The sequence below is a fragment of the Microbulbifer sp. THAF38 genome (genome assembly GCF_009363535.1).
Lineage (GTDB): Bacteria > Pseudomonadota > Gammaproteobacteria > Pseudomonadales > Cellvibrionaceae > Microbulbifer.
Window position 1 is genome coordinate 3,908,070 of record NZ_CP045369.1, and the last position, 57,671, is coordinate 3,965,740.

Here is a 57,671-nt window from a genome sequence, read left to right on the forward strand (position 1 = left end):
AGATTACCAATAAGCTGATCTTTATCCTGCCAGAGCTTGTAGACCCAGCTATTAAACTCTGCACGAAACACCTGATCATTCATATAATCAGCCGTAAAGAATTTCTCCGGGATACGAATTTGCTCTATACGAACAACCACGTGTTTCACTTTTCCCGCGAGAAAATCTGCAAAAGTGGGAATACCACCTGGGTAGACAATCGTAACGTTCAACAAACGATTAAGCTGCTCTCCCATACTCTGCATGGCAAAAGCGATTCCTCCAGACTTGGGTTTAAGCAAATAGTTGAACGGCGAACCCTGTCTATCGTGCTTCTCCTGGGTGAAGCGTGTACCTTCGAGAAAGTTCATAATACTGGTAGGGATTAACTTGAAACGCTCACAGGCCTTCTTAGTCGCCTCTAAATCCTTACCGCGCATCTCCGGATGTTTCTTCAAGTATGCCTTGCTGTAACGCTTCATAAATGGGAAGTCCAGCGCCCACCAGCAGATCCCCATTACCGGAACCTTGATAAGCTCCTGTTTAATAAAAAACTTCAAGAAAGGAATTTTCCGGTTAAGAACTGTTTGCAGAACGAAGATATCCACCCAACTCTGGTGGTTGGAAGTCACTAGATACCAGCCTTCTTTTTTCAGCTCCCCATCTACTTCCACATCCCACTTAGTCTTCTGAGTCAATTTCATCCAACCTATATTCAGAATGATCCAGGCCTCAGCAATTGACATAAAAATAGTCGAATAAATTTTTCGCAGCGCGGCAAATGGAAAAATCAACCGCACCACAACAAAAAATAAAATCGGAATAAAGCAAATAATCGTACTGATAAACAGCAGTATCGAGGTCAATATCAACAATACTGTCGAGGGAAGAAAATTTAACATCTCATATTTCTAAATTAAGTGGTAAAAAAGAGACTTATTACAGGCACCCGAGCTGGCAACAATTACCTGGCTATACTCAAGCGCACACTATCTTACTTCTATATAAAGTCTCCACAACAGGCCAGACTAGAGGTTAGCTACCTCAATCATCATCGCGGTATACATTTTTAAATTCAGTCGAAACTGCTCAACCGTAATAAATTCGTGCTCTGAGTGTCCCGTATAAGCAGCTCCAGGCATAGAGGGGCCAAAGCTCACGGCATTTGGCAGCAGCTTGGCATTAGTGGAACCCCCAATCGCCACAGGCTCAGCCTTTTCCATACCGGTAAAGTGGCGAAAAACTTGTAAGAGTGGCTTTACATGAGGCGCATCGTCCACCCTGTAGGGATTCCCCAGCGTAACTTTTGTATCTGCAAGTGCAATACCCGTGCGTTCCTGCCAATTGGCTAGGGCTGCGTGGATCTCCTTTTCCAGTTGGGGAGCTGTCTTACCTGTTGGACGGCGCAGATTGAGATAGCTGGTCAGACCAGAGTCTGTCTCCTTCACCATGGTAACCGCTGCCGTCATAGGCCCCATAAAAGTATCGCTGTAAGCAATATCACCAAACTGCTCGGCCAGGATGCCAGTGCCAACCAGGTCATTCAAATAACGCACCGTCGAACCAGCACTATTGGCGGGCCACTGGTGCACACTGAGCACGTCCGCTAAATACGCAATCGCGTTAACCCCATGTTCAGGCTCTGAACTGTGGGTAGCCACACCGCGAGCGATAATCTCTAAATTGCCGTTACCGCCGATAAATTCAAAAGAAGTGGCCTTGTGTTGAGCGGCACGAGCACGAATAGCCGCAACTAACTCAGCATTGACATTTTCCAGTAGCGCACGAGCCTCATCTGGCACCTGACTGCGAAAGTAGCCCCCAGTGAAGCTTTTAACATAGGGTTTATCAAAGCTATTTGGCAGTACACCAGCTGTGGTGACTTGTACCTCACTCCACCCCTTCTCTGCCGTTACCACCGGATAGCTGGCATCTATGGTGATGTTGTAGGCGGGGGTGGGATAAGTTTTCAGGAATTTCTTGAGGGGTTCCCAGTCCGACTCTTCCGCTAAATAGACCAGAAGCTCAACCCGGCGCTTCATGGTTACTCCCTGGTCCTTGATCGCTTTCATTGCGTAGAGTGCTGTGGCGATGGGGCCCTTATCGTCCTCACTGCCTCGGGCAATCAGCTTGCCGGGCTCACTTTCTGCATCCAGGATAAACGGGCTTTTCTGCCATTTAGCCGGGTTGGCTGGCTGAACATCCCCGTGGGTAACAATACCCACTTTCTCTGAGCCCTCACCCAGGGCAATGACCACAACATGACCAAAATCTTGGTATTCCAGCCCCAGCTCTCCAGCCTTCTCCTGCAAAGTCTTTTTAAAGCCTATAAATTCAGGGTTGCGATCCAATGGCAGGTCTTCGCGGGCTACGGTTTCAAAACGCACCAAGCTCGCCAGGGTCTCGGTCATGGCGCCCTCGTATTTCTCGACCGCATAGTCGGATGCACCCTGAGCCAGGGATGATACCCCGGCTACAACAGGCACAGACAGGCTTGCAGAGAGAAACAGCGGTAAAAGAGCGTGTCGTAACTTCATAAGCCCCCCAGGCAAATAAAAGTGCCATTGTACACGCCAGCCAATAGCATCACTCGCCATTATCCCCCAACCCTGAAGGTAATTATCGCCAGCTAAGAGCACCTGGGAGTGAGTGTGAAGTTTCGCCATAGTAAAACTTGGAACTGCCAACACTTTGAACTGGGCAATGAAATAGGTGAACTTCATCCACTTTCTAATCGCCAGCGTAATATTTAACCGGATATATGAATGTAAAGGTGTTTGAAGGGATCCCTCCCACCTCGGCCAGTAGTAGGAATAGCTATCATCAGTTCCAAGCTTACATAGGCCTGTTAAAAAATAACCATCAAAGATCACAGACCAAACCAGCCTAAAGCCCTTATAAGTGCTAGTAGGCACTAGCATTCCAGGGCTACTAAAATTTTGGGAGTGCAACGCGAGGCGTGAGTAGCATATGGCGACGACCAACGGCAAACATTTCCACCGCAAGCAGTGGCTGAGCGTCCAACAAGCCGTCAGCCACCTGAGTGCACTGGCGGAAGAGCCCTTAACCAGCACCCACCTGGCAGATTTAGCCGAGGAGAAGCTGCTCGATCTTTACTGGTACCGACCGGGACAAAAGCTGACTTTCCTCAACCGAAAAGGGCAGAGAGAGCTGGTCGAGCCCTTGCGCCTTTGCACAGATAATCACAGCGATTGGCGCGCGGTTGTCGGAATACTCCGTCACAGTCCCGCCCTCCCCGCTTATGAGCAAGACACGCCCCTACTGGAGGATGCCGAGGGAAACCGCCTGCGAATCACATTTGACTACCACCAACGTCCAGAACCATTTAGCGGCCGCTGGTATCCCAGCTTGGCGGAACTGGTACTAAAACGCAGCGATTTGGAGCGGCTCGAGCCGAAGCTGTTTTCCAGCCAGGAGAGCGAAGACAAACTGGAGCGGCAGTTATTACTCGACGTGATCTGGCAGCTCGAGCAGTTGGCCCTGGAAGGCGAGCGCCACTCCACCAGCTGGCTGGCGGAGCAGCTGGCACAGCGCTCCTCGGCACTGGATAGGGGGTCCTGCGAGCGGATTCTTCTCGCAGCAGAGCGCGAAGGCAGTCAAAACCGCCCCCATTAGCTGGACAATTACTGAGGTTTCCCGGTGGTTCTCACCACCAATCGTTATTGATCCCTCTCGCAAAGATTCCTGCCAACCATTTGGTCACGGGCAACAAAAGCGATACCCTAGCGCCAAATTTTAACCTGCTGATCGGACGGATGCGAAATTATCCACTCTTGGTCTTCTCACCCCAAAAGAACCAAGCGGTTAAGGGGTTCGAGGCTAGCCAGACTAGCATCTCGAAGTCTCATCTTTTCATCCAATCAGCCAAAAAATTTGGAGATAGAGCTTGCAGGCTCGCAATAATCAAAATCAATACGGCTGGGTCGCTATTGCACTGCACTGGCTGATGGCGCCAGCGGTCATAGGTCTCTTTGCGCTCGGATGGTGGATGCGCCAGTTATCCTATTATGATCCCTGGTATCAGCAAGCTCCCATTATCCATAAGAGCCTTGGCGTTTTGCTACTGATCGCTTTGGTGCTTCGTCTGCTGTGGCGTTCAGTCAATGCCACACCTAAAGCAGATCCTGGAACACCCCGCTGGCAGGCACTCACAGCCCACGGTATTCACGGTCTGATCTACTTACTGCTATTCGCCATTATGCTATCGGGTTACCTGATCTCCACTGCCGATGGGCGCCCTATTGATGTATTCGGGTGGTTTAGCGTAATGGCAACCATCCAGGACATTCCCAATCAGGAAGACATCGCAGGAAGCCTACACGAGATTCTGGCCTGGACTCTGATCATCCTAGTAAGCCTCCACGCCCTGGCAGCGCTGAAGCACCACTTTATCGACAGGGATGCAACACTGCGCAGGATGATCGGTCTGCCTGGCATGCCTAGCCGCCATAAAAAACAAGACACAGTTACAACCACAAAAAAGGAAACCTCTATATGAAGAAGCTCACCGCCCTGCTTTTTGTCGCTCTACTTGGCACTACAGCTCAGGCCGCAGAGTACAAAATCGACACTAAAGGCGCTCATGCTTTTGTTCAATTTCGCATCAAGCACCTTGGCTACAGCTGGCTGTATGGACGTTTTGACGATTTCAGCGGCTCATTTTTTTATGATGACAAGGCACCGGAAAAGTCCTCCGTTAACGTCGATATTGATGTGACCAGCCTCAACAGCAATCACGCCGAGCGCGACAAGCACCTGCGTGGATCCGATTTTCTCCACACAGAAAAATTCCCTAACGCAACGTTTAAAAGCACCAGTTTCGAACCATTAGAAGACGGTAAGGCACTTTTAAAAGGTGAGTTAACTCTGCGTGGCGTGACCAAACCGGTAACCATCGACGTCACCAATATCGGCGGTGGTAAGGACCCTTGGGGTGGCTACCGCCAGGGTTTCAGCGGTACCACTGAATTTGACCTGAAGGATTTCGGCATCGACTACAACCTGGGCCCAGCCTCCCAGAAGGTTGAAATGATCCTCGATATTGAAGGGATCCGTATCTAAGGGATTAGGACTCGCAAACTGCTTTAAAAGTCCGGTTCACAGCGAGCCGGACACTCCCATCTCAACTCCCCATTGATACCCCCTGGCAGAAACTACCGCATAATTGGCATTTTTTAGCGGCGCAAGATCTATTAAATTAGTACCAACTAGCCAGCATCGAAGATGCGCTATGAATTAACCAAAATCTGCCACCGTTTATAACTATTGGTGAAGAAGGCGTCTAGCAGTTGGTCGAGGTAACTGCAAAGAAACTAAAGAAAAGCAAAGTTTTAACTAGTTCACACTAAGTGAGCACAAACTATTACGCTACTTTTGACGACACCGACGCTTTTCAGTGAAAATAGCAATTATTAGTAGTAGCAGTGATTGTATTCACTCCACAGTTGGGTATAAAAAGAATCTCAAGATTTCGCTGTTTCCAGCCTCCAATGTATGCTCTCACCTCCCGCCTCTTGGGGTGGAAGAGTCAACCTAGCATTACTCTAAAAAAGCGGGTTTCCGAGAGCCTGGGGCGATAGCATTTTGAGATCACTCTTTTTTGCTGCCGAGTGAGTAAACTCATCCGTAACAGTGAGCCGCCACCAGATGTGGTGAAAAGCTCCAACTCAGCCCCCGGCGTAACCCGGAGTAAAAGGACAAGACAATGGCTTGCTTACAGCATCCAGACAGGGATCAGCCCGTATACCTGATGGCCCACCACACTATCGGCCGCCGTCAGGGGGCCGTGGACACTCGCATCACCAGTGCCGAAATCTCTGGTATTCACGCGGCTATTCAGTGGACCGGTACTCATTGGAACATTCGCGACCTCAGCCGCAATGGGACCTGGTTAAATGGCCAACAGCTGGTTCCGGCCAAGAGCTACCCATTGCAAACCGGGGACAAGGTTTGCTTTGGCCGAGTCAATAACCCCGCCTGGGTGGTCGAGAATCTCGATGCCCCAGAGAACTTACTGATTGACCTGAAAACCGGGGAAGCCCAACCTCTGGAGCAGTACCACCTGCTGCCAGATGAAAGTGAACCCCTCGCCAGCCTACATTTCAGTCCGGTCACCGCCCAGTGGCAGTATGAGTTTACCGGCGATACTGGCGAGGACGGCAACAAGCGCCTGGTAAATCACGGAGATCGCATTGATTGCGGCCTGCAAAGCTGGCAACTGTTTCTCGCCGATAACCAGGGCGCAACCAAAGAGCTCTCATTGCAGCAACTGTCTATTACAGACTTCGGGTTGCGCTTTTCTGTCAGTTCCCACGAGGAACATGTCCAATTACAGCTGCAGCGAGAGGGCATGAAGCAGTCCCTGCCGGCGCGAATTCACAACTACCTGCTACTGTATCTAGCCCGGGCACGCTTCCGCGATATGCAAAATGGTATGGATGCAGACTCTCAGGGCTGGGTTTCTATCCAGGTAGCCACCCATGAGCTGGGCATCACCGTCAACCACCTGAATACCCAAATTTTTCGTGCACGCAAGCAAATCTCTGAGTCATTACCAGATGCGGTAGATACCTCAAATTTGGTAGAGCGACGCTCCTGGGAAATTCGCCTGGGTTGCCACCAGTTTGAAATCTATAAAGGTACTCAGCTGGAAGCAAAGACCGAAGTACAGGAAGCCTAATTTTTGGCCTCTGGCCTTTCTTCTTACCCCCAGTCGCCAAAAGATCGCTCTGTGCCTATTACTGTAATACCCTGACAGGCATGGAGCCTCGACCTTATCTCATAAGCCCTAGCTTACTCAAAAGAAAGTCAGGCTTTTCTGTCATTTGTGACTATTGGTTAGAGCTGCTCCAGGTTTGTGATTACCGAGCGACAACTCGCTTGTTCTGCTTCTTAAAGTAAAGACTTTAAAAACCTTAAATTGCCGTTTTCTGCAACCGATAGCAATCCAAAAGAAATGGAATAACGTGAACCATTTCCCCTGAAGAGAGGACAGATGGCTTCACGAAAATGTACTATCAGGTAGAATCCCCTATCCATCCGAAAAGAACTAAATACAATGGACGTAGTTGCGCTGGAGAAAACTGACGTATATCAAGGCCGCTATAGGGTAGAGCGCACCCTTGGCGCTGGCGGTATGGGTGTTGTCTATCTGGCTGAAGATGTAAAGCTAGGGCGTAAGGTTGCCATCAAGCAGTTACGCTCTGATATGACAGGCAACTCTGCCGAGGCCCGCTTTCGCAGCGAGGCACAATTATTAGCCAGACTGAACCACCCCAACATTGTACGTTTGTACGATGTTCTGGAGGAAGATCATAATATCGCCCTGGTCATGGAATTAGTTGAAGGCGTTACCCTCAAAGAGTGGATGCGCGAGCACAACGCCACACTGGCTGAAAAACTCGACCTGCTGATGCAGATCTGTCAGGGGCTGGGTAAAGCCCACTGCCTGGGGATTATCCACCGGGATTTAAAGCCCGAGAATATCCTTGTCACCAATGATGGCGTCGCCAAGATCACCGACTTTGGAATCGCCAAGGCTCTAGATTGCGACCAGCAACTCACCAGAGAAGACCATATCGCCGGTAGCGTACAGGCAATGTCTCCTGAACAGTTGCAAGGCGCACCACTTGATGCTCGTAGCGATCTATTCAGCCTCGGCAGCATTGCCTATGAATTACTCTGCGGGTACAAACCGTTTGAGCGTGGCGACAAAAGTGCACTGGCTTTTGCCCAGCAAATTACCAGTAAGCCTCATATTCCACCGCAACATGCTTGGCCAGAAATACCCAAGCCTCTCGCTGCCTTGTTAGATAGATTACTTGCTAAGCGCCCAGAGCAACGCCCTGAGTCTGCGGAAAGGGTTTTTGAGGCTCTTGAGCTGGTACGTAAGCATGGAATTGACAGAAACACACTGCAATATTCTGAGACAGTCACTCAGCTACTGATTAAACCACGAAAGAAACGCAGGCTTATTGGCTCCACTTTAGCAATCCTAACGATAGTCGGAGCTTTTGTTTTCTGGGGCTGGAAAACTCTTACATATCTTCCTTCACAATATATTGCCATACTACCCACTCAAATAAATGGAGTAGTGCAAGGGGGGGATATGGAAATATTGATGAGAACTATGGTTAGGCAAGCACTTTCAAGTGCCCCATCCCAGTTAAAGTCAAGTGCCTTAGTCAGCTATACCCCAGAAAAAAATGTAAGCTATGAGGAGCAATTAAGAAAACTACAAAACAAAGGCGTCACGGATGCTTTATTAGCCCGCTTAGACTGTATGCAATTGCGCTGTAATATTGAATTACAGCGAATAAAACCTTCAGACAGTGAAATTCGCCAACAGGCCAGTTTTGTATTCCTCAGCGATAAAATACAGGAAGCCCAATATACGATTAGTAACAGTGCCGTTCGGCTCTTCTCAAAAAACTATCGAAAAAAACCAAATGCTTCCTCTAAAATGGATCCTGAAGACTATAGCCGCTACTTAGTAGTTCTATCTAAAACTGATAGCGATCAAATTGTAGGCCCTGCAGACCTAAAGGTCCTTGAAGAACTGATTGGTAAGTACCCAGCTAATACAAATCTCTATTCTTCATATACAAAAGTAGTTTTAAAAATATGGGGGGCGACTAATGATAGCCAACTTCTCACCAAAACCTTAGGTATTCTAACGAGTGCGGAGGGAATGGGGGCTGATAAAACAGCTTTACTTGAAGCAAAACTTGCCATCAAGTCTGTAAGTCAAGATAGGCAAGGCTTTGAATCAATACTCGCAAAAATTGAAGCTCAAGGCCACCCATCTGCACATCTACTTACCCAGTTCGCTCGCCACCAATACATCCATGGGGACTATAAACAAAGCTTAGCTTTTTCCAAAGAAGCTACAGCCCTAAATCCCTCTTTCAATAATTACTACTACATTGTTATAAATGAGCTAGCACTAGCCAACTATGATTCGGCAAGAAAAATTCTAAAAAAAATGATCAATATGTATCCAGAAAGGTGGAAGGCTCACAATATATTAGGGGTTATAGAGCTAGAAACTGGAAACCTAGATAGTGCAGAGAATGTTCTTACCTCTATCCCAGAAGCATTACGTGACCCAATCACAAAATCAAATTTAGGGACAGTATATTTTCTTCAGGGAAAATATGAACTTGCCTTGCAAGTATATCTAGAAATTTTAAACTCAACTCCAAATAATCTTCGAATGATAACCCAAACAGCAGAGACATACTTAATGCTATCTAACGTTGAAAGTGCTCAGACACACTTTCAAAAAGTTATTAATCTAACTGAAAATTCTACGTTTCTAAAAGATAGACAATTTAGAGCTGAAGCTCTCGCATATTTAAGCATGACGCCTGCTTCAATCGCCCTCATCAAAGATTTATTAAGAGAAGCCCCAGAAAGTACATACGTTAAACATACGGCTGCGCAGGTTTACGCCCTCGCTGAAGAGTGGCAGTCAGCAAACTACCACCTTGAAGATCTAATCAGTAAGGGAATGACTAAAGAGTGGTTTACCCTGCCAGCATTCCAACAACTTTGCCTTCAACCGCAAACTTCACAGGTTGTGCGGGAGTCTATTTGTCACTAACCACTGTTGGCTTGCCCTGGAATCGGGTTGACTCCAGCTTCTGGATCACCAGAAACGAAGTGCATTCCCGTCTCGGGGTCTACGCACATCCATAGGAAATTAAAGCGATCCGGAATTTGCTCTTTATCCTTAATTTTGATGACTAACTTAGTGTAATCTCCATCCACTTCCTTTGCGCGAGCTCGGAATTGGTGACGAAAGTCCGGGCTCAGCGCAATAACGCCATCAAGCCTATGGTTTTGCTTGAAACGAACAAACTCCAATTCACGTCCAGGAACTTCAGATAAATCCAAGCTAACCCTAAGAGTAAGCACACCACCTCTGTGAATCCCAAAACGCATATTACCAAAATGCTCTTCCGGGTTATCGGCATTAAACAGAGGCCAGTATTGCGGCTCACCATCTTTTTGCTCTCTAGGCCGTAAAACCAGATCCAGTTTCAAGCCTTCTTTAGGTACCTCGCACTCCAGTACGGGTAAATCGGCACAAGTGCTCATCGTTCATCCCCTTGTAAGCATTTGTTATTTGGTGTCATCCTGAGACGTTTTTTCATGTGTAAAATACGTCTGTGACTGCGTCATGATAACCAGTTCCGTTTCGAAAAAAAGCCGGCAGTAGCAATCCTGCCGGCCCGGAATGATGGTCCCAACCATCGACGGTTACAACAACACTATCAAGAGCAAAATTTGGCATCCGTGCCCCGGGCAAGCTCATCCAAAAGTTCCGACTAAGACTCTGCACCCGTCGGTTCCAGCTTGTCCGCTCAGCTTGCGCTGATTCTTCCCACTTCACGCACCTCCGACAGTGCGAGAATACAAAATCCATCCGAAATGTTGCGGGGGCTGCCCATCCGTGGCTGGGAACCGCTTTCACAATCTCCCGTACCCCCTCAACTGGTAGCTACTTTACGAATCCGGCGATTACAGGTCTATCACGGCCAATTACAAGGAATTACACGCCAAGTATTTTATCCTTTCTCTTAGACTGTTAGAGTCATCTAATAACAAAAAGCATCACCTAATGAGGATACGATGGAAGCGAATCTCGAAGATGTAAAAATTCTCTCACCCCGCCGCAACAGCACTAAGGCCACTAATATTGCGGAGCTTGCTCGGGAGCAACTCCAGCATTTTTGTATTGATCGGGAGTCGGCGCACGGGCGTTTACTGGAGCAAACTGCGGCGCAGTTATATCAGGCCCAGGGCAACTTGAATCAGCTCTGGAGCCAGGTAAACGAAACGCTGAATCGACTGGATCGGTCCGACAAAATTGCCTACTTCAATGCCAAACGCTTTATGAGTTTCCAGCTGGCAAAACTGTTAGACACCCTACAAAATCCACTGCGAGCCAGCTTTCAGAGCCTGCAAGGGGACGATTTCAATATCACCACCCGCGGTGGCTACCCACTGTTCGATAATATCCCTGCGATTTTTTCCGCTACGCCAGTAATCGCACGCACCGCTACTTATATCTATGCCTGTACCGAATGGGTGGATGACGCCTTCCGCGGCCGGGAACCCAGTCACGATATCTACTCACGCCTACTCAACCCCACTTCTATCTCCCTGGCCAACGCCATAGTGGATCTGGAGTGCGGACCGGCGGCCAATGAATATATGGCCTGGAACTTCAACTCTGGAATGGCCGCCATTGATGCGCTGCTTTCCAATCAGCTACGCCGCGACGATATTTTGATCGTCTCGCGTAATATTTACGGTGGTGTGCACCAGCTATTACAGGACTTTTATGCACGCCCCGATAAGCTGGCAATCCAGCTGGTTTGGTTTGATGGTACCAGCGGCGAAGATTTTGAAAAATTGCTTGCCGACACCCTGCGCGATTATGCCGATGCCCTTCAGCAGGGTTCCAAACTTCATGTCTATATCGAGTCGCCCTGCAATCCCCACGGTATCATGCTGGATGTACCAGCCATCTGTAAGGCTGCGCACCAGGAAAATATTCTGGTCAGTTTGGATGCCACCCTGGCCACTCCTTTCCTCTATCAGCCACTGCGCCGCAAAGATCGCGAGGAAAGACCGGACTTTGTAGTGCACTCCTACACCAAGGACATTGGTGGCACAGGCGCCGCGACCGCCGGCGTAGTAATAGGGGAGAACCATCGTATGTTTATTCCCAAGGGAGACAGTGCTAAGGGGCTGAACTGGGATCAGTGCATGTTCTGGGATGTGTATTACATCAAAGGTGCCTTCCTCGATGCAGACAAGGCCTGGGAAGTGCACTGCGGTATGCGCACCTTGGAAATGCGCATGTTGACCAAGTGCATCAATACCCTTTGCCTCAGCCATTTCTTCGCCAGCCACAGTAAAATCCGGGTGAATAGCCATGCAGTGGAAAGCCACCCGAACTCAACGCTGCGTGAAACCCTGATGCGCTATCAGCTGCCGACGCCACTGTTCAGTATCGATATGGAAGCGGCACAAATTCCTACAGAAGCTTTCAAGAGCTTCTTCGATGCGCTGGAGCCCGCTTTTGGCCAAATGGTGAGCCTGGGACAGACCAACACCATGATACTCTGCCCTGCACTCACCTCTCACTCCGAACTCTCTCCTCAAGCCATGGAGGCGGCAGGAATATTCTCAACCACAATCCGTATTTCCGTGGGAGATGAAAACATGGCCCAGCTGGCGGCTCATGTGATCAGTTGTGCGCGCCTACACCTGGATCCGGTCAGCCCAGGGTTTAGTGAAGGCTTTATGTCACCACAGGAGGCGGATGCAATTTTTACGCGCTTTTATCTGGAGTCGCATCAAAAAGTCGTAGAGGCACAGCCGAAAATCATCGACTACCTATAAAGGGATTGAAAAGCGGGGGGCACGGCTAATATCCTCGGCCGTGTCCCGCTTGTTGCACTACTCTATATCCCGTAGTATCACCGCTTCTGTCCATAATTTAATCAAACAAAAATGCCGAATTTTTCCGCCCAACTTCTGGCCTGGGTGCTCTTCTGTTTCTCAACTCTGGCTATGGCACAGGGATATGAGCAGCTTTACAGCGATTACCGTGGCAGCCTTTATCAAATCCGCCTGATCGAGAAATCTTCTAATTCCAAAGCCGGGCTCGGCTCAGGCTTCCAGATTTCAGCCGACGGCCTACTCGCCACTAATTACCATGTCGTTGCTCAAGCAGTCAGCGACCCGGATAAATACATACTGGAATACCTTTCAACCGATGGCACCAAAGGGACCCTAAAGCTTCTGGATATTGATGTCGTCAACGACCTGGCACTACTACGCCAGGACAAGCCGGGCAAGGAGTACCTGCAACTCGCCACTGAAACGCCGAAACAAGGCGAAACCATTGTCTCCCTCGGCAACCCCCTGGATCTTGGAATGACCTTGATACCAGGCACCTACAACGGTATAGCCGGAGGTAGTTTTTATGATCGCATTCACTTCGCCGGCTCCATCAACCCTGGAATGAGTGGTGGCCCTGCGATTAATACCCGTGGCCAGGTAGTAGGCATCAATGTGGCGACTGCCGGAAATCAGGTGAGCTTTCTGGTACCGGTGGATAAACTGATCAGCCTGCTAAAACACTTCCATCGGCGCAATGTGGCATTGGACCTTCAAGAGGTCACCTACCAACAACTGCTCGACAATCAACAGCGTATTATTGATTCCATACTGGAGGCAGACTGGCAACGGCGTTCTCTGGGTGAGGCCAAGGTCGTCGGAGAAATAGTGCCTGCCATTAAATGCTGGGGTAACAGTGAGGAAGACAGCGACAATCCCATCAAGCGCATCGACAAAGGTTGCACCGGACAGGATGTGATTTTTCTCTCCGATGAATTCAATACCGGCCGAGTGGAATACGAGTTTTTCTGGCTTGAAGCCGAAGGCCTTCTACCAGCGCGTTTTTATGCAGAATACGAACACCAGATGAGCACCTTTTATCCCGGCAACAGCGCTGGCGAAGAGGATGTCACCAACTTCCACTGCCGCCAGGGGTTTACCTCCCAACCACGCAATGGGAATGGCAATGGCCCTCAATCCAAGCCTGAACGGAGTAAAAAGCCTTTAATTAGCCGCACCAGCTATTGTGTCAGGCGCTACAAAAACTTCCCCGACCTTTACGATATCTTCTTCTTGAGCCTCAGCGTGGACCAAAAAAATCGCGCGCTGGTCAGCCACTTTACTCTATCCGGCTTTACCCGGGAGTCTGCCGACGCCTTTGCCGAGAAGTTCACGAGCGAAATCCAATGGCACTGATAATTGAAGAACTCAACCGCGCTCACCGGGTACAGATGCGCTATCGCATGGATGGCGACAAATTCACCCTGGGCCGTGCTTACAGTAACGACGCTATTCTGGAAGATATTCATACAGATGGGCGCCATGCGGAAATTCGCCGGGAAGAAGATGGCAATTACATTCTGCACGACCTAAATACGGTCAATGGCAGCCAGCTGTTGGGAAACCTGAAGGACCGATCGATTAAACCAGGGGAAATTTCTTCTCATCAGATTTCCTCTGGAGACCTGATACAGTGTGGCAAGTCGCGCTTGCGGATCTTCAATTGCGACGACAGCGTTGCCGAGGCCACGCCACTGCACTCGCTGGAAAACCTGTTTGCCAGCCTGTCCCACCCTCTATACGCCATCCTCCTGGTGCTCGCTGTGGCTCTGTCCACTGCGCTGCTCAGCTATCTCGGCTACGCGCGCACTTACCAGTGGACTATTGCTGTCAATATTTTGGCGAGTGCGGTGATCGGCCTGGTTATTTATGCGGGCGTTTGGGCTTTCGTAGGCCGGGTGGTGCGTCACGAAACACACTTTTTTGCCCACCTCTCCATCGCCGCCATTGGCGCACTCACTTATGCCGTCTGGGAGTGGTTCGGCAGTGTGCTGAATTACAACTTTGCCATCGGCAATACCATGGAGGTCCTGGATTTCCTGGTACTCGCTATCATCTTGCCCGCCATGCTCTGGTGCGCTTGTTACCTAGCGACCAATCTTGGGCGCGCTTGGCGATGGGCCGTGGCTTTGATACTGCCAATCGGATTTTTAGGCCTCGGCCTGGTGGAAACAATCGGCTCGATTGATGACTTCAGTGAAACACCTGAGATTTCTACCGAACTCAAATACGATAATATGTTGCTGCGTAAACCGGTGCCCATGCAGGAATTTATCGCCGGTTCCGCGGCACAATTTGATATTCCCATCAAAAATGACGAGTCAGAGAAAGGAAGCAGGGACAGCTCTTCCGCAGAAGACGATAGCGCAGAGGTAGAGTAGTGAATACATCGTTTTGGAGTCCCGGCCTGGAGAAGCTGGAGCCGTATACCCCCGGTGAGCAGCCCAGTGGCACAACCCTGATTAAGCTAAACACCAACGAGAACCCCTACCCTGCCTCACCTCAGGCACTGGCACTCTTGGCACAGAGAAATTTTGCCGATGCTCTGCGGCGCTATCCAGACCCAGAGTCCTGTGAGCTGCGCGCAGCTATCGCTGAGCGTTACGGCCTAAATGATAAGCAAGTCTTCGTCGGCAATGGCTCCGATGAGGTTCTAGCGCTGAGCTTTTACAGCTTTTTCCGCCGCAACGAACCCTTACTATTCCCTGATATCACCTACAGCTTCTACCCGGTGTACTGCCAGCTCTTTGGCATAGAGTCTCGTAGCATCCCCCTTTTAGAAGATTTCAGCCTCGATGTGGAGGGTTTCTCGGGTGCCGCTGGCGGGGTTATTATCCCCAACCCCAACGCTCCTACAGGACGCCACCTGTCGCTCGATAGGGTTGAGGCACTGCTGCAGCTGCAGCCAGAGCGGGTGGTCATTATCGATGAGGCCTACATCGACTTTGGGGGCGAGAGTGCCACCCAGCTAATCGAGCAATACCCCAACCTACTGGTAATTCACACCCTGTCGAAGTCCTATGCGCTGGCCGGCCTGCGTCTCGGCTTTGCCATGGGCCAGGAGCACTTGATCGAAGGACTGCTGCGCGCAAAGAACTCCTTCAATTCCTACCCTATCGACGCGATTGCCCAAGAAGTGGCTACTGCAGCCATTCGCGATAGAGCCTGGCACGAGGACAATTGTGACAAGGTGATCGCCACACGCTCAAGAACAGAGGAGGCCCTGCTGGAACTGGGATTCGAAGTTGTTCCCTCCATGGCGAATTTTATTTTGGCGAAGCCACCAGCCCCCGGTGCCGAGACTCTCTACTTGGCCCTGCGTGAACGGGGTATTCTGGTGCGCTACTTCGATAAGCCCCGTATCCGCGAGTACCTACGCATTTCCATTGGCACCGATAAAGAAATGGATCAACTCATAGGGAACTGCAAAGAGATACTTGCGTCACAGAGCTAGTACACTGTCTGTCTATACTCGTCGGGTCCGCGCCTCGCGCAACCCGACCACCAGACTTACCGGTAACTAGGGATTTATGTCTCTCTTATTTTTTAAGCGCCCCAGACTGTTCGCCAACATCAAGTTATTCACCCGCTCATTGGTTATCGCCTCTGCCGCTCTAGGCTTCCAGGCCCAGGCCAATCCCTGGGAGGAGAGCGAGAGGCCCAGCGCTCAAGATTCAGCCAGCATAGGCACCTACACCAATGGCTGCCTGGCCGGAGGGGAAACCCTCCCACTGCGCGGAGAGGGCTACCAGCTGGTTCGCACCGGTCGCGATCGACATTTCGCGCACCCAAATACCATCGCTTTCCTGAAGGACTTTTCCCAAAGTGTCGCGCAAAGTAATCTCGGCAGAATACAGATTGGTGATATGTCGATGGCGCGCGGCGGCCCCTTTGGCAGCGGAGGACATAGCAGTCACCAGACCGGTCTGGATGTGGATATCTGGTATTCACAGGACAGACGCGCCGCAGAGCGTGCGCTGACAGAATGGGAACGCGATAATATCTCCGCTATCCCCTTGGCAGATACTCGCCAGCACCGTTTGATTGAGGAGAACTGGGACGAGCGAGTACCCAAGATCCTCCGTATGGCCGCTGAAGACCAACGGGTCGAACGTATATTTGTCCACCCCACCATCAAGCGTCATTTATGTGAAGTTTCCGGCACCGACAATGAGTGGCTGCGCAAGATTCGGCCCTGGTGGGGACACAATTATCACTTTCATGTACGACTGTCCTGCCCGGCCGGCAGCAGCGACTGTAAACCCCAGGCCCCCGTGCGCACCGCACCCTGCGGCAATGACCTTGACTGGTGGTTTAGCGAGGAGTTCTACGCAATACTGAACGGCACTAAGACCCAACCGACAAAACCCAAACCCAAGACGATGCCGCAACAGTGTCAGCAAGTTTTACTGGCACCCCCGGCCGGCACCACGACGGAATAACTCTATGATCAACACCTTGCTTATCTGCGGCGGTGGCAGCAGCGAGCACGAAGTGTCCCTGCGCACCGCAGACTTTATTGAAGGGCAACTGGCAGAATCCGAAGATATCGCCCTAATGCGAGTAGAAATGGACTCGAGCGGTTGCCTTACCGATAAAGAGGGCCGCGTCTACCATATCTTCTACGATGGCAAAATTCGCGATGAAGAAGGCAATGCCTGGAATGTAGATTACGTTATCCCCGCGATCCACGGATACCCTGGGGAAACGGGCGATCTACAGTCCCAATTAGATATGTACGGTATTCCCTATTTTGGGTCAGCACCCGAGGCGAGCAAAATTTGTTTTAATAAAATTAAAACAAAAATGTGGCTGAGTGCACTGGGAATCGATAATACCCCCTATTTATTCTTACACAGCCTTGAAGCTGAGGAACTGGGCAAAGCCCACGCAGCACTGGAAGAATGGGAGGCGGTTTTTGTTAAAGCGTCAAACCAGGGCTCCTCGGTGGGCTGCTTCAAGGTCAGTCGCAAGGAAGATCTAGAAGATGCAGTAGCAGAAGCATTTACCCTCTCATCCTACGTGCTGATCGAAAAAGCGCTAAATGCTCGCGAACTGGAGGTCGCGGTGTACACCTTTGGCGAAGAGCTGATAGCCACCCACCCCGGAGAGGTCCGCGCACCGGCAGATACTTTTTATACCTACAAAGAAAAGTATGCCTCCGGAAGTCGTGCTGAGACTTTTATTAAAGCTAAGGGCCTCAATGAAGAACAACTCGCGTGGATTCAGGAAGTCTCATTGCGTACTTTTAAGGCGCTCAAACTCAAAGATCTATCCCGCATTGACTTTTTCCTGACGGAGGAGGGGGAACTCTATCTGAATGAAGTGAACACCTTTCCCGGCATGACCCCCAACTCTATGTTCCCCAAAATGATGCAAAACCACGGTCATGATTTCACTGAGTATCTAACTGGCCAGATTCGCTCATCCGTAGCTCAATCAGAAAATTGAGGTCTATTTTAGCTTTTGCCTAAAAAAGTGAAACATTAAAAAAAGGGGCCCTTTGCCCCTTTTTTTAATTTCAATAACTCCCCGAGAATTAATGTAACAACCAGTCCTGCTGGCGACGACGGGAAAACTGACTGCGCAGAAATTCCATCTGATCCCCACGTATCCGCTCACTATTAATCAAAGCCAAATATTCCGCAGCATTGGGGCAAAAGGGCAAGGCCAGTAATTCCATATCAATATCTTCAAGCAAATAATTGCCCTTGTGCTGATTACAGCGGCGGCAGGCTGTGACTACATTTTCCCAGGAATCCATCCCTCCCTTCGACACAGGGATAACGTGATCTCTGGTCAACTCGAACGATTTGAAAATATTGCCGCAATAGAGGCAGGTATGGACATCCCGAAAAAAAAGTGCGCGGTTTGTGAGTGGCGGACGACTGCGTGGGCGCGCCATTCGAGCACCGCCACAAGCTATGATCGATGCCAGATCCAAGGTGGACCGCTCACCATTTCGATTAAACCCACCGCGTACCCGCTGTACTATGCCCCCCAGAGACCAGGTAACCAGATCGCGTACATACAAGCAGGAGGCCTCCTGCCAAGTGAGCCAATCTAATGGTTGCCCCGCCAAATTCAGGCGTAAAATTCGCGCTTGCATGACCTCGCCTCCCCGCAATTAAACAGAAAAACCCGGCCCACTGCCGCTATAACGAGCAAAGTGGAAATTTTTAAAGCGCCCAAAAGCCCGCTTTGAAAGACCAGCTGGAAACAAGAGAGAAGAAGTTGAACCTGAACAGGAGTGTCCAGTTTCGATAGGACATTGAAATGATTAGAGAGACGACCCGCTGATGATTTCACTGACAATTTGACAACAGCCCAGCAATGAGGGAATGCCAGGGCATAAACGGGCACCGCTAATGATTGATTGCTGAATGCGCCATCCTCCACCGGCCCGAGCAATTATGGCCGACCTCTCATCATTAAAGCGGATAAATATTACAAATTCCAGACAAGTACGAACTTAACTTACAATAAAATGGCAGCCACTAAGAATAATCTACTAGAGAAAGAGTCAAGAGTGTGAGGGGTAACAAGCAGGAGTTATTTAGAGAATTAGCTGGGGCTTGAAGCATTTAAAACACCGCCCAGGCAATCCGGCCCGGGCGGTGCGTCTCACAGGATGGTGCCCATATCCATAGGGCGAGCGGCGCATTCCTTTTATCCTTTGCCGCAGAGTTGCAGTCCCTTTTGCGTCCCTGCCAGTTAATTATGGACATCAAGCGAAAAAAAAGTAGGGGCAATCTGCTGAATTTTGTGTAAGACATATCTCACAAGGTGAAATATTTCTTTCATAAAAGAAGGGGAGACCCGATGGGAGCACTGTGCTAAAACAAGGCTCAGTGCATGAGCGCGGCCACTATAAACACCTTTATTTCAAGTTCAATCGATACAGGGAATAAGACGTTGAAATATACGCTAATTTTTTTGCTTATCTTCAGCGCCGTTGTTTCAAGCGCCTTCACTGTGGTTTCTTCGGGTATTAGCGTGCCCTGGCGCCAGATAACTGGTGGCGCAAAAACCAACGAACAGAAAGTTCTTCAAAAATTATCTGCCGCCACTGGCTATCAACTAGAACTATTCGCCGATGATGTGCCCAATGCACGCTGGCTGGCAATAACCCGTTCGGGGGATATCCTGGTTTCCCAACCAAAGAAGGGACAAGTTTCTCTTTTATCCCCCGACCGCAATGGTGATGGGCGCGCTGATAGCCAGCGCATCTTGATTGGCGATCTCAACCGACCACATGGACTTCTACTGCATGAGAACTGGCTTTACATCGCAGAAAGCGATGCTGTTGGCAGAGTGCCCTTCGATCACTCCGATGCCCGTTTGGCTGGACGATACCAAAGAATCGTCGAAGGCCTGGAGGACAGCGGCCACTGGACCAAAACCCTCGAGAAGGGCCCGGATGGCTGGCTATACCTGAGTAGTGGCTCCAGCTGTAACGTCTGTGTAGAGAAAGATCGCCGCCGCGCCAGCATCATGCGCCTACGTCCCGATGGCAGTGATCTAAAAATATTCGCCACCGGTTTACGCAACAGCGTGGGGTTTGACTGGTCACCCAAGGATGGCGGACTCTACGCCACCGATAACGGTCGAGATTGGCTTGGCGACAACCTGCCACCCGATGAACTCAACCTGATCCATCCCGACAAATTCTATGGCTGGCCTTATGCCTATGGCGACCGGGTGCCAGACCCAGATTTTATCGATGATGAAGACCCCACCATCAAAGAGATGATCACCTCTTCCCTGCCACCAGTGCACGAGTTTGCCGCACACAATGCTCCACTCGGCATCCGCTTCCTGCGCAGTCCGGAGCAACCCGCAGGTTATCGTGGGGCCGCGTTAGTCGCATTGCACGGCTCCTGGAATAGAAGTGTAAAAGATGGTTACAAAGTGGTTTCCCTGCACTGGGATGAAGGTGGAAAGATCTCCCAGCGGGACTTCCTCTGGGGCTTCCTCAGCGAAAACCGCAAGGAGGTTTCCGGCAGGCCAGTGGCAATTGCCGAGGATGGTAAAGGCAATATTTATATTTCCGACGATTACACAGGAGCCATCTATCGTCTCTCACCCACCGCTATCCATCAAAAAGTAAAGTTATCAGCGGAAAAAGCACCTACCACACCTAGGGTACCCAAGAAACCGCCGCCAACCGATGCCACCGCCGCGCGCGAGGGAAGAGCACTTTACCTCAGTCACAATTGCGCCCAGTGCCACCAGCAGCAAGTGCCGTTAACCGGACTCAACAAAAAGTACACATTACAAAGCCTGGCGGACTACTTTGATGCCCCAACGCCCCCGATGCCCAGGTATGACCTTACCGAGAAGCAGAAAAAAGCACTGGCTCATTACCTGCTATCGCGCGAAGCCCTGCAATAACCCTTATCAGCCTCTGAGTAGTGCCAATTGACCCCTGCCGCGCCAACGGCTAAGGTTGCCCCGCAATTACGAGGCGATGCTATGGCGGCAAAGAAAAAATCGGCAACTTTTGAACAGAGCCTGGAAGCCCTGGAAGAATTAGTGGAGCGCCTGGAGGCGGGTGATCTGCCCCTGGAAGAGGCCCTGGCCGACTTTGAGCAGGGAGTCAAACTCACCAGAGAGTGCCAGAAAAAACTCGCCAGCGCCGAACAGAAGGTCAAAATGCTCATGGAGGAAAACGGCAGTATTCGCGAGCTCCCGTTCGAAGCCGACGACTCCACGGGCGACCTCTAAAATGAATGCCCCAACCCCGCCCGCTGAGCTGAGTGCTTTCCTTAAGAGCTCTTCTCAGCGCGTTGAAACCCGACTGCGCGATACCCTGGCCGAGTCTGTCCCCGGTGCAAATAAGCTCTTCGAGGCCATGCGCTATGCTGCCCTTGGCCCCGGCAAGCGCCTGCGCCCAGCACTCGTCTACGCCTGCGCCCAGATCTTTTATGGAGTGGATTTCGATCCAGCCAAATGCGATGCCAGCGCCGCTGCCCTGGAGTGCATTCACGCCTACTCGCTGGTGCATGACGACCTGCCGGCCATGGATGACGACGATCTGCGTCGTGGCCGTCCTACCTGCCATATCGCTTTTGACGAGGCCACGGCCATTCTCGCCGGTGATGCACTGCAAACCCAGGCATTCGAACTGCTGTTGGCCGATAGCACCGAACCCACAGTAAAGTTAGAGCTTATCTCAGAGCTCTCCAGGGCATCCGGCAGCCGAGGGATGGTGGCGGGCCAGGCCATAGACCTGGATTCTGTGGATAAAACCCTCTCCCTGGCACAGCTGGAAAAGATGCATCGCCTGAAGACGGGCGCCCTCATTCGCGCCAGTGTGCGTATGGGCGCCCTCCTCGGCGGGGCCGACAGAAGTCAACTGGAGGCGCTTACCCTCTACGCTGAGGCCATTGGCTTGGCTTTCCAGGTACAGGACGACATCCTCGATATCACTGCAGACACTGCGGTGCTGGGTAAAACCCAGGGCGCGGATGCCCTGCTCAACAAACCCACCTATGTCTCCCTACTGGGCCTCGATGGCGCCAAAGAGAAGCTGCAGGGCTTGCACAGGGAGGCCCTGGATGCCCTCAAAGCCCTACCGGGCGATACACTATTGCTGAGGCAGCTGGCAGATTATATCGTCCAGCGCGGCCACTAAGTCGGGGCTCCCGCCCCGCCACTGGGATGCAATATGCCCGTCACAGGCATACAATCCCCCTCACTAATACCATCTGTAGCAATTGAACCGTTTGATGCTCGAAGATATTCCACGCACTCGCCCGCATACGCCACTGCTCGACGCCATCGACGAGCCGGCACAGCTGCGCGCACTCGATGAACGCCAACTGCCCGAACTCGCCAGTCAACTGCGCGAGTACCTGTTGTACTGTGTCGGCCAAACCGGCGGGCACTTCGGCGCCGGCCTGGGTGTGGTAGAGCTGACCATCGCCCTGCACTATATCTACAACACACCGGAAGACCGCTTGGTCTGGGATGTGGGTCACCAGACCTACCCGCACAAGATCCTAACAGGCCGCCGCGAGCAAATGCTCACCATGCGCCAGCAGGGCGGCCTGTCAGGCTTCCCCAAGCGCAGCGAAAGCCCCTACGACACCTTTGGTGTCGGCCACTCCAGCACCTCCATCGGCGCAGCCCTGGGTATGGCCCTGGGCTCTCCCGACGAGCGCAAAGTTGTGGCGGTAATTGGCGACGGCGCAATGACAGCCGGCATGGCCTTCGAGGCGCTCAATCACGCATCTCACACCGGCCGGGATATGTTGGTTGTTCTGAATGACAACAGCATGTCGATCTCTAAGAATGTCGGCGGACTAGCCACCTATTTCGCCAAGATTCTCGCCAGCAAAACCTATCTCAATATGCGCGAGGGCAGCCGCAAGATACTGTCGGCTATCCCCAAGGCCTGGCAGCTGGCGCGCCGCACCGAAGAACATGTCAAAGGCATGATCACCCCCGGCACCCTGTTCGAGGAGCTGGGCTTCAACTACGTGGGGCCACTAGACGGGCACAATATGCACGACTTGGTGCACACCCTGCGCAACCTGCGCAGCCAGCCTGGTCCCCAGCTACTGCATATCGCTACGACCAAAGGCAAAGGCTTTGGACCGGCGGAAGCCGATCCGGTGGGCTACCACGCATTGAACAAGCTTGAGCCTGAAAGCAAGGTCCAGGTGGCCGTACCGGGCAGGAAGAAGCTCCCCAAATACCAGGATATTTTCGGTCAGTGGCTATGCGACACTGCCGAAAAGGACGAACGTCTGATCGGCATTACTCCTGCCATGTGTGAGGGCTCCGGTATGGTGGAGTTCTCCAAGCGATTCCCCCAGCGCTTCCACGATGTGGCGATCGCCGAGCAACACGCCGTAACGCTTGCCGCCGGTCTCGCCTGCGAGGGACAGAAGCCGGTGGTGGCCATTTACTCCACCTTCCTGCAGCGCGGTTACGACCAGATGGTGCACGACGTGGCTATCCAAAATCTGGATGTCACCTTCGCTATCGACCGCGCCGGTCTAGTCGGTGAGGACGGCCCGACACACGCCGGCAGCTTCGACCTGACCTTTATGCGCTGCCTGCCCTACCTGGCTATCGCCGCACCCAGTGACGAAAATGAGTGCCGCCAGTTACTGTATACCGCCTACAAGCACAAAGGTCCCGCAGCGGTACGCTACCCCCGCGGCACCGGCATGGGCACGGCGATCGAAGAAGAAATGCGCGAGCTACCTATTGGTAAGGGCCGCCTACTGAGCAAGGGCAGCGGCGTGGCCATTTTGAATTTTGGTACTCTGCTCGCCCCAGCTATGGCAGCGGCCGAGCGCCTCGGCGCCACCCTCGCTGATATGCGCTGGGTCAAGCCATTGGACGAGGCCCTGATCGATGAACTCGCTGACAGCCATCAGTTACTGGTTACCATCGAGGAAAACACCGTAGCCGGCGGTGCTGGCAGTGCCGTTATGGAGTACCTCAACAGCTCTGCGCGAACGCAACCGGTTCTGCAATTGGGACTGCCCGACCGCATCATTGAGCACGGTAAGCACAAGGACCTTCTCGCAGCTATAGGCCTCAATGCCGAAGGTATCGAGGAACAAATCCGCCGGCGCTTACAGCTACTTAACCGGCACAATTTTAACGACCGCGCTGCAGCCGCCAACTAACCATACGGGCCCGATAGCCACCAGGGGTATCGGGCTGCCAGGTTCACAATTCTGCGGCGCACTATTGATTCGACGAGACCGCCTGGCCCAGCGCCTTTCTATCAATCGACTTCCGCACGCCTTGGGGGAAAGATGTCACTACTCAAGAAAACCTTTATCGCATCCATCGGCTTGTTTGCCAGCGTTAGCGCTACCGCCATGGATCAGAAAGATTTCAAGAAGGCTTTTCGGGCCCTGCCCACAGAAAATGTCTCTGAGAGGCTGACTGCCCTGCAAGACCTGCGTTATCGCTGGATTATGGAGAGCTTTCCCAGCCGGGCCACTTATGAGGGCTATCCAGGCCAAAATGATCGCTGGGTGGATAATTCAAGCAGGGCCATGCAACAGCGACAGGAACAGACTCGTCAGCTATTAGGCGCAACCCGAAACCTAAATGTTGACGCACTGCCCGAGCAACAACGGCTCGACTATCAGCTGCTCTACCAGGATCTCCTCGGCGAGGTAAAGGGCTTTCAGTTTCCTGAGCACCTACAACCCATCACCCATATGAGCGGCATCCAGCGCTATGTGCCGAGCGTGCTTAACAGCATGCCACGCAGTAAGGCTGCTGATTACGAAGAGATTCTGGCGCGCTTGTCAAAGCTTCCAACTTTGGTAACACAAACACAGGCCCTGATGCAGCAGGGGCTAAGTAATGGAGTTACCCCGCCGCAAATTACCCTGCGTGACCTACCGCGGCAGATCCGCGCGCTGACCCCAAAAAATCCCGAGCATAGCCCTCTGCTCAGTGCTTTCGCAGAAATGCCCAAAGCGATCCCCCAAGCGAAACAAAAGAGCCTGCGCCAACGGGCCTTGACCATCTACAACAGCCAGTTGCTACCGGCTTGGCGGGACATGGCGGAATTTATCGAGAGAGAATATATTCCCGGAGCACAGAAAGACATTGCCCTCAGCAGCCGCCCCGATGGCCTGCGCTGGTATGCGTACAAAGTAAATGAGAACACCACCACTGACTTAAGCCCGGAAGAAATTCACCGCATTGGCCTGGCCGAGGTGAAGCGTATCCGCGGTGAAATGGACAGGATTATTCAGAAGACCGGCTTTAAGGGCGACTTCAAAGCATTTACCGAATTTTTGCGCACCGACCCGCGCTTCTACCATACCAGCCGCGAGGATTTACTAAGAGACTACCGGGATATCGCCAAACGTATCGATGGCGAGCTACCTGCGCTGTTTGGCACCCTGCCCAGAATGCCCTATGGCGTTAAACCCATTCCCAGCTATTCAGAGCAGTCACAGACCACCGCCTATTACCAGCCGGGCTCCAATGAAGCTGGGCGTGCGGGTATTTTCTATGCCAATACCTATAACCTGCCCAGCCGCCCCAAGTGGGAAATGGAGGCGCTGACGGTGCATGAGGCCATGCCTGGCCACCATTTGCAGATTGCCCTGGCCCAGGAGCAAGCCGATATTCACCCATTGCGGCGTATGGCACTTTACACCGCCTTTGTGGAAGGCTGGGGGCTCTATTCCGAGAGCCTCGGTTATGACCTGGGTTTGTACAAAGACCCCTATAGTGAATTCGGTGCGCTGACCTACGATATGTGGCGCGCAGTGCGTCTAGTTGTAGACACCGGTATGCATCAACTGGGCTGGAGCCGGGAGCAGGCGATTGGCTACTTTATGGACAATAGTGCCAAACCTCTACACGACGTCACCGTGGAAATTGACCGCTACCTGGTCTGGCCCGGACAGGCCCTGGCCTACAAGCTGGGGCAGCTCAAAATTAAAGAGCTGCGTGAGGAGGCAGAGGAAACCCTGAATAGCAATTTCGATATTCGCAGTTTCCATGACGCTCTGTTAGGTGCAGGTGCGCTGCCGCTCAATATTCTCGAAGAGCGTATGGATAGCTGGCTGGAAAGCCAGGTTTCAGTATCTGTTCACATAGACACACAGCAAGTTGAACAACCCGCCACCAGCTGACGATTTTTTGCGGCAGGAATTGCCTGCCCGCCTATTTATTCTCAATTTTCACCTACCTTTTGCAATGGAACACTGATCCATTGCAAAAGGGTTTTCTACCGTTGAACAATCACTACGACCTCGCCGTAATTGGGGGTGGCAATGCCGCTCTGTGCGCAGCTATAACTGCTGCCGAACTTGGGGCCAAGGTGATTATTCTAGAAACTGCCCCCAAGCCCTATCGAGGCGGCAATTCCCGCCACACCAGGGATATACGCTGTATGCACCGAGGCCCCCTGGGCCCACTGGAAGGTGATTACAGTGAAGACGAGTACTATGAAGACCTGCTAAAAGTTACCGGAGGTAAAACCAATGAGCAGTTAGCCCGGCTGGTTATACGCTCATCGGAAAAAGCGCTTCCCTGGATGCAAAAGCACGGCGTTCATTTCCAGCCGCCTCTGTCCGGCACTCTATCCCTCACACGTACCAATGCCTTTTTCCTCGGCGGCGGTAAGTCCCTGATTAACGCCTATTACCGAACTGCAGACAAATTAGGCATTGATGTGCTGTACCGGGCACACGTTAAGCACCTGCAGCTGAAAGGCAATCTTATTGCTCGTGTCGACTATGTTTACGAGGGACAGCAATACCAAATTGAACCCAGCTCAGTTGTAGTTGCCTCCGGCGGATTTGAAGCCAATCTGGAATGGTTGGAAAAAGCTTGGGGCCCACCCGCCGAAAATTTCCTGATACGCGGAACACCTTATAACCGAGGCGTGGTCTTGGAAGATTTACTGGAGCAGGGCGTGCAGTCCGTCGGAGATCCCACCCAATGCCATGCAGTAGCCATTGATGGGCGAGCGCCGAAGTTTGATGGTGGTATAGTAACCCGCCTGGATTGTGTCCCCTTTTCCATCGTCGTTAACAAGGAAGGCCAGCGCTTTTATGACGAGGGAGAAGATATTTGGCCTAAACGCTATGCCATCTGGGGCCGCCTTGTCGCACAACAGCCAGACCAGGTCGCTTTTGCAATTATCGACTCCAAGTCTTTAAAAATGTTTATGCCATCGGCATTTCCTCCGACCGAGGCGAACACCTTGGAGGAGCTCGCGGAAAAAACCGGTTTACCCTCTGAAAAACTGATCGATACCATAGCAACCTTCAATGCAGCTTGTGGCAATAGTGACGCTTTTCACCCCACCGAGCTGGATAGTGTCACCACCACCGGCCTGACACCAGAAAAAACTAACTGGGCCCGCCCCATCAGCGAGCCACCATTTTACTGCTATAGCTTGCGCACTGGGGTTACCTTCACTTATCTGGCGCTCAAGATTGATAAGAATGCCCAGTGCAGCACTGCCACAGGGCCGGTAAAAAACTTGTGGGCTGCAGGGGAAACCATGGCCGGGTCAATCCTTAGTCAGGGATATCTGGCTGGGTTGGGTATGATGATCGGCACCGTTTTTGGGCGTATCGCTGGCAGGGAAGCCGCTAACTATGCAAATGGATAATTTGGAAGAGGCACGGCGGCAAGCAGAAATCTGTAATGCCTGTCGCTATTGCGAGGGCTACTGCGCCGTTTTTCCAGCACTTCAACTACACCGCTCTTTCTCAGAGGGAACCATCACTCAGCTGGCCAATCTCTGCCACAACTGCCGAGGTTGTTACTACGCCTGCCAGTATACCGATCCCCACGAATTCAATATCAATATTCCCCAAGTCATGGCCGAAGCGCGACAGAAAAGCTGGGAGACTTTTGCCTGGCCGGGAGGTATTGCCAGAATTTTCCAAAAACGCGGCAGTCTGATCGCCCTGGCCGCTGTCATCGGATTTGCCATCATCTTTTATGTAATAAGAGCATTGAAACCCAGTGGTGGCGAGGGCTTCTACGCAATTATTTCTCACGCCACTATGACCAGTATTTTTTTACCGGCCTTTCTTTATCCGCTGTTTAGCCTGGGGATAAGTTTACGTCGCTACTGGAGGAAAGTCGGCGGGGAAAGAATTACCTGGGACCACTTTAAAAGTGCATTAATTTCAGCAGGAAAACTAAAGAATCTATCCGGGGGCCACGGGGATGGATGTAACTTCGAAGAGGAAGACCGATTCAGCAACCAGCGACGATACGCACACCAAGCTGTTCTATACGGTTTTTTATTGTGCTTTGCAGCCACCTGTTCCGGTGCAGTAATGTATTACTTTCTAAACATGCCGGGGCCGTACTCGATTTTTTCTGCACCCAAATTACTTGGTATACCCGGTGGGTTACTCATATTAGTGGGGTGTAGCAAGCTTATTCAGCTAAAGCTCAAGGCTGATCCAGAACTGGGCTCAGCAAGGGTTTGGAGCGGGGAGATGGGGTTTGTTGGCCTACTGTTATTTATTGCACTCAGCGGTCTATTACTATTTGCCCTCGGGGGGACAGGCGCACTCCCCCTACTATTGGATTTACACTTGGGTGCAGTTCTCGCATTTTTTTTACTCACACCCTACACCAAAATGGCTCATGGCTTTTATCGTATGGCAGCGTTGATTCGGAACGCTCAAATGAAAGCCGAAAGTTAAAAGTAAGACCTTATTACACTACCAATCAAAAGTAAGCCCGAAATAAATTGAACGAGGCTCTCCAGGGAAATAACGGCTACCACTAAAACTACTGTAATCAGCACGCTCAGCGTAGGCTTTATCAGTAATATTCAGCACTCGAGTTGAAAATCCATATTGCTCCCATTGCCAGGCCACATGGAGGTTCAGCAAGTCATGTCCTGGATACCGATGAGCATTTTGAGGATCGGTAAAATAACTGCCCTGATGTAACCACTCCAGTTCCGCTGATATAAGAGAGCTGGGCGACCACTTCAGGCGATAGCTACCAAAAGTTCTTGGTGCAGAATCTACAAAATTTCCATCCAGTTCTACGCCCTCTAACTCCCTTTGATCGTCATAGCGATGTTCAGCATAGCTGGTACTACCCTCAAAGCTCAGACTTTCAGAAAACTCATAATTAACCGCTAATTCCAGCCCCCAGTGCCGGGTCTTCCCATTGGACTGGTTAAAGTAATCAGCATCGCGAAAAATTACATTTTCCTTTTCCATTGCATAGGCCACCCACTCAAATGACAGGGGGTCACCCAGCTTCCTCAATCCTATTTCAAAGCTATTGAGCTCTTCAGAGTCCAATTCTGCAACCGTTTGCTCCTTCTGTAAGCGGTATAATTCTGTCGCCTGGGGTACCCGATACCCCTGAGCAATCTGGGTAAATAATTGCCATTCACTATCTAATTGTAATAGTGCGCCCAGCTTGGGGGAGATATTGTTAAATCTATCTTTTCGGTCACTCGGTCGACTAAACCGGCAACCGCCGAAGTCACAAGCCATTCCATTTTCATCGGCACGTCCGGAGAGCATGTTATTGTCGTAATTGTAATGTGCAGACTCAAACCTCACTCCGCCAGTAATTTCCAATTTATCACTAACCTGCCAGTTTACCGATGCGTAAGGAGCGAGATTCCAAGCCGTCACTTCGTAATCATAGTGCTTCCCCACAGGAATCGTCGCCTGAAGAAATTCAGATCCCTCGGTAGTACTCTCTTGCACCTCCAAGAGATATCCCTCGCTTAATTCCGTATCAATACCCGAAACCAGATTCAGATTTTTATCCAGCTCCAGATAATAACTAGTTCTAATTCCAATACTTTCCTGACCATTTTCCTCCAAAGGATGGCCCGGCAAATAATGTTGCAGAAAACGCATTTTGGTTTTTCGAAAATACGGCGACAACTGTATTTGGCTGTCACGATTAATCGGTATATCGATCAGGGAATACATTCTGATAGCATAGGCATCCCGAAATGCCTCTGGGTTGGGGTTTGTACGGCTCAATCGAGGATCTCGATAAGCGCCCGCTCCCTCAACGTAACCCGCAGTTTCCTGGTTCAGGTTTGTAGCTACCAAACGGGTTCGAACTCTGCTATCACCGATATGGCTAACATACTGAACACTGGCTTTTTGCTGGTCCACACCGGAGTAATCTCGATAGCCACCATCGGTCGTCAGATACAAATCTGTACTTATTGCATCACCGTCGATATTAAGACGATGATCCGCCGACACACCCACTCGGTAATAATCGTGAGGCCCCGCCTCAACATTAAGTGATCCCCCCTCACCCCCTACAGGGTCTCGGCTAATAATATTGATCAACCCATGCAATGCATTTGATCCATAAAGCGTACCAGCAGGTCCTCTTATGACTTCAACATGGCGTGCTGTCTCACTAAAAGATTCAAATAACTCATTGGTATTACAAAAGCCAGTTGCTCGCAGTGGAATGCCATCCTCTACTGTGAGTACCCCCCCACAAGCTCCGGCACCCGTCAGTACTGGGGAACGCAAGGCAGGTAGATATTCCTGCCCATTTCCTCGAGCCAGATTTACTCCGGGCACACTCACCAGGCTTTGTTGAATATGGGCGTTACCCGCTTTTTTGAGCACATCATTGTCGACAATAGAAATACTCTCTACCCGCTCTGCAATGTCCTGATCATATCTGCCCGCTGTAACAACCAGAGTCTCTATCTGTGTCTCATTACCGTAAGAAAAGTCAGAAGGAAAACATAACCAGACAGATACAAAAAATAATGAGGCTTCTTTTATTCCATGGGCCATTTTCAACTTTCCCAAACTCCCTATAAATGATTTATTTTTATCGTCGAATGTTTCCCTTAAAACCTGATTATATCGGAAACAGCTCTTACAAAAGAAAAGGGCGATCTACCGCTCAGCCCACCCCCAAGCTTCATAAAACGCGTTTCCTCCATTCTCAGCTATATCTTTTCTATTGACCACCTAATGTGTGCATCAACAAGCAAGCGTCCCAGGCGGCGCTAGAGTTTAAAACCCAAAGCTATTTTTAAAGGAATATCATGGCCTGGTTCTACTTAATACTCGCTGGACTATGCGAAATTGGTTGGGTGCTGGGACTGAAAATTTCACAGGGAAGTAACACCCGCCTTCTGGGTGTGGTTATGGCTATGGTATTTATTGGGATCAGTGGATTTCTGCTGTGGCTGGCGCAGCGGGAGATACCTATTGGTACTTCCTATGCGGTCTGGACTGGAATTGGTGCCGCCGGAGCCTTTGCGGTAGGGGTGCTGTTCTTTGGAGACTCCACCAGCCTTGGACGCTATCTGGGAGTTTTGCTCATTATCTTGGGCGTTGTCACTTTAAAACTCTCTCATTAATTGAGAAGCACCCGGGAAAGTTCCCAGGTGCCAGTTCGATTAATTCTCTGAATATTTGCGTTTACGCGCCTGATTTTGCACAGATCGATACATCTGGGATAACGCTCTGTCCCCTGCCCGTTTCTGCGCCAGAGTTTGACCGTTACGGCTTAGTTCCTGTTGCAGTTTTTGCCAATTTCGCAAGCGCCGATCATCCAGCGAACCGCCCGTTATTGCCTCTTGTACCGCACAGCCTGGCTCTGACTGGTGCTGGCAGTCAGAGAAGCGACAGTCCCTGGACAAGGCCGCAATATCGGAGAAAGTCTCCGCTACGCCATCTTCAACATGCACCAACCCCAGCTCCCGCATTCCAGGGCTATCGAGTAACAGCGCTCCCCAACTCAGGGAGTGAAGAGAGCGTTTCCTTGTAGTGTGACGCCCTTTACTGTCGGCTTCGCGAATGGTCCCAGTCTCAGCCAGGGATTCGCCAGACAGCGCATTTAGCAAAGTGGATTTTCCCACTCCAGAAGAACCTAACAGCGCGATAGTTTCCCCAGGTAAGCACCACTGGCGCAGCTGTGCCACGCTTTCTCGATCCAGGCTATTGACCAGTGCAACAGGTAATTCACCGAATGGGCGCAAAGCCTGAAGAAAAGGGGCAATGTCTTCACACAGATCGGCCTTAGTCAGAATCAGGTGTGGGCTGCAACCAGACTCCCGAGCCAGAACCAAATAGCGCTCAATACGTGAGAGGTTAAAGTCATCATTCAGGGACGAAACAATAAAAACACTATCGACATTGGCAGCGATCATCTGCACCTGATGCCCCCCAGGTGCCATACGCTCAAACTGGCTGCTGCGGCTCAACAAACGCACGAAATATCCACTGCTCTTCTCTAACAACAGCCAATCCCCCACCGCGGGCAAATTAGCCACAAGACTCCCGGTTAGGGGAAGGGACACAGCCCCCTGCTCGCCGGCCAATTCCAGGCGACTGCGGTGCACAGCCATAATCCGCAGCGGCAAACACTGCTCGAGTTCGTCGAGCGTCAGCTGCTGTTGGAAAAAAGACTTCCAGCCGAGTTTTTGTAGCGGAGAAGCTTCCCGCTCAATTTTGATAGATGCGGATTTAGTACCGAGTCTGTTAACAGACCGACGGGTAAAGTGAGATTTACTCAAGATTGAAACCCTCTGGGCGCAACAAAGCGCCAAGCGACCGCAAATACGCGGCCAACAGAGCTTTCTCTGGGAAAGCCCGACGTCTAGGAATCTATCGCCGGGCGTGGGCAGCGGGAGGCTGCTACTGGACCCGACGGAGGGTTGCAACAATCATCAATCATCCTCCGCAGTTATTGAGTTCTGGATTCCGCCAAAGTATCTGGCGGGTTATGGGCAAATTAGCACTACCAGGGGATAGGAGCAAGTCGATTGGCCTTGGAAGCCTCTTAGTAATTGCCCCGTCACAAAAAGCAAAGCCGGCAAAAGCCGGCCTTCGAATCCGATTACAGCAGGTGCATCACCTTTCTCGACCCACAGTAACCTGATCAATTGAGTATAGAACCGACTTTCCTTCTCGCCACCTCTTCTACTCGCGAATCATCTTCTCTAGCGGGCATTGCCACAAGATGACGTTTTTATAAAGGTTTTATGACACCCCCAACCACCTCCCCCAGACCTCCACCTCCTCGGGGTGGGAGGCCGTCAATGCGTGACTGCGATTCAATACCAATTGAGAGAGCCGCAACAAGTACAACAAAAAATGGGGAGCGCTATGCCAATAACTAATTTCACGGGGCCCGGCACAGCCGGCACAAGAGGCGGGCTGATTCTGGGGGCAGTCTTCTGCTCCATCCAAATACCGGTTTGGGCATCTGACACACCAAATCCCACAGAGGTCAATATTCCCGGCAACCTACAAAGCCAACTGGGCTGCGATGGCGACTGGCAACCAGGTTGTGTCGCCACCCTGCTCCGCTATGACAGCGAAGACGACAAATGGCAGGGCAGCTTTTGGATACCAGCCGGCAACTGGGAGTACAAAGCCGCTCTCAACAACAGCTGGCATGAAAATTATGGCAGGGGCGGCCAGCGGGACGGCGGTAATATTTCCCTTAGCCTGGATGAGGCCCGCGAAGTTAAATTTATCTATGACCACGAGAGTCACTGGATCACCGATAACCACAATAGCGTGATCGCCACTGTAGCCGGCAACTTCCAATCCCTGCTGGGGTGCCCGGGAGACTGGCAACCCGGTTGCCTACTCAGCTGGATGCAGGATGCCGATGGAGATGGCAACTACACCTTTATCACCTCAGCGCTGCCTGCCGGTTCCTATGAATTCAAGGTAGCTCTGCACGAAGGCTGGGAGGAGAGCTACGGCAACAATGGAGCCAACGTCAGCTTTACCGTGGCCGCCGATTACGACGAAATCTACTTTGCTTTTGACTCGAATAGTAAAGAAGTCACCGTCAGCAGTGATGGCTTCGCCAAGGGTGACCTGAGCAGCGATAAAGCGCACTGGGTGGATACCAGCAGCTTTGCCTGGGATATCCAGGTGCAGGAAGGTACCAAGGTTAAATTGCACTACAGCAACACCGCCGAGCTAAAACTGGAGGACGGTGATATCCGTTCCGATGGCACCATCGATCTCACCCCTCTCGCCACCCTGCCCGGCAGCGCCCAACAAAAATTCCCGCACCTGGCCAGTTTCAGTGCCTGGCAATTGCCAGGGCAGGCCTCCATCAGTGATCTGGTCACCCAGCAACTCGCACTCGCCGCTTACGATGCGGAGGGCAAGTTACTGGATGCAACTGGTGTGCAGATGGCCGGAGCCCTCGATGATCGCTTCTACTACGACGGTGAACTCGGTGCCCGTGTCGGCGAGGAGAATATCCAGCTCGATCTTTGGGCTCCCACCGCACGGGCAGTAAAGCTGCACCTGTTTACAGACTCCAGCAGCGATAGCGCCGATCAGGTGGTATCCATGCTGCGCGATGAATCTACCGGGGTTTGGAGTGCCGATATCGACAAGCAGTGGGACCGCAGTTTTTATCTCTATGAGGTCGAGGTGTACTCCTACTTCAGCCGCCAGATTGAAACCAACCTGGTCACCGACCCCTATTCCCTGAGTCTCTCCATCAATAGTGGCAAAAGCCAGATCGTCAACCTGAATGACCGGGACCTGAAGCCGCGCGGTTGGGATCGCCTGCGCAAGCCCAGGTTAACCCAGCCGGAAGATATCAGTGTCTACGAGCTGCACGTACGCGATTTCAGTATTGCGGATCAAACTGTCCCCGAAGCAGAGCGCGGCACCTTCAAGGCTTTCACCCGCAAGCACAGCGACGGCATGCGCCACCTCAATAAACTGGCCCGCGCCGGCCTCACCCATATCCACCTGCTGCCGGCCTTTGACTTTGCCACAGTCAATGAAGATCGCACCCGGCAGCAGCAAACCCCGGACCTCTCAGACTACGCATCGGACAGCAGCGAGCAGCAGGCTCAGGTAGATGCTATTCGCGATACCGATGGCTTTAACTGGGGCTACGATCCATTGCACTACACTGTCCCCGAAGGCAGCTATAGCAGCGCTCCCGATGGACCTGCGCGCATTCGCGAATTCCGTCAAATGGTGCAAGGGCTATCTCACTCCGGCCTGCGACTGGTGATGGATGTGGTTTACAACCACACCAGCTCCTATGGCCAATTCGACAACTCCATACTCGATAAAATCGTCCCCGGCTATTACCACCGCCGCAACCTGGAAGGCGGTGTGGAGATGAGCAGCTGCTGCGCAAATACCGCCAGTGAGCACGCCATGATGGAAAAGCTGATGATCGATTCCCTGGTCACCTGGGCCCGGGCCTATAAGGTGGACAGCTTCCGTTTCGATCTGATGGGTCACCACAGCCTCGACAATATCCTCAAGGCGCAAGCGGCAATGCAATCACTGACCCCTGCAGTCGATGGCGTCGATGGCAACGCTATCTATCTGTACGGCGAGGGCTGGAATTTTGGCGAGGTGGCTGACGATGCCCGCTTTGTACAGGCCCGTCAGGGCAATATGGCCGGCAGCGGTGTCGGCACCTTTAACGATCGCCTGCGCGATTCCGTGCGTGGCGGCAACCCCTTCGGAGGCTTTGAGGAGCAGGGCTTTGGTACCGGTCTGTTCACCGACAGCAACGGCAAGTTTGAGGGAGAAGATGAGCGTGCCACACTGCTAACCCTGGCAGATAAAGTCCGCGTTTCCCTCGCCGGCAACCTGGCGGATTATTCTTTTGAAGATGCCGACGGCAATATCATTACCGGCAGCGAGCTGGTCTATAACGGCCAGCCCACCGGCTATACTGCCGACCCACAGGAATCCATTAATTATATTGCCGCCCACGACAACGAGACGCTGTTCGACGGAGTACAGATCAAAGCCAGTGACAGCTCCGACTTGGCTGAACGAGTGCGTATCCAGGCATTCAGTAATTCCCTGGTTCTGTTCGCCCAGGGAGTGCCGTTTATCCACGCAGGCCAGGATTTCCTGCGCTCAAAGTCGATGGATCGGGACAGTTACAACTCCGGTGACTGGTTTAATGCACTGGACTTCAGCCTTGCCACAGATAATTGGGGTGCGGGTTTACCTATCGCAGATAAAAACGAAGATAACTGGTCCCTGATGCAACCTTTACTGGCAAACCCGGAATTGGCTCCCGAGCGCCGGCACCGCTTGTGGAGCTCTGCTCTATTCCGCGAGCAGCTGGCGATTCGCAACAGCTCTCCCCTGTTCCGCTTGTCTGATGCAGAGTCCGTAGAAGCACATCTCAATTTCCTCAACACCGGACCCGACCAGATTCCTGGGCTGATTGTAATGGAGTTATCCGATTCCAATGGCAACATCGATCGCCGCTTTGAACGTATTGTGGTGCTGTTTAATGGCGATGACGAATCATTGGAATTTACCAGCGAAAACCTTATTGGTGAGTACCTGTTCAAGCATCCACGTCAACGCCGCTCGGTAGACTCACGCCTGCGCAGAGTGAAGTTTGATAGAGACACAGGCACCTTTACTCTGCCCGGCCGTACTACCGCCGTATTTATACAGCCACGGCGAAGAAAGTAATCTCGCGAAAAAATAAAAAAGGCCGGAATTTCCGGCCTTTTTTATGGGATTAATTTATATGGGAGTACTTTAAGAAGAAATAATTATTTTTCCTCGCCCTCTTCCTCATCTCCATTTTCAATCAAGTGGCCAAGCTTGCCTTTCTTGGTGGAGAGGTACTTGGCATTGTGCGGATTGCGCCCTGACTGGTGTGGCAAACGTTCGGTGACTTCTATCCCCAAATCCTGCAAGGCTTTCACTTTGCGTGGGTTATTGGTCATCAAGCGAATGGCATGAATACCCAGGTGGTCGATCATCGCTTTCAGAATTGAATAATCGCGCATGTCGGCGCCAAAACCGAGCTGCTCATTGGCCTCTACCGTATCCGCGCCGCAATCCTGCAAATGGTAGGCACGAATCTTGTTTAGCAGGCCGATACCACGACCTTCTTGACGCAGATAGAAAATCGCGCCGCGCCCCTCCATGGCAATGCGGTGCATAGCATGTTGCAGCTGGGCACCACAATCGCAACGCAGGGAAAACAGGGCATCACCAGTCAGGCATTCCGAGTGAATGCGGGCCAGCAGGGGCTCGTTGGTATCGAAGTCCCCCATGGTGAGCACGACATGCTCCTTGCCAGTTTCCACTTCCTCGAAACCGTGCATCTCAAACATGCCCCAAGAGGTCGGCAATTTTGAGGATTCCACATAACGAATGGTCAACTTAATACCTCTTCACGTCAGTTGCGGGCGCGCAGTATCAGCACACCCCTCTGCTGTTCCATATCTAACCGGCCGAGAAAACTGTTTCCCAGAAGCACCACTTGGGGAAAGTTATCAGGATGCACGGTAGCTTCTACATTGTGCAATTTAATGCCACCGATAGTGACACTGCTGAGATTGATCAAATAAGCACTGGTGATACCACTGGCGGTCGACACCGGTATACGTTTGGCCCCACTGAGATTTAAGCGCAGACGCTGGGCGGTGGGGTAATTGATTGCCAGGGTGGTCGCCCCGGTATCCACCATCACCGGTACCCGCATCCCATTGATCCAGGCATCGGTATTGAAATGACCGCGGCTATCTCCCATCAAGCGCACCTCGGCGCGTTCGGCCTGTGCATAGCTGGCGGCGATGGGCGCATCCAGGGTGAGCTTCTGCTCTCGTCCATTCACACGGATGTGGGCATAGCTGGTGGTAGCTTCTATCAGGCCAACTCCTTCCGGTGATTGTTGACCCGCCTTGAGAATACGCTGACGGCCATCGATTTCCAGCATGGCACTACCGCCAAACAGGCCCTTCAGTTGTACCTGTTGGGCCCAGACTGTGCTGGAAACCAGTAACCCCAGCAGAAGCCAAAATGCCTTGTGCATCGATAATCCCTATCCGCTAAGCCCCAATAAACTAAGCCCCAACAAAAAACACAGTTATCTGTAATATCAAAGCCGCATAAACCGCGGCCAGTATATCGTCGAGCATAATTCCGACGCCACCTTGTACACGCCGGTCCGCCCAGCCAATCGGCGGCGGCTTGGCGATGTCGAACAGGCGAAAGAGTACAAAACCGTAAAGTGCCCAAATCCAGCCGGCCGGGGCCATAAACATTGTGAGCCAGTAGCCCACCATCTCATCCCAAACAATGCCGCCGTGGTCGTGCACACCGAGTTTCTTTGCTGCGGCCCCGCACAGGTAACATCCCACCAGGCCCGTCACCACAAGGATTCCTAAATACCAGGCCGGGGAGAGATCCTTCATCAGCCACCAAAAGGGTATGGCTACCAGGGTGCCGAAAGTACCCGGCGCCTTGGGTGCCAACCCCGAGCCAAAGCCAAAAGCTAAAAGCATAGTGGGATCGCGCAAAAGCTCGGAAAAACTGGGGTTATGTATTCTCATAGTCTTATTTCCAAAGCCGCTACCGGCACTTCCCGGTTAATGCCACCTAAAAATGCTTATAACCTGTCGCAGGTGGCGACCAGGGGCTGCCATTATGCCAGCAACGCACCTCGGCCTCGCCCTCTGCAAGGGTGCCGATAGCAGTTACGTTCAGGTCCAGTTGTTCCAGGTCCGCAACCCGCTGCTGCGGAACAGTAAAACAGAGTTGGTAGTCATCGCCACCGCCTGTAGCCAGAGTTGTTGCTTTCTCTGCGGCAAGAGCCCGCGCCAAGGGAGAAACGGCTAATCGCTCCAGATGAATATCGGCACTGACGCTGCTGGATTCACAAATATGTCCCAAGTCAGCGAGCAGACCATCGGAGATATCCAGAGCCGCACTGGCCAGCTTGGCAATCGCCGCAGCCACAGGGAATTGGGGTTCGGGATAATAGAAGGCGCGCTCGCATTGCAGCTGCAGTTCAGGGGTCACCCGCTGCTCTCCCAGGATTACTGGCAAAGCGGCAGCAGCGGCACCTAGAGGACCGCTGACATAAACGTGATCACCGGGGCGGGCACAGTCTCGGCGTAGCGGCGATTCCGTGTGTCCGATCACCTGAATGGTGATCGACAGTGGGCCCGCTGTGGTATCGCCCCCTACCAGGGAAACACCAAACTGTGCCGCGGTCTGCAGCAGGCCATCGGCAAATTTACGCAACCAAACCGCATCACTGTGAGGCAAGGTCAAGGCCAGGGTAAACCAGAGAGGGCGCGCATTCATTGCCGCCAGGTCACTGAGATTAACCCTGAGTGCACGCGCGGCAATAGCAGCAGGATCGGCATCTGCGGGAAAGTGGCGGCCTGCCACCAGGGTATCCATAGAGGTGGCCAGCTGCCCCGAGGCGGGTGCCTGCAATAAAGCGCAGTCATCACCTATACCCAAAGCAACCCCTTCGCCCACAGGAGCACTGGCGAAAAAATCGCGGATAATTTCAAATTCGCCCGGCGCAGTTCCCATAAGTGTGACTTCAGGACTTCTTGTCAGCAGCCACTTCCGCAGCGCGCAGGTCCGCGGCGGTTTTATCCAGGATACCGTTGATGAACTTGAAGGCATCGGTGGGGCCGAATTTTTTCGCCAGTGCCACCGCTTCGTTAATCACTACTTTGTAGGGCACATCGATGCGGTTTTTCAGTTCATAAGTGGCCATGCGCAGCAGGGCGCGGGACACCGGGTCCAGATCTTCCACTTTGCGATCCAGATGGGAGGAGTAAGCACCTTCTACTTCGTCGAGGTTTTTGGCAACCCCGTGGAAGATATCGCGGAAATATTCCACGTCGGCTTTGCTCATATCGTTGTCGGTATGGAACTCGGCTTCGATTGCATTGAGGCTGGCGCCGGCCATTTGCCATTGGTAGAGCGCCTGCATGGCGTAGTGGCGCGCCTTGCGGCGGGCAGATGCAGTTACGGTCATTGTCTTTTCCGGTAGATACTTCTCAGAATGGGCAGCGCCAACGCAACTGGCCGGCGCTGTGGCAATTAGATTTTGCCGAGTAGGGAAACCATTTCCAGGGCGGTTTCGGCGGCTTCACAACCTTTGTTGCCAGCCTTGGTGCCGGAGCGCTCGATAGCCTGCTCAATGGAGTCCACAGTCAACACACCAAAGGTCACCGGGATACCGGTATTCAGGGATACCTGGGCCAGACCTTTGGTGCACTCACCAGCGACATATTCGAAGTGCGGAGTGCCGCCACGAATCACCGCGCCCAGTGCAATAATCGCATCAAACTTTTTGGTTTCCGCCAGCTTTTGCGCGGCCAGCGGGAATTCGAAGGCGCCGGGGGCGTAGTAGATGGTGATGTCCTCATCCTTGATGCCCTTGCGGCGCAGGGTATCAAGGGCGCCGTCTTTGAGGCTCTCGACTACAAAGCTGTTCCAACGGCTCACCAGCAGCGCGTACTTACCAGTACTGCCGACAAAATCCCCTTCAATCACTTGAATATTGCTCATAATGTCCAATCCGTATTTCTTCCCATACCCGTGCCATTTCAAATGCGCCGGGAAACATTCTGCTGTTACTCTTCGACGTTCAGGTACTCTTCCACTTCCAGCTCAAAACCGGAAATAGCGCTGAACTTAAACGGCGCACTCATCAGGCGCATCTTGCGCACCTTGAGATCGCGCAGTATCTGCGAACCAGTACCCACCTGCTTGTACACCAGATCCTGGCTGGGGCGCTGCTGCTTACCGCTGATCAGCCAATCGATGCTCTCCTCGATTTCCTCGGTGGTCTCGTTGTGGCAGATCAATACCACCACACCTTTACCCTCTTTCTCGATATGCTGCATAGCCCGGCGGAAAGTCCAGGGGACAAATTTTTCATCTCCGCGCTGGATAGTGAGTACATCGCGCAGGGTGTTACCCACATGTACGCGCACCAGGGTCGGCTCTTCAGGCGTGGGCTCGCCCTTGATAAAGGCGAAGTGGCGCTCGCGGCGGGCCTTATCGAGATAGGTACGCAGTTTAAACTCGCCAAACTCGGTACGCACCTTGCGCTCGTTCACGCACTCCACGGTTTTCTCGTTGAGCGCGCGATAGGTAATCAGGTCAGCAATGGTGCCAATCTTGAGATTGTGCTCCTTGGCAAACTTTTCCAGATCCGGGCGGCGTGCCATGGTGCCATCGTCATTCATGATTTCAACGATGACCGCGGCCGCCTCGAAACCCGCCAGGCGGGAGAGATCACAGCCGGCCTCGGTATGGCCGGCACGGCTCAGCACGCCACCGGGCTGGGCCATAATCGGGAAAATATGTCCGGGCTGCACGATATCGCTGGGTTTGGCATTTCTGTTGACGGCGGCGCGCACAGTACGCGCACGGTCCGCGGCGGAAATACCGGTGGTCACCCCTTCGGCAGCTTCGATAGAGACGGTGAAGTTGGTGCTGAACTGGGCACCGTTATCCCGCGACATCAGCGGCAGGTCCAGCTGCTCACAGCGCTCCTTGGACATGGGCATACAGATCAGACCGCGGGCATGGGTAGCCATAAAGTTAATATCTTCGGCGCGCACTTGCTCCGCCGCCATCACCAGGTCACCCTCGTTTTCGCGATCCTCATCGTCCATCAGGATCACCATTTTGCCCTGGCGGATATCGTCGATCAGTTCTTCAACCGTATTTAATTCCATTGCTAACTCTGGATAAATTAATCAATTGCAAATTGAGCGGCTTTCCCTGCAGTTACACTCACCCGCCCTCACTGGCGCGGCATGCCGGGATAAAGCCAGCTAGCGCTTGTAAAACCCGTTCTGGGCGAGAAATTCGAGCGTCATACCACCTTCGCTGGATTTGGCTGCCTCCTCACCGAGAAGCAGGCGCTCCAGATAACGCGCGATCAGGTCCACCTCGAGGTTGACCCGGGTGCCGGCGGCATAGCCCTGCATAATCGTTTCCTGCAGGGTATGCGGCACAATAGTGAGTTCAAACTCAGCGCCATCCACCGCGTTAACGGTAAGACTGGTACCGTCGACAGTAATCGAGCCCTTGTGGGCAATATAACGAGCCAGGTTATCCGGCGCGCGTAGGCGAAAACGCTCGGCACGGGCCTCGGATTTGCGCCACACCACCTCGCCGATACCGTCCACATGGCCGCTGACAATATGGCCGCCAAGGCGGGTTTGTGGGGTCAATGCCTTCTCCAGGTTAACCCTATCCCCGCGCTTCCAGCTGCTGACACTGGTGACATCCAGCGTCTCCGCGGAAACATCCGCCCAATAGCCATCACCGGGCAGCTCCACTACGGTCAGACAGACGCCGTTGGTGGCGATACTATCGCCAAGCTGTACATCGGCGAGGTCCAGTTTGCCGCTCCTGACGCGCACGCGCAGATCGCCACCGCGCGGCTGCAGATCGGCAACCTCGCCAACCGCTTCAATAATTCCAGTAAACATCAGCGCTCGATATCCGTGGTTGCGGTGATGCGCCAGTCGTGGCCGACCGCGCGCATATCGGTAATCGTAATCGGCAGTACAGAGCCCATACGCTCGATGGGCAATTCAAACAGCGGCCGCGCCGTGCTGCCGAGCAGCTTGGGCGCCAGATAGACAATCATTTCGTCTACGTGCCCCCTGTAGAGAAACTCACCGGAAAGGATCGCACCGCTTTCAATCAGCACTTCATTGCATTCGCGTCGGGCCAACTCTTTGAGCAGGGCAAGCAGGTCCACCCGGCCATCTTTGCCCTGAGGCAAAACGACAACCTCGGCACCGGCGTTTTCCAGTCGCTGACGGCGCTCGGGATCGGCGCGCTCAGTAGTGCACACCAGTGTGGGGGCGTCCCCCTGCAAAATAAAGGCCTTTGCCGGTGTGCGCAGCTGGCTGTCGACAATAACGCGCAGAGGCTGAACTTCCGCAGCCTGTTCCGCCTCGAGCAGCTCCAGTGCCATCTCATCGGCGCGCACATTGAGATTCGGGTTGTCGTATCGCACTGTTTCAACGCCGGTTATAACGGCACAGCTGCGCGCACGCAGGCGCTGCACATCGGCGCGCGCAGCCGGGCCCGAAACCCATTTGGATTCTCCACTGGCCATGGCGGTGCGACCGTCGAGGCTCATCGCAGACTTGCTGCGCACCAGGGGTAACCCCAGGGTCATACGCTTGATAAAGCCCGGGTTGAGTGCGCGGCAGCGCTCTTCCAGCACTGGCCCCTCTACCTCAATGCCCGCATCGCGCAGTTTCTGCAAACCGCTTCCGGCAACCCTGGGGTTCGGGTCTTCCATACCGTATACCACACGGGCGACACCGGCCTGCACCAGTGCCTCGGCGCAGGGACCTGTGCGGCCACTGTGGCTACAGGGTTCAAGGGTCACATAGACGATGGCGCCGCGTGATCGCTCGCCCGCATCGCGCAGGGCTTCTATTTCAGCGTGGGGTTCACCGGCGCGCTTGTGCCAGCCCTCGGCAATCACTTTGCCATTCGCATCGGTGATCACACAGCCCACGCGGGGATTCGGCATAGTGGTATAGAGACCGCGCTCCGCCAGCTGAATAGCGCGGCCCATCAGTGCCTGGGCACTCTCTACAGCCATTTGACTCATTGCGTTTGGTTTTCCTTACTGGTCAGGCGCTCAATCTCTTCACTGAAGTCGCTGACATCTTCAAAGCGTCGATACACCGAGGCAAAGCGTACATAAGCCACTTCATCCAGCTCGCGCAACTGCTCCATGACCAGCTCACCGATGGCCCTTGCCGGCAGCTCGCGCTCGCCGGTTGCGCGCAGTGCATGCTTGATTTGGGAGACTGCGGATTCCACCCGCTCGATACTGACTGGGCGCTTCTCTACCGCGCGCTGGATACCCGCGCGCAATTTGTCTTCATTGAAGGGTTCGCGCTGGCCATTTTGTTTAATCACCCTGGGCAACAGCAGCTCTGCGGTCTCAAAGGTGGTGAAACGTTCATGGCATTCGAGGCACTCGCGTCGACGACGCACCTGATCGCCCTCCGCCACCAGGCGGGAATCGACTACTTTGGTTTCTTCTGCGCTGCAGAAAGGACAGTGCATGTGGGATCGTCCCCAGGGGAATGGAAAATGGGCCGCAGTTTATCACAGCCGTTGCCCCCTGTGACGGCACTGCGCACCCCTGCGGTGCAGCACACCGTGATACAGCCATAAAAAAAGCGGCTCACCGAGCCGCTTTTTCCAGCAAAGCTAAATCAGGCTTTCTTGTACACAGGAAACTGCGCACAGATCTCCAGAACTTTTTGCTTCACATCGGCGATGGTGGCTTCAACATCGCCGCCTTCCAGCGCGTCCAGAATATCGCAGATCCAATGAGTCAGCTGCTGGGTTTCCTTCACGCCGAAACCGCGTGTGGTAATCGCCGGAGTACCGACACGCAGACCACTGGTGATGAAGGGAGAGCGCGGGTCATTAGGCACCGCATTTTTATTCACCGTGATATTGGCATTGCCCAGAGCTTCATCGGCATCTTTACCGGTATATTCCTTGCCGATCAGGTCCACCAGCATCAAGTGGTCATCGGTGCCGCCAGAAACGATATTGATACCGCGGTCGAGGAAAGTCTCCGCCATAGCGCGGGCATTCTCAACCACCTTCTTCTGGTAAGCCTTGTACTCAGGGCTCATGGCCTCTTTAAAGGAAACCGCCTTGGCCGCGATAACATGCATCAGCGGGCCGCCCTGACCACCGGGGAATACCGCGGAGTTCAGTTTCTTCTCGATCTCTTCGTTGGCGCGGGCCAGGATAATGCCACCGCGCGGTCCGCGCAGGGTCTTGTGAGTGGTGGAAGTCACCACATCTGCGTGGGAAATTGGCGATGGGTATTCATTAGCGGCAACCAGACCGGCTACGTGGGCCATATCCACAAACAGGTAGGCACCCACTTTGTCGGCGATTTCGCGGAAACGTGCCCAATCCATGACGCGGCTGTAGGCGGAGAAGCCGGCCACGATCATCTTGGGTTTGTGCTCCAGAGCCAGACGCTCCACCTCCTCGTAATCCACCTCGCCGGTTTCCGGATTCAGACCGTACTGCACCGCGTTGTAGATTTTGCCGGAGAAGTTGACACGGGCACCGTGGGTCAGGTGGCCGCCGTGAGCTAGGCTCATACCCAGCACGGTGTCGCCGGGGGCGCACAGGGCTTGATATACCGCTGAGTTGGCCTGGGAGCCGGAATGGGGCTGTACGTTGGCGTAATCCGCACCGAACAGCGCCTTGGCGCGCTCAATCGCCAGGGTTTCCACTTTATCCACATACTCACAGCCACCGTAGTAGCGTTTGCCCGGATAACCTTCTGCGTATTTATTGGTGAGGCTGCTGCCCTGGGCTTCCATGACTTGTGGGCTGGTGTAGTTCTCGGAGGCGATCAGCTCAATGTGGTCTTCCTGGCGAGAATCCTCTTCGCGGATAGCTTCCCAGATTTCGGGATCGTAAGAAGCGAGCGTGACAGATGAATCAAACATGGTGTTCCCTCGGTAATGCGGGCTGAGTAGAGACTGGTGTAACTCGGTACCACTGTGCTCAGGCCTTGCAACTTGGCCTCAGGCGCCAACAGGCCCCACTGACTACTCAAAGAATCCTGAGCATTTTAGAAAGGCGCGCATTGTACACCAAGGTCACAGGGATTGCGCAAAAACGAAAACGCGGCCAAATGGCCGCGTTTTCACTGTTGGTTAGCTTAGAAGCGAACAACCAAAGAGCCTGACCAATAATCCACATCAGACTCGATAAAGGTATACTCTGTCTCGAATAGAACACTCTCGGTCAGCTTGAACCCGGCACCAATACCTGCCGAGGCACCACTATCTGAATATTCACCAAAACCGTCGACATCCAGCTCTTCATGGAGATAACCGAGCCGTCCCTTGAGGTAAATATCCCCCTCAGAACGGTAAGTCGCGTAAATCGCCTGGGTCGCAAAAGAGTAGTCCACTTCACTCCAGTAGTAATCGTACTCTCCTTCAACCAAGGAGTCAGTGAATTCGGCTTCCAGACCCCAGCCCAAATTCCAGCCATAGCCGACACGAACCCCTGCATTGAGTGGGCTATCTCCGTCCGCATCGGTATTCATTACACCAAAAACTGCACCTACATAGGCGCCCTCTGCCTGAGCAGCTGCAGAACATACCAAAGCCACGGCGGCAACTAACGCGTTAAAACGAAAACGCATATCCATCCCCATATTTGTTGAGATATAAAAATCGGGCGGATTATAGGTGCCAAAACAAAGTATGCAAGTACACACTTACCTTAGAGGTCTTTATATTTAGAGCTTAACTCAAAGTATGATCACCGAAATGACTCCAGAGGAGTCGGGTATTTTGCCCTAGCAGCCAACTTCAGAAGCGATAGTTAAAAGACCCTGACCAAAGGCCCACGTCCTTTTCGAGCTGGGTGAATTCCAGCTCCAACCGGCTATTGGCGGTTAAGGCAAGACCGATACCCGCGCCAATAGCCACTCCAAAGTCATCACTGCTGTTACTGCCAACAGTCACATGCTCGTAGAGGAGACCCAGGCGTCCCTTAAAATAGAAATAGCCTTGGGATCTATAAGTCCCGTAGCCAGCCAGGGTATGCAGATCGACATCCACCTCTTTTCCCTGAACCTCGGTATCCCCACCATATAAGGAGCCGTTATATTCGGCCTCGAGCCCCCAGCCGGAGTAAAGCGGATAACCGATGCGCAGACCAACACCTAGGGGGTTATCGATATTGTTAAAATCGAAATCCATCACCCCAAGCCCCCCTCCCCAATAGAGCCCCTGGGCAAATGTGCCGGAGGATAGCGCTAGAGTCAGGGTACCTAAGAAATTAGTTATTTTTTTCATAACTTTTCCAATTTGCCAAAGACTGAAATCACCTTGCGTCGAGTAATTTTTCTCTATGAGCCTTTCACCGAATGACAACGCCTCAAAAGCTACTGGATCGAAATGGCTGTCTGGAAACCCGATAAAATGGGGCTGAGAAGTAGGCAAAGGAATATCATCAGAGAGCGAGAACAAGCGGCCATGATCCTCCCCAGGTTGGAATTAAGCACAGTTCCCTAGCGGTCAAACTTAAAGTAGCCGAAAAGACTACCTATGCTTTAGGCTATGGCATATAAACCCTGTCCGGTATAGATAAATACTGTCACGACGGCTTTATTCACATAACAAGACTAAGGTTGGCTCAAAACCAGCTCTAAACTGCAGATCACGCCATTTTTGTCCTCCATCCTCAGACTTTCACATAGCTGACCTGGCAATCTGCTTGACACTGACAATAAAACCGTAAAATTCCTTGTTTACTGCGCCAAAAGTTTTCAGCTCTAACACTATCTATTTGGTACTTGATCCACATCAATTCCCCTCTCGAGTCTGCTGGCAACAATAAGTCTCGAAACCGATCGCGGAGGTCTGGGATGAATAATATCTATCGACAGCTCTGTTTAGACCATAAGAACATGCAGCAAATGCTCAATGCCTTTGAGCGCTTGCTACAGGACCTTTTTGGGAGTAATGAGCGGGATCCTAATACCCTCTCACTAATTCTGGACGCACTCGATTATTTTTCTGTTTACCCAGACAAGTACCATCACCCGGTGGAAGACCTGATACTTGCCCGGCTACTGACCAAACCTGTGCACAATCGAAATGCGATTTATGAAGCACAGATGCAGCACGAGCAAATTGCGGCAACTACTAAGCACATGTGCGCGCTTTTCTATGCCGTAGCCAACGATGCCATGGTAGAGAGAAGAGTTTTACAAGGAGCCAGCCATACCTATTTGCAGTTGCAACGCAAACATATAGAGTTGGAAAATTCGGCAATATTTCCCCAAATGGAGCAGTACCTGGAAGTAGAAGACTGGAAACAAATACACAAGCAGGTGAAACAGCTGAAAGATCCATTCTTCGATCAAAAAACCAGAAACGTTTACGAATCTTTACGTGAGTATCTAACGCAGCCAGAGTCACCCATACAGGCCTTTGCTTAGGATTGTTCAAACCACATTTCGAGCAAACAGAAGGAGGAGATATGCAAATCAAACGCCACGGAATCTCCATTGGCATGGAGAGAATTGATAATGATTTCTTCCTGTATATTAAAGCCGTTGGGCAACTAACCCATGAAGATTACGAGTACATCACGCCTTTGCTTGAGTATGCCCTTGAAGGGGTCAAAAAACCAAAAGTACAAATGCTGATTGATCTGCGGGATTTTGAGGGCTGGGGTCTGCACGCGATATGGGATGAATTTAAATTGACCCTGAAACATGGCAACGAGTTCTGTCGTATTGCTGTACTAGGAGATGAGGGCTGGCAGGAGCTGGCCACCAAAGTTGGTGGATGGTTTGTGAGTGGCGAAGTGCGCTACTTTGAAAAGCAGCACGAGGCCATGGACTGGCTATCACAGGCACTGGAAAAAGAGGCAGAAAAAAAAGGGGCAGAAAAGGAATTAGCTTTCTCCACACACTCCTGATAAGTAGTGGATTAACGGGGCGGTTACGCCCCCTTTTTTTGCCTAAAATAATCTCTTTAGGCCTCGCATAAAAATCCAGCCTCAGTGGGACACCCGTTGAAACTTACTGTCCCAGGATGGTGTCCCTATCAAAATATTATTGAGGCTCACCTCACTGCGACAAAATGAACAATAGATATTGTCATAGTGTAATTTATTTGCATGCAGTGTATTAATAACATCTACCAAAGTTGGATCATCCTTTCCAACCCTGTGGCGAATAGTCAATAGGTCAGCTTCCATAACAGGCTTTATATTAGCCAACATTTTTTGATGGATAGGGTTATTTGGATCGAGTGAAGAGTAATCTTGATTGTGCTTATGTGCATTATCCAGAGCATTTTGCACATCGGTATAAGACTCCCCTTTGATAAAAGGCCGAGTTACCCGTCCCAAAATTTGCCCGGTAGTGGTCCCATGGTATCCCTGGTATTTACTCAAAGTATAATTATGGCAAACCTTTCCTTTCTTAATCCATTCGTGATACTTCGCATTTCCAGAAAGCACACTGCTAATGCCCGGGTCACTTAAGGAATAACCATGGGGGGAGAAAAAGAAAATATTATCTCCCCCATGCCCGTTGGTGTAGAAATGCTGTTTGGTTGCAGCACCATGCGCAGAAATAACCAAATTGGAAGCCTCACCTAAGCGCTTCCCACTCGCAGTAAATATCTTAAATCTATCAAACTCTCTGACGGGCATAATTACTCCCTGGATTAGCAACTTATTTTTTTCGAATCATATACCCGCAATTGCTCAATGGCAAAAATTACGCCACTAAGCTTAACGGAGGAGCCATCAAGAAAAGATCTACCCAAAATTAATCGGATATTGAAAGGATGACCAGCGCTAGAAGAACATTCACATTTACGCGCAAGAATAGATCGATGGCGGGCAACGGCTAGAGCAGACTATGGCTGGGGAATATTTAAGCACTAAGCTAGCTACTAACCCCTTCCTTGAGACACTCGTCAGTAAAAATTGGCGAGCTAATCTCCGCCTTCATTATCGTAACCGCAGTGAGTTCCAGCCACTTCACTGAGGCCTAGCAAGTCCTGAATCTGTACAACCCTGCCACTCACCTTGATAAACCCCTGTTTCTGAAAACGGGAAAACAGCCGACTGACCGTTTCCGCAGTCAAGCCCAGATAATTGGCTATATCTGTGCGCGGCATGGATAAAATAAATTCGCGGGAAGAATACCCGCGACTGGCGTAGCGGCTGGAAATATTCATTAGCAATGCGGCCAGACGGGTATCTGCGGATCGCTTGCCAAGTAACATTAATATTTCATTTTCCTTGCGCAGCTCTTCAGAAAAAATACTGTATATCTGTTGCTGTAGAGCTGGAATCTGTTGCGCTAACAATTCCAGTTGAGAAAATGGCAACAAGCAAACACTACTGTCTTCGAGTGCCTCGGCATAGCTTGAATGAACACGCGTACTGTAAGCATCGAGTCCAAGCAATTCTCCCGGTAAAGCAAAATGTGTTACCTGAGTGTCGCCATCAGCGGCTATTACGACATTTTTAAAACTGCCAGAACGGATTGCGTAGAGGTTTTGAAATGAATCGCCAACCCGGTATAGGGATTCCCCGGCCTTAATCAGCTTCTTTTTTCCCGTGACCTGTTCAAGGCGGTCAATATCAACTTGAGACAGGCCTGCTGGTAAGCATAGGCGTCTGACGGAGCAATTACTGCAACTTACCGCTGTTGATGAATCAATCATGCCCAACTGGCCGGTTAACATTTTGCAAAATTGTAACGGCATTGGCGGAGTGCGTCTTCACTTCGAAGCAAACTGCAAAATATTGGAAAAATTTTACTGAAATCAGCCAATTATATTTATCCCCGGCCTACTCTCTACAGCTTTTAAACAATTCCAATCTTTATTTACCTCAATAGAAATCTGACCGCCGGGTGCTATTCATCACAAATGGACAGTCAGAACTCTGGGCAAACAATAAAAACTGTGGGTATATCAGTGATTCGAGTGCAGCATGGAGTCTATCACCATTTTTTGCTGCGCTTTGCCACTAGGGTCCGCATCCGTTTTGTAAGCACAAAACTCACTGGCCCAAGAAGAGGTGCGAACCCGCACCGGCGGGTCATCACTTTCGACCACCTCCAAAACCACTTGCGCTACCTGCTCAGCAGTTTGATAAAGGCGCGCCGTCTGCTCGGGTGTACGTTGCTGAATTCCCCCCAGATACTGCTCGAAAACGCCTCGATAATCCCCTTCAGGTACACCGCCCTCCGCTTGCAATTGAGACAGAACACTATTGGCAAACTCGGAATAGATACCCCCAGGCTCAACTGCAGTGAATTGAATATTAAAACTGGGCTGGATATAGCTGGCCATAGCCTCTGTATATCCCTCTACAGCAAACTTGGCGGCACAGTAAAGTTCGTTGAACGGCTGCCCCACTAACCCGCCCACGGAGGAGATATTGATAATCCGACCGCTGCGCATCTTCCGCATATGGGGAAGTACCGCTTTGGTACAACGCACAACGCCATGGAAGTTCACATCCATTACCCACTGTATCTCTGCTTCAGTGGCCATCTCCGTGGTTTTCACAAAACCGGCGCCGGCATTATTGACCAAAATATCGATGCGTCCCTGCTCCCGGATAATGGTATCCACAGCATTTTGAATAGTTGCCGTATTTTGCACATCCAGCGGTAAAACTCTAAGACTGTGACCACGATCAGCAACCTCAAGTAGTGGAGCCGCTTTTGCCAAATCTCTCATGGTGGCATAAACAACATATCCCAGATCCGTCATTTTAGCGGCCAAACTCTGCCCCAATCCCGTAGATGTCCCCGTAATCAATACAACCTTGCTCATAGCTTTCTCCTACCCGGAAAAAAAGTAAACTACCTGGTGTATATTACATCAACATACACACAAGTAAACCATACAGTTTACTTTATGCAAGATATTAGCATCCCACAGCACTCTTCGCAGGGCCTAACCCAACAGGCATAAGACTGACTTTTCAGCCAATGAGTAGAAACTGTTAAGATGGCCTCCAGTTTTATCTGGCTGCTTGATCAATGTAGCTTTCAGCTCAGGCAACAGCCCCAAATTTCTTTCCAATACAGTTATTACTATGAGCATCGCCGACCTGGATTTTATTAAAGCCCTGCCAAAGGCAGAGCTGCACCTGCACATTGAAGGCTCCCTGGAGCCAGAACTAATGTTCGAGCTAAGCCGACGCAATAAGATTGAGATCCCTTTTTCCAGCGTTGAAGAAATTAAGGCCGCCTATAAGTTTCACAATCTGCAGTCTTTCCTGGATATTTACTATCAGGGTGCCTCAGTCCTAATCCATGAACAGGATTTTTACGATCTGACCATGGCCTACCTGCAGCGCTGCCGTGAAGATAACGTTGTACATACAGAAATTTTCTTCGACCCCCAAACCCATACGGAAAGAGGCATTGATATCGGTGTGGTTATTCGGGGCATCCACAGTGCTCTAAAAGATGCCGAATCCGAGTGGGGAATTAGCAGCCACCTGATCCTCTGCTTCCTGCGGCATCTGAGTGAAGAAGAGGCTATCTCTACCTTGGAAGCCGCCAAGCCCTACCTGGAATTTATCAAAGGCGTTGGTCTGGATTCCTCCGAATTAGGCCACCCGCCCAGCAAATTCCAACAGGTCTTTACTAAAGCCAAAGAATTGGGCCTGGAAAGAGTCGCACATGCGGGAGAGGAGGGGCCCGCTGAATATATTAAAGAAGCTCTGGATTTACTCGATGTAAGTCGGATAGATCACGGGGTGCGCTGTGTGGAAGATGAAACACTGATTGAGCGACTGATAGATCAGGAGATTCCCCTCACTGTCTGCCCACTCTCGAACACTGCACTCTGTGTTTACGAGGATATGAACCAGCATCCAATTTTGCAGCTTCTGGAACGCGGACTCTGTGTCACGGTAAATGCCGATGACCCAGCCTATTTCGGCGGCTACGTGAATCGCAATTACCTGGCATTGAGTGAAAGTCTGGGCATGACCAGGGAACAGGCTAAACAGCTGGCTATCAACAGCTTCAAGGCCAGCTATATTTCAGAGGATCAAAAACAAAAATGGGCTAAGGTGATTGCCTCTATCGAGACTGTTGCGGAAGTGTAAAAAAAAATCGTGAGAGGCCTGATCTTATACTCAACAGCAGGCCTCTTAGGTTAATTGGGACTTTTCAACGTTTGATGAGTCTTAATTAATCCTCATCGTAACCGTAATGGGTACCCGCCAGCTCGCTGAGGCTGATCATATCTAGTATTTCCACTGCCCGGCCACTCACTTTAATCATTTTTTCTTTCTGAAAACGGGAAAATAATCGACTTACCGTTTCCGCCGTCAAACCCAGGTAATTGGCGATATCGGTGCGCGGCATAGAAAGTACAAATTCGCTGTGGGAATAACCCCGGCGGGCATAGCGACTGGAAATATTAATCAGCAAAGCCGCTAAACGGGTATCCGCCGAGCGCTTGCCTAGCAGCATCAAAATATCATTTTCCTGGCGTAGCTCTTCGGAAAAAATACTATATATCTGCTTCTGCAACGCCGTAACCTGATTAGCCAGTAATTCCAACTGAGTAAAGGGCAACAGGCAGACACTGCTGTCTTCTAGCGCTTCGGCGTAGCTGGGGTGCACGCGGCTACTATAAGCATCTAACCCCAACAATTCTCCAGGCAAGGCAAAGTGGGTAACCTGAGTGTCGCCATCGGCTGCGATCACTACAGTTTTAAAACTGCCTGAACGAATAGCATAGAGATTCGCAAAAGGGTCACCGGACCGATATAAGCTCTCGCCGGCTTTTACAATTTTTTTACGGCGCGTAACCTGCTCTAGTCGATCAATATCTGCTTGAGACAATCCCGCAGGCAGGCATAAACGTCTAACCGAGCAGTTGCTGCAGCTAACCGCTACTGAGGAGTCCATCATACTAAACCAGCCGGTAAACTAATTTGCGGCTATTGTACCTGCTGTGCAGCCAATCGTCTCCCACAGAGAATTAAAGAACACGAGAATATTGCGCATCAGTTTGTTGGCTGTGTAAATAAATATCAAATGCCGAGGCGACATTGCGTACAAACCAGCGCCCCTGTTCCGTGACTACGATCTTTTTCTCATCCTGGTAAATAAGACCATCGTCAAACATAGGTTCAAGCCGCTCTAGCTCATGATAAAAATATGTATTAAAAGCTACGCCTGTACGACGCTCGGCCTCAACTTTATCCAGGCTTAGGCGACACATCAGTTCAGTGATAACCCACTGGCGCAACTTATCTTCATCACTCATTAACCAGCCTCGGCATGACGCATTGCCCCGCTCAGCAACAGCCTGGGTATATTCCTTCAGGCGATGTAGGTTCTGCCAGAAACCATTGCGACTATAGCTGATTGCGGAAGCCCCCAATCCGACAAGTGCATCGGCGGGCATTAATGTATAGCCCTGGAAGTTTCTTTGTAACATCCCCGCATGAGCAGCCTTGGCCAGCTCATCTCCCGGACGGGCAAAATGGTCCATACCGAGGAACTCATAACCAGCACGACCCAGGTGCTCTACCGCGGCCAGCTGCATCGCTACTTTTTCTGAGGCGGAGGGAATGAGTTCCGTATCAATAAGGCGTTGAGCCTTAAAGCGATGGGGTAAATGCGCATAGTGGTAGAGGGCGATTCGGTCCGGCTGTAAATCCAGCACCTTATCCAGGGTGCTGTGCAGGCTGCTGAGGTTTTGCTTGGGCAGACCGTAAATCAAATCATAGGAAATAGATTCGAATCCCCGCTCGCGTGCCGCAACCGTCAGTTCGGTCACCTGATCAGCACTGCAAATTCGGTTGATGGATCTCTGCACTTCGATATCAAAATCCTGCACCCCCAGACTCAGGCGATTGAAGCCGAGCTCCCGCAGGGTATCTAAGGTCTCCAGCTCCAAAGTGCGCGGATCGGCCTCAATGCTATATTCCACTCCATCGCCGGGACGCAAATCGAAAATTTCACCCAGTCCTTCCATTAAGCGACGCATATCTCCATCGCTGAGGAATGTGGGAGTACCGCCCCCCAAGTGCAACTGGGTAACTGGTACCTGGGCTACTCTATCCCGATACCAGCGCGCCTCCTCTAAAAGGTTATCCAGGTAACTGGAAGCGAGACCGTATTGAGAGGTTATTACTTTGTTGCAGGCGCAGAAATAACAGAGAGAGCGACAAAAGGGGATGTGTACATACAGGGATAAGCTGCGAATATCCTGAAGTGCATCCCAGGGTTTAATACTGCCATCCAGTGGCTTAAATCTATCGGCTGTGGGATAAGAGGTGTAGCGTGGGCAGGGGCCGCTATAGCGGGACAGCAGCTCTTCCGACAGGCCACCCATACTGCTTTTTGTCTTTTGCATCATATTTCTACAACCTCAATCAAATGTTTGCGACAGCCCCCCGCACAAACTAAAAGGCAGCCGCCGAGTTCTCACCGGGAAAACCGCAGCGACTGCCACACCCCAAAACTAGAGTGTTGCCATCTTAGAAGCGGTAGCCGAGACCCGCCATATAAACCAGCGGATCGATATCAACATTGGCAGTCACTTTACCTATGCCGGGTACTTTGACGGTGGCGTCAGTTTCGATATCCATCCAGAACACAGACATATTGAACAACCAGCGCTGATCGGCCCCGAAGGCGAAGTCGATGCCCGCCTCGGCAGCTAGGCCGAAAGAGTTATCCAGGGACAGTTTGGAATCACCGGTGGCACCAATACTTTTAAGCGCTGCATTGCCAGAGCTATTGATCTCTTCATCGAAGAAAGCGGTGTAGTTCACCCCCAGTCCTACATAAGGCTGGATAGCGGATTGAGTATCCATTGGGTACCACTGCACTAACAGAGTGGGTGGCAGGTGCTTTGTTTCACCCAGATCAAAGTTGCCAAGACCTTCGCCAACAACTTCGATATCGTGACTGAAAGGCGTTGCGGCAACCAGCTCCACACCCCAGTGATCGCGGAACATATACACACCGGTCAGGCCCAGAGCAGAGCCGTTATCTACATCAACACCGGTATTTCCAATCTTGTTCCCATTCGCAGACAGTGCGCTGGAACTGGTGTCGGGCGCTACTGTGGCCATACCACCGCGCAAAATAAAGCTGCCCTCTTCGTAGGCCAGTACCGGTGCAGAAAGTACGGCGGTCAAGGCGGCTGTAGCACAAGCAGTTATACGATTCATTAACTTCTCCATACATAGCGATTTAGCATTTTTCCCGACTTTGGAAGGCCCCCTCCAGGCACAATCACAAGTCGCAGGCAGGTTAACCGCTGGCTGTAATCCTGAGCTTGATCCAAATCAAGCTGTCGGATTTCGCGGAATTAAAAGCAGCGTATTGCCCACAACACTTGTCTTGCCAAATATCAGGGACCTTCCAAGCGGGGCGGCGAAGATAGCGATTGGGGTGCGCTGAAGGAACGGGGAGGGAGTTAGTAATTGGTACCTATTGCCAATTTTGCGAACTGGTACGGATTTTTAACGTTAGATGACATACAGACATGGCCCCCTCTCCAGAAATGGCCGGCACCAATCAACGGAGAGGGGGAGAGGAGAAGGGAGAGCACGGAAGCCAGGTAACTTCTAGGCTACCAAGTCAGACCACCCGCCGGGCGGCGGAACATATTCTGGATGCTGGAAAAATCCAATTTCTGGTTTTCTTCACTGGTGCCGTGCAGCTGATAGAGGTTTTTTGCCAGAGCCCCCATAGGCGTGGAAGAGGCACTGGTAGCCGCCGCATCCATGGCGAGCCCTAGGTCTTTCAGCATCAACGCCACGGTAAAGCCACCAGCGTAGCCATTTGCCGCCGGCACATTTTCCATTGCGCCAGGGTAGGGGTTGTAATTGGCCAGGGACCAATTGTTGCCTGAGCTCTGCATCATGATCTCGCTCAGTACCTTCGGGTCCAATCCCTTATCCACACCCAGCTGCAGGGCTTCGGCGGTGCCAGTCATATGGATAGCCAGAAGCAGGTTGTTACAAATTTTTGCCACCTGCCCTGCCCCTGCGCCACCGGCATGAAAAATCTTGGCGCCCATAGCCTGTAGAGGCGCCCGCGCGGCATCTACTGCCGCCTCCTCGCCCCCACACATAAAGCACAAGCTGCCCGCCTGGGCAGCTGCGGTACCCCCCGAAACTGGCGCATCAATGGCAAGCAGGCCCCGCTCAGACGCAGCCTCATCCACCTGACGGGCATCTTCCGCAGAGATGGTGGAGCAATCGATAATCAGAGTATTCTCAGCCAGGTGATTCAGCAGCCCCTCTTCTCCCAGGTAGAGGCTTTTTACCGCCGCACCACTGGGCAGCATTGAGACCACAATAGCGGCCCCCTCAGCCGCCTGCAGCGGGGACTCACAAGGCGTGCAACCATCTTCTTGCGCCTGCGCCAGAGCCCTGGGATTGAGATCGAAAGCCGCCACGCTATACCCGGCCTTCACCAAGTTGGCCGCCATAGGGCCACCCATATTCCCCAGACCAAAAAAGGCTATCTTTTCCATAAAAGCCACTCCATATTTTGTTGTTGGTATCCCGTGCGTAAAGCGGCCCGGGTCGCTTTATAGATCCGCAAGCGGATGCGCTCCGCCCCAGGGCGCGGTAAAGCAGCTCTCCAGCTGTTGTGGGCTAACCTCCTCCAAGCTCTGAGGCTGCCACTTTGGCGTGCGATCCTTATCGATCAATAGAGCCCGCACCCCCTCCTTCAAATGGCCACTGGCACAGAGGTTTACCGCGAGCGCCAACTCCATCCGAAACACATCAGCCAAAGACAAGTGACGCGCCCGACGCAACTGCTCCCATACCACCCAAGGGGTCAGTGGCGAACCGCCCGTCAGAGTGGTGGCGGCGCGCTGCAACCATTTATCCACCCCTTGATAGGCGCTGATTGCCGCGCAAACCTCCGGCAGGCTGGCAAAGTCCGTGAGCTGCTCGATCTGATCGTAGTGTTCGCGCAGCTGCGATTCCGGCCGCTGCAAGGGTGAGAGCTCGCAACTCTTAAGGCAGTCACTAATTAGGCGGTGGTTAATAGCGTTCTCAGCCGAATAATCCAACGCAGCCAGTGCCGCCAACACGGTCTCGCGTTGGTCCTGCGCAATAATACGATCGGCCATACCGGCAAACAGGGCATCGGCCCCATTAAACTGGGCCCCTGTCAGCCCCAAAAAAAGACCCAGGCGGCCCGGCATACGGTTCAGGAACCAGCTTCCACCTACATCGGGAAATAAGCCGATAGTGATTTCTGGCATCGCCATACGCGTGGTTTCAGTCACAATACGATGGCTGGCACCGGCCATAATGCCGATACCACCCCCCATCACAATACCGCCACCCCAGACCACGATTGGCTTGGTA

The 57,671-nt window shown here is 52.0% G+C and carries 50 protein-coding genes (2 of these 50 cut by a window edge); 23 read left to right on the forward strand and 27 right to left on the reverse strand.

Annotated elements, in window-relative coordinates:
* Both FIU95_RS16950 and FIU95_RS16955 read right to left on the reverse strand, forming a co-directional pair.
* On the reverse strand, window positions 1–881 hold the 5' portion of the coding sequence (locus FIU95_RS16950; protein WP_152454882.1) for an acyltransferase. The gene continues 25 nt to the left of window position 1, outside the view; only the first 881 of its 906 coding nucleotides appear in the window; it begins with the start codon at window positions 879–881; its stop codon lies beyond the left edge, outside the window.
* Window positions 882–1,007: 126 nt separating this feature from the next.
* On the reverse strand, window positions 1,008–2,702 hold the full coding sequence (locus FIU95_RS16955; protein ID WP_253868704.1) for a dipeptidase: 1,695 nt from the start codon (window positions 2,700–2,702) through the stop codon (window positions 1,008–1,010).
* A 247-nt stretch (window positions 2,703–2,949) separates the two neighbouring features.
* Here FIU95_RS16955 and FIU95_RS16960 point away from each other — a divergent pair, with 247 nt between their 5' ends.
* From FIU95_RS16960 to FIU95_RS16980, 5 genes are all read left to right on the forward strand, one after another.
* A complete protein-coding gene (locus FIU95_RS16960; protein WP_152454883.1) occupies window positions 2,950–3,615 on the forward strand; it encodes a hypothetical protein in 666 nt (221 codons plus the stop codon).
* Window positions 3,616–3,886: 271 nt separating this feature from the next.
* Window positions 3,887–4,498: a cytochrome b gene (locus tag FIU95_RS16965; protein WP_152454884.1), complete on the forward strand. Its 612-nt coding sequence runs from the start codon at window positions 3,887–3,889 to the stop codon at window positions 4,496–4,498.
* On the forward strand, window positions 4,495–5,061 hold the full coding sequence (locus FIU95_RS16970) for a YceI family protein (protein WP_152454885.1): 567 nt from the start codon (window positions 4,495–4,497) through the stop codon (window positions 5,059–5,061). The genes FIU95_RS16965 and FIU95_RS16970 overlap by 4 nt, the downstream gene beginning before the upstream one ends.
* Before the next feature lie 643 nt (window positions 5,062–5,704).
* Window positions 5,705–6,679 carry an FHA domain-containing protein gene (locus FIU95_RS16975; RefSeq protein ID WP_253868706.1) on the forward strand — a complete coding sequence of 325 codons (975 nt, stop codon included), beginning with the start codon at window positions 5,705–5,707 and terminating at the stop codon, window positions 6,677–6,679.
* A gap of 378 nt (window positions 6,680–7,057) precedes the next feature.
* Window positions 7,058–9,604, forward strand: coding sequence for a serine/threonine-protein kinase (locus FIU95_RS16980; protein ID WP_152454886.1), 2,547 nt, complete (start codon window positions 7,058–7,060; stop codon window positions 9,602–9,604).
* Here FIU95_RS16980 and FIU95_RS16985 read toward each other — a convergent pair.
* Window positions 9,601–10,101, reverse strand: coding sequence for a hypothetical protein (locus FIU95_RS16985; protein ID WP_152454887.1), 501 nt, complete (start codon window positions 10,099–10,101; stop codon window positions 9,601–9,603). The genes FIU95_RS16980 and FIU95_RS16985 overlap by 4 nt on opposite strands.
* Before the next feature lie 534 nt (window positions 10,102–10,635).
* Here FIU95_RS16985 and FIU95_RS16990 point away from each other — a divergent pair.
* The 6 genes from FIU95_RS16990 (at window position 10,636) to FIU95_RS17015 (ending at window position 17,928) form a co-directional block, all read left to right on the forward strand.
* Window positions 10,636–12,417 (forward strand): PLP-dependent aspartate aminotransferase family protein, encoded by a 1,782-nt coding sequence (locus FIU95_RS16990; protein ID WP_152454888.1) that lies wholly within the window; start codon window positions 10,636–10,638, stop codon window positions 12,415–12,417.
* Window positions 12,418–12,528: 111 nt separating this feature from the next.
* Window positions 12,529–13,833 carry a S1C family serine protease gene (locus FIU95_RS16995; RefSeq protein ID WP_152454889.1) on the forward strand — a complete coding sequence of 435 codons (1,305 nt, stop codon included), beginning with the start codon at window positions 12,529–12,531 and terminating at the stop codon, window positions 13,831–13,833.
* The gene (locus tag FIU95_RS17000) at window positions 13,824–14,858 is read left to right on the forward strand and encodes an FHA domain-containing protein (protein WP_152454890.1); all 1,035 of its coding nucleotides are present in this window, start codon (window positions 13,824–13,826) and stop codon (window positions 14,856–14,858) included. The genes FIU95_RS16995 and FIU95_RS17000 overlap by 10 nt, the downstream gene beginning before the upstream one ends.
* Window positions 14,858–15,931 (forward strand): histidinol-phosphate transaminase, encoded by a 1,074-nt coding sequence (hisC, locus tag FIU95_RS17005; protein ID WP_152454891.1) that lies wholly within the window; start codon window positions 14,858–14,860, stop codon window positions 15,929–15,931. Before FIU95_RS17000 ends, hisC begins: the two co-directional genes overlap by 1 nt.
* Window positions 15,932–16,007: 76 nt before the next feature.
* A complete protein-coding gene (gene mepA / locus FIU95_RS17010; protein ID WP_253868708.1) occupies window positions 16,008–16,919 on the forward strand; it encodes a penicillin-insensitive murein endopeptidase in 912 nt (303 codons plus the stop codon).
* Between the two features lie 4 nt (window positions 16,920–16,923).
* A complete protein-coding gene (locus tag FIU95_RS17015) occupies window positions 16,924–17,928 on the forward strand; it encodes a D-alanine--D-alanine ligase (protein WP_152454892.1) in 1,005 nt (334 codons plus the stop codon).
* A gap of 88 nt (window positions 17,929–18,016) precedes the next feature.
* On the opposite strand, the gene FIU95_RS17020 is transcribed toward FIU95_RS17015, so the two are convergent.
* Window positions 18,017–18,586 (reverse strand): HNH endonuclease, encoded by a 570-nt coding sequence (locus FIU95_RS17020; RefSeq protein WP_152454893.1) that lies wholly within the window; start codon window positions 18,584–18,586, stop codon window positions 18,017–18,019.
* Window positions 18,587–19,392: 806 nt separating this feature from the next.
* Here FIU95_RS17020 and FIU95_RS17025 point away from each other — a divergent pair.
* The 7 genes from FIU95_RS17025 (at window position 19,393) to tcuB (ending at window position 28,652) form a co-directional block, all read left to right on the forward strand.
* Window positions 19,393–20,871, forward strand: coding sequence for a PQQ-dependent sugar dehydrogenase (locus tag FIU95_RS17025; RefSeq protein WP_172975442.1), 1,479 nt, complete (start codon window positions 19,393–19,395; stop codon window positions 20,869–20,871).
* Window positions 20,872–20,952: 81 nt separating this feature from the next.
* Window positions 20,953–21,204: an exodeoxyribonuclease VII small subunit gene (locus FIU95_RS17030; RefSeq protein WP_152454895.1), complete on the forward strand. Its 252-nt coding sequence runs from the start codon at window positions 20,953–20,955 to the stop codon at window positions 21,202–21,204.
* Between the two features lies 1 nt (window position 21,205).
* A complete protein-coding gene (gene ispA, locus FIU95_RS17035) occupies window positions 21,206–22,114 on the forward strand; it encodes a (2E,6E)-farnesyl diphosphate synthase (RefSeq protein ID WP_152454896.1) in 909 nt (302 codons plus the stop codon).
* Window positions 22,115–22,208: 94 nt separating this feature from the next.
* Window positions 22,209–24,125, forward strand: coding sequence for a 1-deoxy-D-xylulose-5-phosphate synthase (gene dxs / locus FIU95_RS17040; protein ID WP_152454897.1), 1,917 nt, complete (start codon window positions 22,209–22,211; stop codon window positions 24,123–24,125).
* Between the two features lie 132 nt (window positions 24,126–24,257).
* Window positions 24,258–26,108: a DUF885 family protein gene (locus FIU95_RS17045; protein WP_152454898.1), complete on the forward strand. Its 1,851-nt coding sequence runs from the start codon at window positions 24,258–24,260 to the stop codon at window positions 26,106–26,108.
* A gap of 101 nt (window positions 26,109–26,209) precedes the next feature.
* Entirely contained in the window at window positions 26,210–27,598 is a 1,389-nt protein-coding gene (gene tcuA / locus FIU95_RS17050; RefSeq protein WP_152454899.1) for an FAD-dependent tricarballylate dehydrogenase TcuA, read from the forward strand.
* The gene (gene tcuB, locus FIU95_RS17055) at window positions 27,585–28,652 is read left to right on the forward strand and encodes a tricarballylate utilization 4Fe-4S protein TcuB (RefSeq protein WP_152454900.1); all 1,068 of its coding nucleotides are present in this window, start codon (window positions 27,585–27,587) and stop codon (window positions 28,650–28,652) included. Before tcuA ends, tcuB begins: the two co-directional genes overlap by 14 nt.
* Before the next feature lie 18 nt (window positions 28,653–28,670).
* On the opposite strand, the gene FIU95_RS17060 is transcribed toward tcuB, so the two are convergent.
* Window positions 28,671–30,755: a TonB-dependent receptor gene (locus tag FIU95_RS17060; protein ID WP_152454901.1), complete on the reverse strand. Its 2,085-nt coding sequence runs from the start codon at window positions 30,753–30,755 to the stop codon at window positions 28,671–28,673.
* Between the two features lie 257 nt (window positions 30,756–31,012).
* Here FIU95_RS17060 and FIU95_RS17065 point away from each other — a divergent pair, with 257 nt between their 5' ends.
* The gene (locus FIU95_RS17065) at window positions 31,013–31,330 is read left to right on the forward strand and encodes a multidrug efflux SMR transporter (RefSeq protein ID WP_152454902.1); all 318 of its coding nucleotides are present in this window, start codon (window positions 31,013–31,015) and stop codon (window positions 31,328–31,330) included.
* 39 nt (window positions 31,331–31,369) lie between these two features.
* Here the strand turns inward: FIU95_RS17065 and rsgA are convergent, their stop codons facing one another.
* The gene (gene rsgA, locus FIU95_RS17070) at window positions 31,370–32,488 is read right to left on the reverse strand and encodes a ribosome small subunit-dependent GTPase A (protein ID WP_152454903.1); all 1,119 of its coding nucleotides are present in this window, start codon (window positions 32,486–32,488) and stop codon (window positions 31,370–31,372) included.
* 592 nt (window positions 32,489–33,080) lie between these two features.
* Between rsgA and pulA the strand changes: the two genes are divergently transcribed.
* Window positions 33,081–36,416 carry a pullulanase-type alpha-1,6-glucosidase gene (pulA, locus tag FIU95_RS17075; RefSeq protein ID WP_152454904.1) on the forward strand — a complete coding sequence of 1,112 codons (3,336 nt, stop codon included), beginning with the start codon at window positions 33,081–33,083 and terminating at the stop codon, window positions 36,414–36,416.
* Window positions 36,417–36,499: 83 nt separating this feature from the next.
* Here pulA and ribA read toward each other — a convergent pair whose 3' ends face one another.
* From ribA to FIU95_RS17140, 13 genes are all read right to left on the reverse strand, one after another.
* The gene (ribA, locus tag FIU95_RS17080) at window positions 36,500–37,117 is read right to left on the reverse strand and encodes a GTP cyclohydrolase II (RefSeq protein ID WP_152454905.1); all 618 of its coding nucleotides are present in this window, start codon (window positions 37,115–37,117) and stop codon (window positions 36,500–36,502) included.
* A 17-nt stretch (window positions 37,118–37,134) separates the two neighbouring features.
* Window positions 37,135–37,770 carry a TIGR02281 family clan AA aspartic protease gene (locus FIU95_RS17085; protein WP_152454906.1) on the reverse strand — a complete coding sequence of 212 codons (636 nt, stop codon included), beginning with the start codon at window positions 37,768–37,770 and terminating at the stop codon, window positions 37,135–37,137.
* Between the two features lie 31 nt (window positions 37,771–37,801).
* Complete coding sequence (locus tag FIU95_RS17090) at window positions 37,802–38,290, reverse strand: phosphatidylglycerophosphatase A (RefSeq protein WP_152454907.1); 489 nt, start codon at window positions 38,288–38,290, stop codon at window positions 37,802–37,804.
* Window positions 38,291–38,336: 46 nt separating this feature from the next.
* Window positions 38,337–39,284 (reverse strand): thiamine-phosphate kinase, encoded by a 948-nt coding sequence (gene thiL, locus FIU95_RS17095; protein WP_152454908.1) that lies wholly within the window; start codon window positions 39,282–39,284, stop codon window positions 38,337–38,339.
* A gap of 10 nt (window positions 39,285–39,294) precedes the next feature.
* A complete protein-coding gene (gene nusB / locus FIU95_RS17100; RefSeq protein ID WP_152454909.1) occupies window positions 39,295–39,738 on the reverse strand; it encodes a transcription antitermination factor NusB in 444 nt (147 codons plus the stop codon).
* A 65-nt stretch (window positions 39,739–39,803) separates the two neighbouring features.
* Window positions 39,804–40,274 (reverse strand): 6,7-dimethyl-8-ribityllumazine synthase, encoded by a 471-nt coding sequence (gene ribE, locus FIU95_RS17105; RefSeq protein WP_152454910.1) that lies wholly within the window; start codon window positions 40,272–40,274, stop codon window positions 39,804–39,806.
* A 65-nt stretch (window positions 40,275–40,339) separates the two neighbouring features.
* Window positions 40,340–41,452, reverse strand: a complete 1,113-nt coding sequence (ribBA, locus tag FIU95_RS17110) for a bifunctional 3,4-dihydroxy-2-butanone-4-phosphate synthase/GTP cyclohydrolase II (RefSeq protein WP_152454911.1) — start codon at window positions 41,450–41,452, stop codon at window positions 40,340–40,342.
* Window positions 41,453–41,551: 99 nt separating this feature from the next.
* Entirely contained in the window at window positions 41,552–42,214 is a 663-nt protein-coding gene (locus FIU95_RS17115; protein ID WP_152454912.1) for a riboflavin synthase, read from the reverse strand.
* Window positions 42,214–43,359, reverse strand: a complete 1,146-nt coding sequence (gene ribD / locus FIU95_RS17120) for a bifunctional diaminohydroxyphosphoribosylaminopyrimidine deaminase/5-amino-6-(5-phosphoribosylamino)uracil reductase RibD (protein ID WP_152454913.1) — start codon at window positions 43,357–43,359, stop codon at window positions 42,214–42,216. The genes FIU95_RS17115 and ribD overlap by 1 nt, the downstream gene beginning before the upstream one ends.
* Window positions 43,356–43,823, reverse strand: a complete 468-nt coding sequence (gene nrdR, locus FIU95_RS17125) for a transcriptional regulator NrdR (protein WP_152454914.1) — start codon at window positions 43,821–43,823, stop codon at window positions 43,356–43,358. Before nrdR ends, ribD begins: the two co-directional genes overlap by 4 nt.
* Before the next feature lie 152 nt (window positions 43,824–43,975).
* Window positions 43,976–45,244, reverse strand: a complete 1,269-nt coding sequence (gene glyA / locus FIU95_RS17130) for a serine hydroxymethyltransferase (RefSeq protein WP_152454915.1) — start codon at window positions 45,242–45,244, stop codon at window positions 43,976–43,978.
* A gap of 215 nt (window positions 45,245–45,459) precedes the next feature.
* Window positions 45,460–45,951 (reverse strand): outer membrane beta-barrel protein, encoded by a 492-nt coding sequence (locus FIU95_RS17135; protein WP_172975443.1) that lies wholly within the window; start codon window positions 45,949–45,951, stop codon window positions 45,460–45,462.
* A gap of 169 nt (window positions 45,952–46,120) precedes the next feature.
* Entirely contained in the window at window positions 46,121–46,609 is a 489-nt protein-coding gene (locus FIU95_RS17140) for an outer membrane beta-barrel protein (protein ID WP_152454917.1), read from the reverse strand.
* 572 nt (window positions 46,610–47,181) lie between these two features.
* Between FIU95_RS17140 and FIU95_RS17145 the strand changes: the two genes are divergently transcribed.
* Together FIU95_RS17145 and FIU95_RS17150 are read left to right on the forward strand one after the other, a co-directional pair.
* On the forward strand, window positions 47,182–47,757 hold the full coding sequence (locus tag FIU95_RS17145; RefSeq protein WP_152454918.1) for a hemerythrin domain-containing protein: 576 nt from the start codon (window positions 47,182–47,184) through the stop codon (window positions 47,755–47,757).
* A 41-nt stretch (window positions 47,758–47,798) separates the two neighbouring features.
* A complete protein-coding gene (locus FIU95_RS17150) occupies window positions 47,799–48,242 on the forward strand; it encodes an STAS/SEC14 domain-containing protein (RefSeq protein WP_152454919.1) in 444 nt (147 codons plus the stop codon).
* Between the two features lie 81 nt (window positions 48,243–48,323).
* On the opposite strand, the gene FIU95_RS17155 is transcribed toward FIU95_RS17150, so the two are convergent.
* From FIU95_RS17155 to FIU95_RS17165, 3 genes are all read right to left on the reverse strand, one after another.
* Window positions 48,324–48,983, reverse strand: a complete 660-nt coding sequence (locus FIU95_RS17155; protein ID WP_152454920.1) for a putative adhesin — start codon at window positions 48,981–48,983, stop codon at window positions 48,324–48,326.
* Window positions 48,984–49,270: 287 nt separating this feature from the next.
* The gene (gene fnr, locus FIU95_RS17160; RefSeq protein WP_253868710.1) at window positions 49,271–50,050 is read right to left on the reverse strand and encodes a fumarate/nitrate reduction transcriptional regulator Fnr; all 780 of its coding nucleotides are present in this window, start codon (window positions 50,048–50,050) and stop codon (window positions 49,271–49,273) included.
* Between the two features lie 210 nt (window positions 50,051–50,260).
* Window positions 50,261–51,130, reverse strand: coding sequence for an SDR family oxidoreductase (locus tag FIU95_RS17165; RefSeq protein ID WP_152454921.1), 870 nt, complete (start codon window positions 51,128–51,130; stop codon window positions 50,261–50,263).
* A gap of 265 nt (window positions 51,131–51,395) precedes the next feature.
* Between FIU95_RS17165 and FIU95_RS17170 the strand changes: the two genes are divergently transcribed.
* Window positions 51,396–52,418, forward strand: a complete 1,023-nt coding sequence (locus FIU95_RS17170; RefSeq protein ID WP_216646267.1) for an adenosine deaminase — start codon at window positions 51,396–51,398, stop codon at window positions 52,416–52,418.
* An 85-nt stretch (window positions 52,419–52,503) separates the two neighbouring features.
* On the opposite strand, the gene fnr (FIU95_RS17175) is transcribed toward FIU95_RS17170, so the two are convergent.
* The 5 genes from fnr (FIU95_RS17175) to FIU95_RS17195 all read right to left on the reverse strand — a co-directional run.
* Window positions 52,504–53,232, reverse strand: a complete 729-nt coding sequence (gene fnr, locus FIU95_RS17175) for a fumarate/nitrate reduction transcriptional regulator Fnr (protein ID WP_152454922.1) — start codon at window positions 53,230–53,232, stop codon at window positions 52,504–52,506.
* Window positions 53,233–53,302: 70 nt separating this feature from the next.
* On the reverse strand, window positions 53,303–54,688 hold the full coding sequence (hemN, locus tag FIU95_RS17180) for an oxygen-independent coproporphyrinogen III oxidase (RefSeq protein WP_253868712.1): 1,386 nt from the start codon (window positions 54,686–54,688) through the stop codon (window positions 53,303–53,305).
* Window positions 54,689–54,809: 121 nt separating this feature from the next.
* Window positions 54,810–55,508 carry an OmpW family protein gene (locus tag FIU95_RS17185; RefSeq protein ID WP_253868714.1) on the reverse strand — a complete coding sequence of 233 codons (699 nt, stop codon included), beginning with the start codon at window positions 55,506–55,508 and terminating at the stop codon, window positions 54,810–54,812.
* Between the two features lie 404 nt (window positions 55,509–55,912).
* Window positions 55,913–56,821, reverse strand: a complete 909-nt coding sequence (gene mmsB, locus FIU95_RS17190) for a 3-hydroxyisobutyrate dehydrogenase (RefSeq protein WP_152454924.1) — start codon at window positions 56,819–56,821, stop codon at window positions 55,913–55,915.
* Window positions 56,822–56,878: 57 nt separating this feature from the next.
* Window positions 56,879–57,671: the 3' portion of an enoyl-CoA hydratase/isomerase family protein gene (locus FIU95_RS17195; RefSeq protein WP_152454925.1), read on the reverse strand. Its footprint extends 314 nt past the window's final position; 793 of the gene's 1,107 nt are visible here — the last part of the coding sequence; its start codon lies off the right edge, out of view; its stop codon occupies window positions 56,879–56,881.

Excerpts from the sequence above, each read along its gene's own strand:
- glyA (WP_152454915.1), bottom strand. The coding sequence starts at position 45,244 with ATGTTTGATTCATCTGTCACGCTCGCTTCTTACGATCCCGAAATCTGG.
- FIU95_RS17155 (WP_152454920.1), bottom strand. The coding sequence starts at position 48,983 with ATGCCCGTCAGAGAGTTTGATAGATTTAAGATATTTACTGCGAGTGGG.
- FIU95_RS17170 (WP_216646267.1), top strand. The coding sequence starts at position 51,396 with ATGAGCATCGCCGACCTGGATTTTATTAAAGCCCTGCCAAAGGCAGAG.
- ribD (WP_152454913.1), bottom strand. The coding sequence starts at position 43,359 with ATGAGTCAAATGGCTGTAGAGAGTGCCCAGGCACTGATGGGCCGCGCT.
- FIU95_RS17150 (WP_152454919.1), top strand. The coding sequence starts at position 47,799 with ATGCAAATCAAACGCCACGGAATCTCCATTGGCATGGAGAGAATTGAT.
- FIU95_RS16970 (WP_152454885.1), top strand. The coding sequence starts at position 4,495 with ATGAAGAAGCTCACCGCCCTGCTTTTTGTCGCTCTACTTGGCACTACA.
- FIU95_RS17185 (WP_253868714.1), bottom strand. The coding sequence starts at position 55,508 with ATGAATCGTATAACTGCTTGTGCTACAGCCGCCTTGACCGCCGTACTT.
- FIU95_RS16960 (WP_152454883.1), top strand. The coding sequence starts at position 2,950 with ATGGCGACGACCAACGGCAAACATTTCCACCGCAAGCAGTGGCTGAGC.
- tcuB (WP_152454900.1), top strand. The coding sequence starts at position 27,585 with ATGCAAATGGATAATTTGGAAGAGGCACGGCGGCAAGCAGAAATCTGT.
- FIU95_RS17090 (WP_152454907.1), bottom strand. The coding sequence starts at position 38,290 with ATGAGAATACATAACCCCAGTTTTTCCGAGCTTTTGCGCGATCCCACT.
- fnr (WP_253868710.1), bottom strand. The coding sequence starts at position 50,050 with ATGCCGTTACAATTTTGCAAAATGTTAACCGGCCAGTTGGGCATGATT.
- FIU95_RS16955 (WP_253868704.1), bottom strand. The coding sequence starts at position 2,702 with ATGAAGTTCACCTATTTCATTGCCCAGTTCAAAGTGTTGGCAGTTCCA.
- FIU95_RS17145 (WP_152454918.1), top strand. The coding sequence starts at position 47,182 with ATGAATAATATCTATCGACAGCTCTGTTTAGACCATAAGAACATGCAG.
- FIU95_RS17020 (WP_152454893.1), bottom strand. The coding sequence starts at position 18,586 with ATGCAAGCGCGAATTTTACGCCTGAATTTGGCGGGGCAACCATTAGAT.
- ribBA (WP_152454911.1), bottom strand. The coding sequence starts at position 41,452 with ATGGAATTAAATACGGTTGAAGAACTGATCGACGATATCCGCCAGGGC.
- FIU95_RS16990 (WP_152454888.1), top strand. The coding sequence starts at position 10,636 with ATGGAAGCGAATCTCGAAGATGTAAAAATTCTCTCACCCCGCCGCAAC.
- FIU95_RS17060 (WP_152454901.1), bottom strand. The coding sequence starts at position 30,755 with ATGGCCCATGGAATAAAAGAAGCCTCATTATTTTTTGTATCTGTCTGG.
- FIU95_RS17000 (WP_152454890.1), top strand. The coding sequence starts at position 13,824 with ATGGCACTGATAATTGAAGAACTCAACCGCGCTCACCGGGTACAGATG.
- FIU95_RS16980 (WP_152454886.1), top strand. The coding sequence starts at position 7,058 with ATGGACGTAGTTGCGCTGGAGAAAACTGACGTATATCAAGGCCGCTAT.
- pulA (WP_152454904.1), top strand. The coding sequence starts at position 33,081 with ATGCCAATAACTAATTTCACGGGGCCCGGCACAGCCGGCACAAGAGGC.
- ispA (WP_152454896.1), top strand. The coding sequence starts at position 21,206 with ATGAATGCCCCAACCCCGCCCGCTGAGCTGAGTGCTTTCCTTAAGAGC.
- FIU95_RS17115 (WP_152454912.1), bottom strand. The coding sequence starts at position 42,214 with ATGTTTACTGGAATTATTGAAGCGGTTGGCGAGGTTGCCGATCTGCAG.
- FIU95_RS17085 (WP_152454906.1), bottom strand. The coding sequence starts at position 37,770 with ATGCACAAGGCATTTTGGCTTCTGCTGGGGTTACTGGTTTCCAGCACA.
- FIU95_RS17065 (WP_152454902.1), top strand. The coding sequence starts at position 31,013 with ATGGCCTGGTTCTACTTAATACTCGCTGGACTATGCGAAATTGGTTGG.
- FIU95_RS17135 (WP_172975443.1), bottom strand. The coding sequence starts at position 45,951 with ATGCGTTTTCGTTTTAACGCGTTAGTTGCCGCCGTGGCTTTGGTATGT.
- FIU95_RS17015 (WP_152454892.1), top strand. The coding sequence starts at position 16,924 with ATGATCAACACCTTGCTTATCTGCGGCGGTGGCAGCAGCGAGCACGAA.
- thiL (WP_152454908.1), bottom strand. The coding sequence starts at position 39,284 with ATGGGAACTGCGCCGGGCGAATTTGAAATTATCCGCGATTTTTTCGCC.
- mepA (WP_253868708.1), top strand. The coding sequence starts at position 16,008 with ATGTCTCTCTTATTTTTTAAGCGCCCCAGACTGTTCGCCAACATCAAG.
- FIU95_RS16975 (WP_253868706.1), top strand. The coding sequence starts at position 5,705 with ATGGCTTGCTTACAGCATCCAGACAGGGATCAGCCCGTATACCTGATG.
- FIU95_RS17140 (WP_152454917.1), bottom strand. The coding sequence starts at position 46,609 with ATGAAAAAAATAACTAATTTCTTAGGTACCCTGACTCTAGCGCTATCC.
- FIU95_RS17030 (WP_152454895.1), top strand. The coding sequence starts at position 20,953 with ATGGCGGCAAAGAAAAAATCGGCAACTTTTGAACAGAGCCTGGAAGCC.
- FIU95_RS17045 (WP_152454898.1), top strand. The coding sequence starts at position 24,258 with ATGTCACTACTCAAGAAAACCTTTATCGCATCCATCGGCTTGTTTGCC.
- FIU95_RS16985 (WP_152454887.1), bottom strand. The coding sequence starts at position 10,101 with ATGAGCACTTGTGCCGATTTACCCGTACTGGAGTGCGAGGTACCTAAA.
- FIU95_RS16995 (WP_152454889.1), top strand. The coding sequence starts at position 12,529 with ATGCCGAATTTTTCCGCCCAACTTCTGGCCTGGGTGCTCTTCTGTTTC.
- nusB (WP_152454909.1), bottom strand. The coding sequence starts at position 39,738 with ATGACCGTAACTGCATCTGCCCGCCGCAAGGCGCGCCACTACGCCATG.
- mmsB (WP_152454924.1), bottom strand. The coding sequence starts at position 56,821 with ATGGAAAAGATAGCCTTTTTTGGTCTGGGGAATATGGGTGGCCCTATG.
- nrdR (WP_152454914.1), bottom strand. The coding sequence starts at position 43,823 with ATGCACTGTCCTTTCTGCAGCGCAGAAGAAACCAAAGTAGTCGATTCC.
- FIU95_RS17165 (WP_152454921.1), bottom strand. The coding sequence starts at position 51,130 with ATGAGCAAGGTTGTATTGATTACGGGGACATCTACGGGATTGGGGCAG.
- fnr (WP_152454922.1), bottom strand. The coding sequence starts at position 53,232 with ATGATGGACTCCTCAGTAGCGGTTAGCTGCAGCAACTGCTCGGTTAGA.
- dxs (WP_152454897.1), top strand. The coding sequence starts at position 22,209 with ATGCTCGAAGATATTCCACGCACTCGCCCGCATACGCCACTGCTCGAC.
- ribE (WP_152454910.1), bottom strand. The coding sequence starts at position 40,274 with ATGAGCAATATTCAAGTGATTGAAGGGGATTTTGTCGGCAGTACTGGT.
- hemN (WP_253868712.1), bottom strand. The coding sequence starts at position 54,688 with ATGATGCAAAAGACAAAAAGCAGTATGGGTGGCCTGTCGGAAGAGCTG.